Annotated in this window: 40 protein-coding genes and 1 pseudogene; 31 read left to right on the plus strand and 10 right to left on the minus strand. The window is 72.4% G+C overall.

The features are described 5' to 3' along the window. Positions 1 to 454 precede the first annotated feature (454 nt). Positions 455 to 2,893 (plus strand): SpoIIE family protein phosphatase, encoded by a 2,439-nt coding sequence (locus IE239_RS35650; protein ID WP_190153630.1) that lies wholly within the window; start codon positions 455 to 457, stop codon positions 2,891 to 2,893. 65 nt (positions 2,894 to 2,958) lie between these two features. On the opposite strand, the gene IE239_RS35655 is transcribed toward IE239_RS35650, so the two are convergent. Genes IE239_RS35655 through IE239_RS35665 form a run of 3 tightly spaced genes read right to left on the minus strand, consistent with a single transcriptional unit; the run spans position 2,959 to position 5,721 of the window. Continuing rightward, a complete protein-coding gene (locus IE239_RS35655) occupies positions 2,959 to 3,912 on the minus strand; it encodes a PDR/VanB family oxidoreductase (RefSeq protein ID WP_190153631.1) in 954 nt (317 codons plus the stop codon). Beyond that, positions 3,909 to 4,430: an aromatic-ring-hydroxylating dioxygenase subunit beta gene (locus IE239_RS35660; RefSeq protein WP_190153632.1), complete on the minus strand. Its 522-nt coding sequence runs from the start codon at positions 4,428 to 4,430 to the stop codon at positions 3,909 to 3,911. The genes IE239_RS35655 and IE239_RS35660 overlap by 4 nt, the downstream gene beginning before the upstream one ends. Next, positions 4,423 to 5,721 (minus strand): aromatic ring-hydroxylating oxygenase subunit alpha, encoded by a 1,299-nt coding sequence (locus IE239_RS35665; RefSeq protein WP_190153633.1) that lies wholly within the window; start codon positions 5,719 to 5,721, stop codon positions 4,423 to 4,425. Before IE239_RS35665 ends, IE239_RS35660 begins: the two co-directional genes overlap by 8 nt. Positions 5,722 to 6,023: 302 nt before the next feature. On the opposite strand from IE239_RS35665, the gene IE239_RS35670 reads away from it, so the two are divergent. The 4 genes from IE239_RS35670 to IE239_RS35685 all read left to right on the plus strand — a co-directional run bounded on the left by IE239_RS35670 (position 6,024) and on the right by IE239_RS35685 (position 8,588). Next, positions 6,024 to 6,545, plus strand: a complete 522-nt coding sequence (locus IE239_RS35670) for a flavin reductase (protein WP_229878575.1) — start codon at positions 6,024 to 6,026, stop codon at positions 6,543 to 6,545. Then, positions 6,545 to 6,829 (plus strand): hypothetical protein, encoded by a 285-nt coding sequence (locus IE239_RS35675; protein WP_190153634.1) that lies wholly within the window; start codon positions 6,545 to 6,547, stop codon positions 6,827 to 6,829. Before IE239_RS35670 ends, IE239_RS35675 begins: the two co-directional genes overlap by 1 nt. Before the next feature lie 99 nt (positions 6,830 to 6,928). Next, the gene (locus IE239_RS35680) at positions 6,929 to 7,981 is read left to right on the plus strand and encodes a maleylacetate reductase (RefSeq protein WP_190153635.1); all 1,053 of its coding nucleotides are present in this window, start codon (positions 6,929 to 6,931) and stop codon (positions 7,979 to 7,981) included. Positions 7,982 to 8,030: 49 nt separating this feature from the next. Next, positions 8,031 to 8,588 carry a nuclear transport factor 2 family protein gene (locus IE239_RS35685; protein WP_190153636.1) on the plus strand — a complete coding sequence of 186 codons (558 nt, stop codon included), beginning with the start codon at positions 8,031 to 8,033 and terminating at the stop codon, positions 8,586 to 8,588. 29 nt (positions 8,589 to 8,617) lie between these two features. Here the strand turns inward: IE239_RS35685 and IE239_RS35690 are convergent, their stop codons facing one another. Beyond that, entirely contained in the window at positions 8,618 to 9,565 is a 948-nt protein-coding gene (locus IE239_RS35690) for a hypothetical protein (protein ID WP_190153637.1), read from the minus strand. 51 nt (positions 9,566 to 9,616) lie between these two features. Beyond that, complete coding sequence (locus IE239_RS35695) at positions 9,617 to 10,579, minus strand: AraC-like ligand-binding domain-containing protein (protein WP_190153638.1); 963 nt, start codon at positions 10,577 to 10,579, stop codon at positions 9,617 to 9,619. A 439-nt stretch (positions 10,580 to 11,018) separates the two neighbouring features. Between IE239_RS35695 and IE239_RS35700 the strand changes: the two genes are divergently transcribed. The 13 genes from IE239_RS35700 to catC all read left to right on the plus strand — a co-directional run bounded on the left by IE239_RS35700 (position 11,019) and on the right by catC (position 24,412). Next, entirely contained in the window at positions 11,019 to 12,503 is a 1,485-nt protein-coding gene (locus IE239_RS35700; RefSeq protein WP_229878577.1) for an APC family permease, read from the plus strand. A gap of 538 nt (positions 12,504 to 13,041) precedes the next feature. Then, the gene (locus IE239_RS35705; protein WP_190153639.1) at positions 13,042 to 14,982 is read left to right on the plus strand and encodes a primary-amine oxidase; all 1,941 of its coding nucleotides are present in this window, start codon (positions 13,042 to 13,044) and stop codon (positions 14,980 to 14,982) included. After that, positions 14,975 to 15,475: a hypothetical protein gene (locus IE239_RS35710; protein WP_190153640.1), complete on the plus strand. Its 501-nt coding sequence runs from the start codon at positions 14,975 to 14,977 to the stop codon at positions 15,473 to 15,475. Before IE239_RS35705 ends, IE239_RS35710 begins: the two co-directional genes overlap by 8 nt. Before the next feature lie 33 nt (positions 15,476 to 15,508). Further along, positions 15,509 to 16,096 carry a TetR/AcrR family transcriptional regulator gene (locus IE239_RS35715; protein ID WP_190153641.1) on the plus strand — a complete coding sequence of 196 codons (588 nt, stop codon included), beginning with the start codon at positions 15,509 to 15,511 and terminating at the stop codon, positions 16,094 to 16,096. Positions 16,097 to 16,195: 99 nt separating this feature from the next. Next, positions 16,196 to 16,858, plus strand: coding sequence for a response regulator transcription factor (locus tag IE239_RS35720; RefSeq protein WP_190153642.1), 663 nt, complete (start codon positions 16,196 to 16,198; stop codon positions 16,856 to 16,858). Between the two features lie 6 nt (positions 16,859 to 16,864). Further along, on the plus strand, positions 16,865 to 18,376 hold the full coding sequence (locus IE239_RS35725; RefSeq protein WP_190153643.1) for an ATP-binding protein: 1,512 nt from the start codon (positions 16,865 to 16,867) through the stop codon (positions 18,374 to 18,376). Between the two features lie 101 nt (positions 18,377 to 18,477). Continuing rightward, positions 18,478 to 19,641 (plus strand): acyl-CoA dehydrogenase family protein, encoded by a 1,164-nt coding sequence (locus tag IE239_RS35730; RefSeq protein WP_229878579.1) that lies wholly within the window; start codon positions 18,478 to 18,480, stop codon positions 19,639 to 19,641. Positions 19,642 to 19,688: 47 nt separating this feature from the next. After that, positions 19,689 to 20,057, plus strand: coding sequence for a hypothetical protein (locus tag IE239_RS35735; protein ID WP_190153645.1), 369 nt, complete (start codon positions 19,689 to 19,691; stop codon positions 20,055 to 20,057). Beyond that, positions 20,054 to 20,833 carry an SDR family NAD(P)-dependent oxidoreductase gene (locus tag IE239_RS35740; RefSeq protein WP_190153646.1) on the plus strand — a complete coding sequence of 260 codons (780 nt, stop codon included), beginning with the start codon at positions 20,054 to 20,056 and terminating at the stop codon, positions 20,831 to 20,833. Before IE239_RS35735 ends, IE239_RS35740 begins: the two co-directional genes overlap by 4 nt. 33 nt (positions 20,834 to 20,866) lie before the next feature. Continuing rightward, entirely contained in the window at positions 20,867 to 22,138 is a 1,272-nt protein-coding gene (locus IE239_RS35745) for an amidase (protein WP_190153647.1), read from the plus strand. Then, the gene (locus IE239_RS35750) at positions 22,135 to 23,238 is read left to right on the plus strand and encodes a mandelate racemase/muconate lactonizing enzyme family protein (RefSeq protein WP_190153648.1); all 1,104 of its coding nucleotides are present in this window, start codon (positions 22,135 to 22,137) and stop codon (positions 23,236 to 23,238) included. The genes IE239_RS35745 and IE239_RS35750 overlap by 4 nt, the downstream gene beginning before the upstream one ends. A 29-nt stretch (positions 23,239 to 23,267) precedes the next feature. Continuing rightward, a complete protein-coding gene (gene catA, locus IE239_RS35755) occupies positions 23,268 to 24,122 on the plus strand; it encodes a catechol 1,2-dioxygenase (RefSeq protein WP_190153649.1) in 855 nt (284 codons plus the stop codon). Positions 24,123 to 24,133: 11 nt separating this feature from the next. Next, positions 24,134 to 24,412: a muconolactone Delta-isomerase gene (gene catC / locus IE239_RS35760; RefSeq protein ID WP_190153650.1), complete on the plus strand. Its 279-nt coding sequence runs from the start codon at positions 24,134 to 24,136 to the stop codon at positions 24,410 to 24,412. A gap of 117 nt (positions 24,413 to 24,529) precedes the next feature. Here the strand turns inward: catC and IE239_RS35765 are convergent, their stop codons facing one another. Further along, positions 24,530 to 25,975 (minus strand): aldehyde dehydrogenase, encoded by a 1,446-nt coding sequence (locus tag IE239_RS35765; protein WP_190153651.1) that lies wholly within the window; start codon positions 25,973 to 25,975, stop codon positions 24,530 to 24,532. Positions 25,976 to 26,276: 301 nt separating this feature from the next. On the opposite strand from IE239_RS35765, the gene IE239_RS35770 reads away from it, so the two are divergent. The 11 genes from IE239_RS35770 (at position 26,277) to IE239_RS35820 (ending at position 40,637) form a co-directional block, all read left to right on the plus strand. Beyond that, on the plus strand, positions 26,277 to 27,551 hold the full coding sequence (locus IE239_RS35770) for an ROK family protein (protein WP_190153652.1): 1,275 nt from the start codon (positions 26,277 to 26,279) through the stop codon (positions 27,549 to 27,551). A gap of 150 nt (positions 27,552 to 27,701) precedes the next feature. Beyond that, complete coding sequence (locus IE239_RS35775; protein ID WP_190153653.1) at positions 27,702 to 29,228, plus strand: ABC transporter substrate-binding protein; 1,527 nt, start codon at positions 27,702 to 27,704, stop codon at positions 29,226 to 29,228. A gap of 73 nt (positions 29,229 to 29,301) precedes the next feature. Further along, a complete protein-coding gene (locus tag IE239_RS35780) occupies positions 29,302 to 30,243 on the plus strand; it encodes an ABC transporter permease (RefSeq protein WP_190153654.1) in 942 nt (313 codons plus the stop codon). Beyond that, positions 30,240 to 32,084: a dipeptide/oligopeptide/nickel ABC transporter permease/ATP-binding protein gene (locus IE239_RS35785; RefSeq protein ID WP_190153655.1), complete on the plus strand. Its 1,845-nt coding sequence runs from the start codon at positions 30,240 to 30,242 to the stop codon at positions 32,082 to 32,084. Before IE239_RS35780 ends, IE239_RS35785 begins: the two co-directional genes overlap by 4 nt. Continuing rightward, positions 32,081 to 32,932: an ATP-binding cassette domain-containing protein gene (locus IE239_RS35790; RefSeq protein ID WP_190153656.1), complete on the plus strand. Its 852-nt coding sequence runs from the start codon at positions 32,081 to 32,083 to the stop codon at positions 32,930 to 32,932. Before IE239_RS35785 ends, IE239_RS35790 begins: the two co-directional genes overlap by 4 nt. Before the next feature lie 171 nt (positions 32,933 to 33,103). Further along, the gene (locus IE239_RS35795; protein WP_190153657.1) at positions 33,104 to 34,183 is read left to right on the plus strand and encodes a Gfo/Idh/MocA family protein; all 1,080 of its coding nucleotides are present in this window, start codon (positions 33,104 to 33,106) and stop codon (positions 34,181 to 34,183) included. Positions 34,184 to 34,227: 44 nt separating this feature from the next. Beyond that, positions 34,228 to 35,772, plus strand: a complete 1,545-nt coding sequence (locus IE239_RS35800) for a GMC oxidoreductase (protein ID WP_190153658.1) — start codon at positions 34,228 to 34,230, stop codon at positions 35,770 to 35,772. Positions 35,773 to 35,776: 4 nt separating this feature from the next. Continuing rightward, entirely contained in the window at positions 35,777 to 37,075 is a 1,299-nt protein-coding gene (locus IE239_RS35805) for a C-glycoside deglycosidase beta subunit domain-containing protein (RefSeq protein ID WP_190153659.1), read from the plus strand. Positions 37,076 to 37,079: 4 nt separating this feature from the next. Beyond that, entirely contained in the window at positions 37,080 to 38,096 is a 1,017-nt protein-coding gene (locus tag IE239_RS35810; RefSeq protein ID WP_190153660.1) for a sugar phosphate isomerase/epimerase family protein, read from the plus strand. Next, the gene (locus IE239_RS35815) at positions 38,093 to 39,604 is read left to right on the plus strand and encodes a glycoside hydrolase family 43 protein (protein ID WP_190153661.1); all 1,512 of its coding nucleotides are present in this window, start codon (positions 38,093 to 38,095) and stop codon (positions 39,602 to 39,604) included. Before IE239_RS35810 ends, IE239_RS35815 begins: the two co-directional genes overlap by 4 nt. Before the next feature lie 94 nt (positions 39,605 to 39,698). Further along, on the plus strand, positions 39,699 to 40,637 hold the full coding sequence (locus tag IE239_RS35820) for an alpha/beta hydrolase (RefSeq protein WP_190153662.1): 939 nt from the start codon (positions 39,699 to 39,701) through the stop codon (positions 40,635 to 40,637). Between the two features lie 56 nt (positions 40,638 to 40,693). On the opposite strand, the gene IE239_RS35825 is transcribed toward IE239_RS35820, so the two are convergent. Next, entirely contained in the window at positions 40,694 to 41,917 is a 1,224-nt protein-coding gene (locus tag IE239_RS35825) for an RNA-guided endonuclease InsQ/TnpB family protein (RefSeq protein ID WP_190153663.1), read from the minus strand. Positions 41,918 to 41,942: 25 nt separating this feature from the next. Between IE239_RS35825 and tnpA the strand changes: the two are divergent. Both tnpA and IE239_RS35835 read left to right on the plus strand, forming a co-directional pair. Beyond that, positions 41,943 to 42,388: pseudogene (gene tnpA / locus IE239_RS35830) on the plus strand (IS200/IS605 family transposase). A gap of 198 nt (positions 42,389 to 42,586) precedes the next feature. Beyond that, positions 42,587 to 43,042 (plus strand): MFS transporter, encoded by a 456-nt coding sequence (locus tag IE239_RS35835; RefSeq protein ID WP_190153664.1) that lies wholly within the window; start codon positions 42,587 to 42,589, stop codon positions 43,040 to 43,042. A gap of 53 nt (positions 43,043 to 43,095) precedes the next feature. Here the strand turns inward: IE239_RS35835 and IE239_RS35840 are convergent, their stop codons facing one another. The 3 genes from IE239_RS35840 to IE239_RS35850 are packed head-to-tail and all read right to left on the minus strand — an operon-like array spanning position 43,096 to position 57,339. Continuing rightward, positions 43,096 to 43,968, minus strand: coding sequence for a TauD/TfdA dioxygenase family protein (locus IE239_RS35840; RefSeq protein WP_190153665.1), 873 nt, complete (start codon positions 43,966 to 43,968; stop codon positions 43,096 to 43,098). Positions 43,969 to 44,014: 46 nt separating this feature from the next. Beyond that, complete coding sequence (locus IE239_RS35845) at positions 44,015 to 53,350, minus strand: non-ribosomal peptide synthetase (protein ID WP_190153666.1); 9,336 nt, start codon at positions 53,348 to 53,350, stop codon at positions 44,015 to 44,017. Continuing rightward, entirely contained in the window at positions 53,347 to 57,339 is a 3,993-nt protein-coding gene (locus IE239_RS35850) for a non-ribosomal peptide synthetase (RefSeq protein WP_229878581.1), read from the minus strand. The genes IE239_RS35845 and IE239_RS35850 overlap by 4 nt, the downstream gene beginning before the upstream one ends. Positions 57,340 to 57,671 lie beyond the last annotated feature (332 nt).

Consider the following 57,671-nt stretch of genomic DNA (forward strand, 5'->3'; position numbering starts at 1 on the left):
AAGCCACGGATTCCCGACCGAACCCCGTGCCGCGTAGCGGCACAGCAACGATCGAGAAGGCCAGAATCCTCGGGCTTCAGCCCGAGGTGCAAGTCAACTGACCCGCCCTACATCGTCTACCGCAGCCGCGACGCCCGGCTCGGCGCACGGGCCCCGCATCGCGGCTGGGAACGGACGGGGTCATGAGCGCTCGGTTCCCCGGACGCGACGTGGAGTGACGCCGCGACCGCCGACCGACGCCGGCGCGCACCCGGGCGGACCCTGCCCGGCGCGCGGGGGTGCGTGCGCCGATCTGCCCGCCCTCCGACGCCGCAAGGCCGGTGGGAGCGGGCAGGCCACGCACCGCACGCCGGGCCCGCTCGGCCACGAGGGCGCACCCGCGTCGTCACCCGGTCTTCGGCGCTACATTGAATGAGCGGGGAGCACCCCCGCTCATTCAGGCCAAGGACCGGTGATGACAGGTCTCACAAACTCTCATCAGGCCGGACTTCCCTCTCCGCCCGGCCTCCTTCTCCCGGGAGCCACGGCCGAGAGCGTCATCGCGGTGCTCGACGGCAGTCTGCGGTGCGTGGGATGGAGCCCGGAAGCCGAGGCGCTGTTGGGCCACCGCCCGGACGAGGTCCTAGGCCGGGCTGCCGGGGTGATCCTCGCCGACGCGACGACGGGCGCCGGACTGCCCGCCGTGCGGCAGGGCCGGCCTCAGGAACTCGGCGCCAGGACGGTGCGCCACCGCGACGGCCGTCCCCTCTCCCTGTCCCTGGCCCTCAGCCCCCTCTCCCACGAGATCGACGGGCCCGCCTGGCTGGTCGTCGCGGCGGAGACCGCGAGGCTGGGGCAGCAGACGGTCGACCGCGCCGTGCTCGCCGGGCTCTACCATGAGTCGCCCGTCCAACTGGTCATCTACGGCACCGACGGCCGGGTCCGCTGGATCAACACGGCCATACAGCGGCAGTTCGGGCTGTCGGTGGAGGACGTCGCAGGCAGGTTCGTGAAGGACTTCCTCCAGGAGGGCCAGATCCTCGGCGACCCCCAGGGCAGGCTGCTCGAGCGGGACGGGCGCACACTGTCGGACATCGAGGGGATCGTCGCGCACGTGATGCGGACCGGTGAGCCGCTGATCGACGTCCTCTTCCAGAGTCCGATCGACAGCGACCCGCACCACGAGCACGTGTGGACGTGTTCGTACGTCCGGCTCCGGGACGAGGAAGGACGCCCGATCGGGGTCTGCGAGGTCGGCCTGGACACCACCGACCGCCAGGTGGCACGCCGGCGCCTGGCACTCCTGAGCCGGGCCAGCGGCGTCATCGGCCGGACCCTCGACGTGCGGCGCACCGCCGTCGAGCTGGCGGAGGTCGCGGTTCCCCAGTTCGCGGACGCCGCCACGGTCGACCTCCTGGAGCCCGTACTGCACGGCCAGGAGGCACCGCGGTGCGAGCCCGGCGGCCGGCCGCTCCCGCCGCTGGTCCGCATCGCGCAGCGCACGCAGGGCGCGACGGTCGGCTCACTGGAAAGCGCCCGCGTCCGCTGTGTGACGGAGGCGGGACCGGTGTCGGATCCGGCCACCGGCGCACTCCTGCTTCCGTTGCGGACCCGCGGTTCCGTCCTGGGCGTGGCGACCTTCGTGCGGGCGAAGCCACGCGACTCCTTCGACAAGGAGGACGTCGAACTCGCCGAGGAACTGGCCTCGCGCACCGCGGTCTGCCTGGACAACGCCCGCCGGTACACGCGCGAGCACGCGACCGCGCTGATGCTCCAGCGCGACCTCCTGCCGCGGGCCCTGCCCCGGCCGACCGGCGTCGAGATCGCCCACCGCTACCTGCCGGCGGCCGGTCCCGCCGGGGTGGGCGGGGACTGGTACGACGTCTTCGCGCTGTCCGGAGCACGGGTGGGGCTGGTGGTCGGCGACGTCGTCGGACACGGCACGCGCGCGGCCGCCACCATGGGACGCCTGCGGACCACCGTCGCCGCTCTGGCGGCACTCGACCTGGCTCCGGAGGAACTGCTGGCGCGGCTGGACGATCTGGTGGCGCAGACCGGCGCCGCCTCACCCCCGGAGACCGGACACGAGGACGACGCGCTGGGAGTGACCTGTCTGTACGCGATCTACGATCCGACCTCCCGGCGCTGCACCGTGGCACGGGCGGGACACCTGCCGCCGGTCCTGGTCACCGCCGACGGACACGCCGAACTCGTGGATCTTCCGGCCGGTCCGCCGCTGGGGCTGGGAGGTCTGCCGTTCGAGAGCGCCGACCTCGAACTGCCCGAGGGCGCGGCGCTCGCCCTGTTCACCGACGGACTGGTCGAGAGCCGGCGGGCAGGCGTCGACGTCGGCATCCGCACCCTGTGCCGCACACTTTCCCGAACCGGGGACCGGCCGTTGGAGGAGGTCTGCGACAGCGCTCTCGCCGAGCTGCTCGCCGGACCGCCCGAGGACGACGCGGCACTGCTCCTCGTCCGCGTGCACGCCCTGCCGGAGAACCTGGTGGCCTCCTGGGACATCCCCCGGGAGCCGGGAGAAGTGGCCACGGCACGGTCGCTGGCCCGCGACCGGATGGCCGAGTGGCACATCGACGAGGCCGCCTCCTTCGTCGCCGAACTCGTCGTGAGCGAACTGGTCACGAATGCCGTCCGCTACGGCGCGGCCCCCGTCCGGCTGCGGCTCATACAGGAACGGGGACTCATCGTCGAGGTCTCGGACGGCGCCCATACCTCCCCGCACCTGCGGCGGGCCGCGACCGAGGACGAGGGAGGCCGGGGCCTGTTCCTCGTGGCGCAGCTGACGCGGCGGTGGGGAACCCGCTACACGCCCGCCGGCAAGACCATCTGGACCGAGGTGTCGTCCGTGCCCGCCGAGGCACTGGGCGCGGCGGTGGCGGACACCCTGTCGTACTGAGCCGCGCACGTCCGGCCGGTGCCGCGCCCGGCGCCGGGAACCGGGCGGACCGGGCGGACCGGGCCTCAGTACAGCTCGATGACCAGCCTGTCGGACCTGGCCCGCGACACGCACAGGGCCATCTGGGAACCGGACGCCTTGTCGGCCGCGGAGAGGCAGTTGTCGCGGTGGTCCGGGGTGCCGTCGAGGACCCCGGAGACGCACGAGCCGCAGACGCCCTCCTCGCAGGACTTGAACACATCGATCCCGTTCTCCTCGAGCACCGAGAGGATGGACCTGCCGACCGGGACCTCGAACGCCTCACCGGTGTCGAGTTCGACGGTGAAGGCCCGGTCGTCGGCGGTGTCCGCCTCGGCTGCCGCGAAGTGCTCGATGTGCACCCGGTCCTCGCCGACCACGGGAGCGAAGACCGAGACGACCTGCTCCATGAAACCCTGCGGGCCGCAGGTGTAGACGTGGCACCCCGGGCCCGCCGCGGCCGCCGCCCCGGCGAGCAGCGCCCGCTGCTCCTCGCGCGGCACGCCGAAGCGGAGGCGGACCCGGTCACGGAAAGCGGCCCGTTCCTCCAGCAGGGCGACGAACGCCGCCTCCCGCCGTGAGCGGGCGAAGTAGTGCAGCTCGAACCGGGAGCCCCGGGCGTGCAGCCGGTAGGCCATGCTCAGCAGCGGAGTGATGCCGATGCCGCCGGCCACGAGGATGTGCCGGTCCGCCTTCTCGGCCAGCGACAGCAGATTGCGCGGCTCGCCGATCTCGAGGCGGTCTCCCGGGCCCACCTGGTGCAGGGCGGCCGATCCGCCCCGCGACCGCGGCTCCCGTTTCACCGCGATGAGCAGGGACGCGGCGTCGTCGGGCGGGCTGCACAGCGAGTACTGCCGGAGCACGCCCGTCGGCCCCGTCACGTCGATGTGCGCCCCGGCCTCGTAGGGCGTGAACGGCGCGCCGTCCTCCCGGACCAGGCGCAGGGCGCGGATCTGCGGCGTCTCCTCGGTGACCTCGGCGACCCGGACGACGAGGCTCACAGCAGGAATCCCGCTGCCGGCACGGCGTCCTCGCTGTCGACGAGCCGCACGACCTTCAGGGCGATCCGGTCGCCGCCCCGCGACAGCCGGATCCTGTGGGTCACCTCGCCGGCCCACAGGTCGTGCCGGCCACGCTTGTAGGCGACGACGACCTGGGCGGAGCGCAGGGTCACCTCGTCGTCGCGGACCTCGACCGGCACGAACCGGGAGACGGTCCGGACGGTCCGGGCGGCGTCCACCGCGGCTATGGCGTAGCCCTCGGTCATCCGGGTCACCCGCATCCGCCGCATCCGCGCGTCGTCGTACACCATGTTGAGGGTGTTGTCGAAGTCCTCGGTCTCCGCATCGACCGGGACGACGTAGGAGGCGTCCTCGGTGTAGAGCTCCTGCCAGGTCTCGTACTCCTTGCGGTCGAGCAGGTCGGCCTCGTGCCAGACCAGCCCGATCGCGCGGGTCACGCGCGGGTCGGCCGACAGCGGGCTCCCGGCGACCGCAGGGGTGCGCAGCGTCTCAGTCATCGCTCATCATCTGCTTCCACTTGTCGTAGGCCGCGCGCATGCCGGTCTCGTCGGTGACGTGGGAGGTCGCCCAGCCCTGCGGACCCGCGGTCTCGCGGGCCAGGCCGCGGTTGACCATGACCGGCATCTCCGGTGCGCCCTGGGCGCCGCGCTGCACCCGGTCCCAGCCCTCCGCGTCGTCGGGGGTGCCGAACCCGAACGGGCCCTGGAAGTGCTCGTGGATACGGAGCCGTTCCCGGTTGACCGGGTCCACGATCTCGGCCGGCCCGTCGGGGCCGAGGGCCACGTGCTCGATCAGGGTCTCGTCGACGGAGATCGGGCGCAGCACCCGCAGGAACGAGATCGACATCGACACGTTCGGGAAGAGGTTGAGGTTGAAACCGGTGCCGTGCACGGCCCGGACCAGCTTGCGGACCCCGGCGTCGTCGACCCCGGCGGACTTCAGCTCGGTGACCAGGGAGTCGAAGCGCGGCTGCAGCGGTTCGGTGCCGTCGTCGACGTCGAGGTCGGAGTGTCCGGGGACCATCTGGGCGACGCTGTGGCCGTGGCCCAGGTCGTGGGTGACCGCCGCGGGGTCGGTCATGAACGACATCATGTCGGCGGTCTCGGCGTCGACCGAGGCCATCCAGGAGCGGTGCACGATCGGGAAGTGGTAGCCGTCGGTCGTGTTCTCCAGCTGGATCTTCCAGTTCCCCCGGAATCTGAACCGGTGGGTGCCCAGCACCTTGACCGGGTAACCGCCCCCCTGCTTCATGAAGCGGTCGATCCACAGCCGCACGTCGCCGAGGAAGTCCTCCAGCGGTTCGACGTCGTCATGGAAGGTCGCGAAGACCATCCCGCCGTAGGACTCGGTGCGCAGCTTCTTCAACCCCATGTCGCCCTTCTCCATGACGCCCTCGTAGCCGTCCGGATAGGGGATGCCGCGCAGCGCGCCGTCGAGGCCGTAGGACCAGGCGTGGTAGGGGCAGGTGAAGCCGTTGACCTGGCCCGTCTTCCGCTCGCAGAGGCTGGCGCCCCGGTGCCGGCAGCGGTTGACGAGGGTGTTGACGGCGCCCTTGCGGTCCTTGACCACGATGACGGGCTGGCGGCCGACGTACGTCGACTTGAAGCTGCCCGCCTTCGGCAGCTCGCTCTCGTGCGCGACCCACACCCAGGTGCGCTCGAAGATCTTCGTCATCTCGAGGTCGAAGATCTCGGGATCGGTGTACAGACGGCCTGCCACGCGGTCGGCCAGGACCAGGTCGGCCGGTGCGAGGCGGTGGATGTTCTCGGCGGTGAACGGGGCGGTCATGAAAGGGGCCTCCTGGGTCGGGTTCGGAGGTCGTCCCGGTGGAGCCCGGGTTGTCGTGGTTCGGCGCTTTCGACGCTAGGGAGCCGCCCCCGGCCGGACAATCGGGAATGGCCTCGGCGGACGTAAGGGATTTCTTCAGTGCCCGGCCCGGCCCGCCGGTGCGCGGGGAGGCCGCCCGCGGCCGTAGGGGAAAACCTCAGCGGTGACCGAAGAAGTCTCGATACCGCTGTCGGCACGCGCGGCCCTAGTTTCGGTACTGCTCGGGGTTCATCCGGGAGCCCGAGGTCCCGGCAGGAGGAACAGTGGCTGCGAACATCACGCAACTCACTCCGACACAGCGAGAATTCCGCACCGCGATGGCGAACCTCTCCGCAGGCGTCAACATCGTCACGACGGACGGCCCCCGCGGCCGTGCGGGCATCACGGTGAGCGCGGTGTGTTCCGTCACCGACAGCCCGCCGACCATGCTGGTGTGCGTCAACCGCTCCAGCCGCAGCCACGACGTCCTGCGGGCGAACGAACGGGTCTGCATCAACGTGCTCGGTCCCGAACACCAGGACGTGGCCCTGGCCTTCGCGGGGAGCGTGCCGCCCGAGGAGCGGTTCTCCGTCTCCGCCGACGTGTGGGACCACTCGGTGGCCGCAGTGCCGGTGCTCAAGGGGTCGGCCGCGTCGATCGTCGGCCGCATCACCGGCAGCGCCACCCAGGGCTCCCACTCGGTGCTCTTCGTCGAGGCGGACCGCGTGATCGTGGGCGAGGACAGCGGCGGTCTGGTCTACTTCCAGCGCCGCTTCCACCCGATCAGCACGGCGCTGGGCGCGTGATGGCCGGCGAGCACACCCCGGACGACGCCTGCCGGATGACCCTGACCTGCTACAACGACACGTTCGGCTATCGCTGGCGGCATGTGGACCTGTTCACCCGCGACGCCGACGGGCGCGAGCTGAACTGGGTCCACTGGTCGGTCCCCGCGGACGGCCCCGACGCGGCCGACGCCGTCACCGCCAGGGTCGAACCCGGGCTGCGGCGCACCTCCGGGTGGCGGCACGGGGTCAGTGCGGCCGGGATGGACTACTGGGAGGCCGACGCCGCCTGGGACGAGTCGTGAACCAGCGGCGCCACGGCCGCCCGGCGCCGGCGTGAGCCGCGCCCGTTCCGGCCCGGCCGAAGCGCGCTCACCGAGGGATCGCACGGAAGGACCGCGAGGATGAGATTCACCCACGAGACCCTGCCGCAGCGGGTCGTCTTCGCCCCGGACGACGCGGTGCGGGCGATCCGGGCCGAGACCGAACGGCTCGGCGCAGAACGCGTCATGGTCGTCGTCACCGCCTCCTCGTCCGCGCTCGCCGCCGCCCTCACCGGCGGACTGCCGGTCGTCCACGTGCACGACGAGGTCGTCAGACACGTGCCGGTCGAGGTGGCGGAAAGGGCCCGCGAGGCCGCGGCGAAGTGCCGCGCCGACGTTCTGCTGTCCATCGGCGGCGGCTCCGCGACCGGCCTGGCGAAGGCGGTCGCCCTCACCACGGGCCTGCCGGTCGTCGCCGTGCCCACGACCTACGCCGGCTCCGAGGCCACGAACGTCTGGGGCCTCACCCGAGGTGCGGCCAAGACGACCGGCGTCGATCCCGGGGTGCTGCCGCGCGCCGTCGTCTACGACGCCTCGCTCCTGCGCACGCTGCCGGTCGAGCTGTCGGTGGCCAGCGGGCTCAACGCCCTCGCCCACGCCGTCGACGCGATGTGGGGGCCGTACGCCGACCCGATCGACCTCGCCCTGGCCGAGGAGGCGATCCGCGGCCTCCGCCGGGGACTGCCCGCCGTCAAGGCCGACCCGGCAGGACCGGCAGGACACGAGCGGACCCTCTACGGCGCCTACCTCGCGGCCGTCGCCTTCGCCTCGGCCGGCTCGGGCCCGCACCACAAGATCTGCCACGTCCTCGGCGGAATGTTCGACCTCCCGCATGCGTCGACCCACGCCGTCGTCCTCCCGCACGTCCTCGCGCTCCAGGCACCCCACTTCCCCGAGGCGGAGCGCAGGATCGCGTCGGCGCTCACCGCTCCCACCGCGACCGGAGGGCTGGCCGCGCTGTACACGCGTCTCGACGCGCCGACCGCTCTGAGGGACTGCGGAATGCCCGAGGAGGGGATCGCCGGTGCGGTCGGACCCGTCCTCGCCGCGCTCCCCACGAACGCGCCCGCGCTCACCCGTGACAGCCTCACCGCCCTGCTGCGCGCGGCCTGGGCGGGAGAACCACCCCGCTGAATCCGCCCGCCCGAGCGGCTGACCCGCACCCTCTTCCCAGGAGATCCAGATGACCGACAGGACAACGATCGCCGCGCTCGTCCAGCGCATCGAGGTACTCGAAGCCGAGGCCGACATCCGCAGGCTCCAGGCCCGCTACATGTTCCTGTGCGACACACCGTGCCCCGAGTTCGGTGTGCGGGACGACGCCCACCGTATCGACCTGATCATGGACCTCTACTCCGAGGACGCGGTCTGGGAGGGCGTGGGCGAGTACTACGACGACCAGTTCGGCCGTGCCGAAGGAGCCCCCGCGATACGAAGTCACTTCGAGACGTTCTGGTCCCGGAAGCAGGATCCCGCGCTGCTCCTGAACGCGCACTACCTCACCTCCGAGCAGATCCACGTCGACGGGGACGAGGCCACCGGTCAGTGGATCCACATGCAGCCCTGGCTCTTCTCGGACGGGAGATCCCTGCTGCGTTCGAGCCGGCTGAACAACGCCTTCCGCAAGGTGGACGGCGTCTGGAAGATCACGCGCACCCGTACGGAGAACGTCTTCGTCACGCCGTTGCCGCAGGACTTCGCCGAGAGCCGCCCCTCGGCCTCGGTGCTGATGCGCCCCTGACGCGCACCGGCGTCGCAGGGGCGCCGCGGTCAGCGCACGGACCGTGTCTGTGCGTCCAGGAACGCCTCGACCGGGTCGCCGCGCAGGGCCCAGGGCCACGCGGTGACCCTTCCCTCCAGCAGGGGAAAGACCTGCGCGGCCTCCCGTCTTCGCTCGGCCGTGACGAGCGCGTAGGCCAGCAGGTTGAGATCGGCCAGGGCTCGCGCATGCCGCAGGAAACCTGGCTGCGGCCACCTCTGCGCGACCTCGTCGAGGACGCCGGCCATCGACGGCTGGGACCAGAAGTCCCTGGCCATGAGCGCCTCGACGCCGCCTCTGGCCAGGACGCTCCGGTGCTGGTCGACGGCCGCCGTCAGTTCCACGGCGGCTGTCGGGGCGTCGGCCGCTGTGCGGGCCCGCACGACGTCGACGAACTCCAGGACCTGCATGCGGGAACCTCCCTCCTCGGGTGAGAGATGGCCGAGCATCTGCAGATGCGCCTCACGGTGCTGCGGGTCCCGCGCGAGCACCTCGCGCCATATCGCCGGCATGCTGCGGCGGTCGCGCTCCAGACGCGATATGCCCAGAACGACGACCCAGGGATTCGGGTCCGTGGGACACAGATCCGCCGCCCGGTAGCAGTACCCGATGGCGACCCGCGCGTCCCGCATGCCTCCCGACCGGACTCCCCGGACCAGCTCCGCCCACGCGTACAGCAGCATCGCGTCCGCGCTGTCCGGTTCACGGGCGAGCCAGCCGTTCGGCGCACCGGAGTGGGCCGTGGCCTCGGCCAGCACCGCGAAACGGTGGGCGCGGCGGTCCCAGTCGTCGGCCCCGGTCCGCCGCAGCAGGTCGGCCATCCGCGCGACGTGCAGATCCGTCATGCCGATCCCCCCTGGCCGGGGCGCCTCGGACAGGGATTTCAGGATCCGCCCGAGATCGGCGTCGTCCAGCGCGTGCGAGAGGTGCGGCCTGCGACGGCCTGAGAAGAGGAACATGGTGGCGCAGAGTACGCGATCCTGAGCGGGCAGTCGCCGTCGGCCCGCATTTCAGGACCGGTCCGTGCCCGCCAGCGTGCGCCGGCGGAAGTCCCGGGGCGTCTCGCCGTAGGCCGACTTGAACACGCGGCTGAAGTGCCGGCCGTCGAGCAGTCCCCAGCGGGCGGCCACCATGCTGATCGGCTGTTCCACGGTCGTGGCGTTCGCCAGGTCACGGGCGCAGCGCTCCAGCCGGCGCACCCGGATCCAGCCGGCGACGGTCAGGCCCTGTGCGGCGAACAGCTTGAAGAGGTAGCGCCGTGAGATGCCGTGCGCCTCGGCGATCGAGTCCGGCGTCAGACCGGGATCGGACAGCCGGTTCTCGATGTAGGCCCGGATGCGGAGCATCATCGCGTCCTGGGGAGGAGGCGCCGCGGACCGGGCCAGATTCTCCGTGACCAGGGCGGTGACCAGGGACACCGCGCCGTCCATCAGGCTCCCGACGGCCGGGCCCGCACAGCCGCGGACCTGCTCGCTCAGCGATCGCAGGAACGGGCCGACGACAGCGGCGACACCCTCGTCCGCGCTGATCCTGCGCGCGGTGAGGTCACGGAGGGCCTCGGGCCGCACGGGCAGCATCGAGCGGGGGAACAGCAGCAGCACGGTGCGGAAGTCGGCGTCGTAGGTGAAGGAGTACGGGCGCGAGGTGTCACAGACCGCGATGTCTCCCGGGCCCAGGGTGCTGCACACCTCGTCCTGCTCGATCACACAGGTGCCCGCGGTCTGCAGGGCGACCTTGTAGTGGTCCCACTCGTGCTGGGCGATCGTCCGGGCGGTGCGGCGCACCCGCAGCGGTCCCGCGCTGATCGAGCTCAGGTGGATCAGCCCCAGATCCTCGTTGGCGGCCTGCCCGTGGAACGGAGTCCGCTCCATCGGCCGGGCCTCGAGGCCGACGAACAGCTTGGACATCTCGTGGGCCCAGTGATCGGAGCGTTCCGCCTGGGCCACGGAGTCGGTGGTCACGATCGTTCGCATGGTGCGCTCCACCCGGTAGCGGTCTTTCGGCGCAACAGCCCGTGGCGGGCTCATTGCGGGCTTCCTGCATATTGCATTGCATATCGCCTGATGGAAAGGTGTGGGTACACGAGGAAGGCGATTGCCCGCACTGCGCGCGAACCCCGTGCATGGAATGGCGGCAAGGGGTGCACACCACCGCACCCCCGGGTCACGGCACGGGCGCACAGTACTCCGTACCAGACGGGGCGACGCTTCCCGGCGGGTGTCCACCGGGGCCCAAGGCTCCTGTCCTCCGTTCCCGCCCGGTTCTGCCGCGGTCCCCACCCCCGCCGTCGACAGGACGGCACGGAAGGGGCTTTCCGCGGCGACCGAGGCCCGGTGGAGGCCACCGCGCCCGGCCCCGACGCCCGCGCAGGCGTCGCGCCCCGGCTTTCGCCGTACTCTCCAGGGAGTCCCAGTGACCCAGCAGTCCTCAGACCCGGAACACCGCACCCACCTCCGGCAAGGAGCCGTGGGGGTGGCGGGCATCCTGTTCTTCGTCTTCTCCGCCCAGGCTCCGCTCACGGGGGTCGCCGGAACCCTCCCCGTACCGCTCGGCCTCGGCAACGCGGCCGGTGTACCCGCCGTCTACCTGGTGGTCGGCGTCATGATCGGCCTGTTCTCGGTCGGCTTCATCACCATGAGCCGGCACGTGACCGACGCGGGCGCCTTCTACGCGTACATCTCCCACGGGCTGGGCCGCCGGCTCGCCGTCGGCGCCTCCCAGGTCGCGGTGCTCTGCTACTGCGCCGTCCAGGCGGGCATGTACGGCCTGTACGGCGTCGTGGTCGAGGGCCTGGTCCAGCGGTACGCCTCGGTCGACCTGCCCTGGTGGCTCTGGGCAGTGGCGACCATCGTCCTCGTGCAGCTCCTCGGATCCCTGAACATCGAGTTCGGGGCGAAGCTCCTCGCCGTCCTGGTGGTCGCCGAGACCTCGCTGCTCCTGGTGTTCGCCGCCTACGAGCTGCTGTCCGGCGGCGGCCCCGAAGGGCTGGCCTTCACCGCCTCGTTCTCGCCCACGGCCCTGTTCGCCGGAGCCCCGGGGGTCGCCGTGACCTTCGCGATCGCCTGCGTCCTCGGGTTCGAGTCCACCGCCATCTACGCCAAGGAGGCCAAGGACCCCGCCCGCACCATCCCTCGCGCCACCTACCTCTCCGTCGCCGCGATCTCGGTCTTCTTCGCGTTCGTGTCGTGGATGTTCGTGAGCTTCTACGGGCCGTCCAAGGTGCAGGGCGTGGCGCTGGACGCGCTGCAGAGCGGCGACGCCACCGCGGTGGTCTTCGGCGCGGTCACGCAGACCCTGGGCGGCTGGGCCACCGACGTCATGCAGGTGCTGCTGGCGACCTCCCTGATCGCGGGAGTCCTGGCATTCCACAACGGCGTCAACCGCTACTTCCACTCCCTCGGCGCGGCCGGCGTGCTGCCCCGGTGGCTGTCGCGCACGAACCGCCAGGGCGCTCCCTACGCGGCCAGCTCGGTGCAGACCGTCATCGCCATCGCGATGGTGATCCCGTTCGCACTGGCCGGAGCGGACCCGGTACTCACCCTGCTGACCTGGGGCGGGGGCGTCGGAGTGCTCGCGCTGGTGCTGCTCTACCTGCTGACCTCGCTGTCCGTCATCGTGTTCTTCCGCAGGACCGGTCTCGACCGGAGGCGGTGGAACACGCTGATCGCGCCCCTGGCGTCCATCGTCCTGCTGCTGGGCGCCGCGACCCTGGCGCTGGAGAACTTCACCACGCTGATCTCCGCTTCCGCCACCACGGCGACGGTTCTCGAACTGACGGTGGTCGCCGTCTTCGTGGGAGGCATCGTCCTGGGGCATCTGAGGCCGGGCGTTGCCGGCACGAGCCCTGAACCCAGCCTCCGGGGCGGCGACGTCGAGGACGCACCGGCCCGGGTCTGACCGGCTCCGGCACGGCAGCTGCCCGGCGCGGACCGGCGTGAGACCGCACGGACTCCACGGGCGTGGTCCGGCCGCCGGGCGGCGCCCCCGAGATCCCCCGCGCCGCCCCGCGCCCCCAACGAACCCGGGCCGCCCCGCGCCCCCGGCGAACCCCGGTCGGCGTCCCCGCCGACGGCGGCGGCTCATCTCCCCGCGGCCGTCACAGCCCCGGCCCGCTACCCCTGCACAGCCCCTCCCGGGCGCCCGGCGCGACCCTCATGCGCCGGGCGCCCGGGAGGTCCGCCACCTGACGCCACCTGGCTCACCTGACGCCACCTGGCGTCACCTGACTCCACCTGAAGCCGTCTGACGCCGCCCGATTCCCGGCGGCGCACCCGCCGCGGACCGCCATCGCGTGCACGGGTTGTCGCTTCCGGTGCACGGCGCCGGGCGTTTCGCCGGAAAGTCGCCGCAGACCTCTGGACTTTCCGCCCGCGCGGCGTTTTTGTTCTACGAACGTAGAAATACCCGCCCTCCAGTACCTCTCCGGAGACGCCTCATGACCGCCACGCCACACCCGCTCGACCAGCTGACCAGCGGCGAGATCGAGCAGATCCGCTCCGTGCTGGACGGCGCCGGAATGCTCCGGGAGACCTCGCGCTTCGTCTATGTGGGCCTCGACGAGCCCACGAGGGACGAGCTGCTCGCGTTCCGCGACGGCACCCCGGCCGACCGCCGGGCGAGGGTGCTGCTCCACGACGTCGACGGTGCTCCGGGGCGGGACGTCACCGTGTCCCTCACCGGCCGGACCGTGATCGCCGAGCGGACACCGGACCCCGTCGTCGACGGTCAACTCCCCATCCTGGAAGAGGAGTTCGCGATCGTCGAGGAGGTGCTCGCGCAGGACGAGGAGTGGCTGGCCGCGCTGAAGGCACGCGACCTGGACGTGTCACAGGTACGCGTCGCCCCGCTGTCCGCCGGCGTCTACCCGGACGAGTACCCGGAGGAGTCCGGGCGCCGGATCCTGCGCGGACTGGCCTTCCTCCAGGAACACGACCGGGACCACGCCTGGGCGCACCCCATCGACGGCCTGGTCGGCTACGTCGACGTGCTCGACCGGACCGTTCACCGCGTCGTCGACCTCGGCCCCGTCCCCATCCCCGCCGGATCGGGGAACTTCAACGATCCGGCCGTCGCCGGCCCCGCCCGCACCACCCAGCGGCCCATCGAGATCACCCAGCCCGAAGGGCCCAGCTTCACCCTGGAAGGCAACCTCCTGACCTGGGAGAATTGGTCCCTGCGGATCGGCTTCGACACCCGCGAGGGCCTGGTCCTGCACCAGCTGGCCTTCCGGGACCGGGACCAGGGAAGGGAACGCCCGCTCCTGCACCGGGCGTCGATCGCCGAGATGGTCGTGCCCTACGCCGACCCCTCCCCGGTCCGCTCCTGGCAGAACTACTTCGACACCGGCGAGTACCTGATCGGCCGGGCGGCCAACGCCCTCCGGCTCGGCTGCGACTGCCTCGGGGAGATCACCTACCTCGACGCGGTCATCGCCGACGAGTCGGGGCGCCCCAGGGTCCTGCCCAACGCGGTCTGTCTGCACGAGGAGGACTACGGCATCCTCTGGAAGCACACCGACCTCTGGTCCGGCTCGAACGAGACCCGCCGTCAGCGCCGCATGGTGATCTCCTTCTTCACCACGATCGGCAACTACGACTACGGCTTCTACTGGTACCTCTACCTCGACGGCACCATCGAGTTCGAGGCCAAGGCGACCGGCATCGTCTTCACCTCCGCCTATCCGGGCGGCGACTACCCCTACGCCGCCGAGATCGCCCCCGGCCTCGGCGCCCCCTACCACCAGCACCTGTTCTGCGCCCGGCTGGACATGGCGCTCGACGGCCCGGCGAACCGGGTCGAGGAGGTCGACGCCGTCCGCGTCCCGATGGGGCCGGGCAATCCCCGCGGCAACGCCTTCACCTTCCGGCGCACCCCGCTGACCAGGGAGAGCGAGGCACAGCGCGACGCCGACACGGCCGTCGACCGGGTGTGGCACATCACCAACCCCACCTCGCTCAACGCGCTGGGCAAGCCGGTCGGCTACGCGCTCCACCCGGAGGGCAAGCCGACGCTGCTCGCCGACCCGGACTCCTCCGTCGCCGCCCGCGCCGCGTTCGCCACCCGGCACCTGTGGGTCACCGCCTACGACCCCGCCGAGCGCTACCCGGCCGGTGACTTCGTCAACCAGCACCCCGGCGGCGCGGGACTGCCCGCGTACGCGGCGGCCGACCGGGACCTCGACGGACAGCCGCTGGTCGTCTGGCACACCTTCGGCCTCACCCACGCCCCCCGCCCGGAGGACTGGCCGATCATGCCGGTCGACTACACCGGCTTCCAGCTCAAGCCGGCCGGATTCTTCGACCGCAACCCCACGCTCGACGTCCCCCCCGCCACGCCCGGCACGCACGGCTGCTGCGGCGCCGACGGCCATGCGTGAGCTGCTGTTGCCGATCGGCCTGGCGGGCGCCCTCCTCTGCCTGGCCGGTCACCTTCCCGGCCCGGTCCGGCACTGGGGACCGGCGTCGCTCGCGCTGGGCGGCATGGCGCTGATGGCCGCCGACGAGTCGCTGCCGGGAGCGTGCGCCGTCCTGGCCGCGTGTCTGTGGTGCCTCCTGCGGGCGGGCATCGACGGCGACGGCTGGAACGAGGCGATCGACACGGCCGCGATGGCGTTGCTCATGGCGCTGATGACGACGGGCGCCGCCGCCGTCGGCGGAGCCCATGCGCACACGGCGGCCGGTGCGGCCGCCGGGCCGGCGGTGCTGACCCTGGTGGTCTGGGTGACCGCCCGCGCGGGCGGGTTCATGTTCGGGCAGCTCTCGGGCGTCCCCCGCGGCACGGCCTGCGCGCCGCCCGCCCGACGGGCACGGGTGTGCCGGGAGTCCGGGGCGGTCGTCATGATCGTGAGTATGGCGGCCGTGTTCGTCTGACACGGCCGGAAGACGGGAACGGAGACCCAGGAGATGCCGAAGATCGTCGATCACGATGCCCGCAGGCACCTGATCGTCCAGTCGGTCTGGTCGCTCATCGGCCGCCGCGGCCTCGCGGCGGTGACCATGCGGGAACTGGCCGCGGAGGCGGGCTTCGCCAACGGGGGACTCGCCCCCTATTTCCGGGACAAGGACGAGATCCTGCTCGCCGCCTTCCAGTACGCGTGCGACGCGACCGAGCGCCGGCTGGAACGCACCGTCGAGGAGCCCCGCGGTCTCGCCGGCCTGCGCGGCCTCTGCCACGAGCTGGTGCCCCTGGACGAGACACGGCTGCTGGAGGCACGGGTCGTCGTCGCGTTCTGGGACCGGGCCCTGTACGACCCGCGTCTGTCGTCCGTCCACGAGGCCACGACACGGCGGTGGCGGACGCTGATGCACACGTACCTCGCCCAGGCCAGGGCGGCCGGCGAGGTGACGGCCCCGGTCCGCGACGAGGACATCGTCGAGACCCTCTTCGCGGTGGTCATGGGCTTCCAGGTCAGCGCCGTCCTCACACCCGAGGTCACCACCGCCGGAAGCCAGATCGCCATCATCGAGGGCCTTCTCGCGTCGTACGCCTGAGCGTGCACCGCATGGCGGATGTCCGTGCACCCGGCGCCGCGGCCCCGGCCCTCCCTGCGCCTAGCGTCGTTGCCACGACGTCCTTCGAAGCGAGGATCGATGACCGTCAACCCACCCATCTCCGAAGCCCCGGGAGGCGCGGCGCCGGCCGGGCACGTCTACGTCCTGGACGACGACGAGCAGCTGTGCCAGTCGCTGGCCTGGCTGCTCGAATCCGTGCACATCCGCACGGAGTGCTTCACGGACGCGGACTCCTTCCTGGCGGCGTTCGACCCGGACCGCAGCGCCTGCCTGGTCCTGGACGTACGCATGCCCCACATGGGCGGGTTCCAGGTCCAGGAGTTCCTCAAGGCCCGCGACGCCGTGCTCCCCGTCGTCTTCGTCTCCGCCCACGGCGACATCCGTATGTCGGTCCGCGCGCTGCAGCAAGGGGCGGTGGACTTCCTGGAGAAGCCCTACGACCCGCAGCACATGGTGGAGGCCGTCCAGAACGCGCTGGACCTGGCCCGTGAGCGGTACGCCGAGCGAGCCGACCGGCACGCGGTGCACTCACGACTCGCGCCGCTGAGCCCGCGGGAGCGGGAGATCCTGCGGCTCGTCATGGCGGGCCGGCCGAGCAAGTCGATCGCCAGGGAGCTGGCCATCAGCGTGAAGACGGTCGACGTCCACCGGGCCAGGATCAGGGAGAAGACCGGCGCCGAAAGCCTGGGCGCCCTGATCGGGGACATGCTGCGCTGTGGTCTCGGACAGTCGGAGGTGTGAGGACGCATGTCCGGCAGCTCCGACATCACCTCCTCCGACTTCGGCCGCCTCTTCGCCGCCCTGCGGCACTGCGTCCTGGTGCACGACGCCGTGACCAAGACCATCCTGTGGGCCAATCCCGCCGCCTGTGCGGTGCTGGGTTTCACCGTCGACGAGCTGAGACCGCTCAAGGCCCCCGACATGAGCTCCAACGCCCGCCACTACACCCGGGAGATCGGGGTCACCTGGTTGCAGCGGGCCGTCGACGAGGGCAGCAGCACCGTCGAGTGGTGCTACCGGTCGAAGGCGGGCACGGAGATCCTGACCGAGGCCGTGGCCGTGCGGGTGGACCTCGCCCGCGGGCCGGTGGTGATGGTGCAGTTCCGCGACATCGCGGAGGAGAAGGCCACCCGGCTCGACCTGTTCCGCACCGAGGGACGCCTCCACACGTTCCTGCGCAACCTCGACGAGGGGATCGTGGTCCTCGACGGCGACGGCCGCACCCTGTTCGCCAGCGAATCCGCGGTGGCCCTGCTCCACGACGACCCGGACGACACGGACACCGCCGGCGTCGTCGGCGCCGACTTCGCCGGGTTCCTGGCGCCCGAGTCCGCCGCGCACCTGCGTGAGGCCCTCGCCGTCCCGGCGCGGAGCGCGTCGAGCGGGAGCGCCCGCTACCGCCTCGCCACTCCGGGCGGCGCCGACGGTCCGGCCCGCTGGTTCGCCGCCCGCTCCCAGTACATCGACATCGAGCACGACCTCCGGGGCCTGCTGCTCCTCTTCCACGACATCACCGACACGGTCCGCGCGGAGGAAGAGCACCGCCATGACGCCCAGTACCTGAACCATCTGGCCCGCTACAACGCCATGGGCGACATGGCGATGGCCATCGCCCACGAGGTGAGCCAGCCCATAGCGGCCGCACACAACTTCGTGGCGGGCGTACGGAGCCGTATGGACGGCGGGGGCGGAAACCTCGGCTGGGGCCTGGAGAACGCGACGAAACAACTGGATCGTGCGGCCCTCATCCTCTCGAGTCTGCGGCAGTACGTGACGCACCTCGAGGAGTCCAAACAATCCGTCGACCTGAACGACATCGTCACCGACTGCGCCTATTTCGTCGGGGTGCGGGCCGAAGTGAACTCCGTCGCCCTGCAATGGGATCGCACGGCCGAAGCGCTGCCCGTGAACTGTGAGAAGGTGCTGGTCGGCCAGGTCGTCCTGAACCTCGCTTTCAACGCCATCGAGGAAATGGCCCGGTGGCCCCTCGAAGAACGCGCGGTGACCGTCGCCACCCGCCGTCACGGCGCGTACGCCGTGGTGGAGGTGCGGGACACCGGCCAGGGCCTGCCCCAACTCTCCTCCGGCCGGGTGTTCGACGGCGCCTTCAGCACGAAGGGCAACGGTCACGGCATCGGCCTCGCCCTCAGCCACCGCATCATCACGCGTCACGACGGCGACATCCAGGCCACGGGGAACACCCCCCACGGAACCGTGTTCCGGGTCCGGCTGCCCCTGTGGGATAAGGAAAACCCCTAGCCGAGGCATCCGATTTCTGATTGTTCACCGGCGGCCGGTCCTTCTAGGGTCGGCGCAGGACGCGGAGAACAATTATTCCCGGCATGCCAGAGGAAAATCTCATGACGCAGACGCTGGATTCAGCACAGCCGGCCGAACGGGGGCGAATATCCCCGGACGGTGAGGTCTTCGAGCGTGTTCTGGCCCTGGTGGCCGACCGGCGGGGTGAATTCGAGGAGAAGCGGCACGTGCCGCGGGACGTGATCTCCGAATTCAAGAAGGCGGGTCTCTACCGGGCGAGCACACCGCGGCGCTTCGGTGGAGAACCGCTCGCTCCGGCGGAATTCCTCCGGCGTATCGAGCGGATATCCGAGGTCGACGGTTCGGCGGGCTGGGTCGCCAGCTTCGGCTCGGCCCTGATCTACCTCGCCGCCCTGCCCCTCGACACCCAGGCCGAGCTCTACGCGGACGGTCCCGACCTCGCCTTCGCCGCAGGGCTGTTCCCGGTCCAGCCCGCCGAGCGCGCCGGGAACGGCTACCGGGTCTCGGGCCGCTGGAAGTTCGCCAGCGGCTGCAAGGGCGCGGACCTCCTCGGCGTCGGCGTCAAGGGCGACGACCCCGCGGGCCGGCCGCTGACCGCCCTGCTGCGGCCCGGACAGGTGGAGATCGTCGAGAACTGGGACGTCGTCGGCCTGTGCGGTACCGGCAGCCACGACCTGGTCGTGGACGGAGTCCTCGTGCCGCGGGAGTGGACCTTCGTCCGCGGCGGCGAACCCACCGTCGACGAGCCGCTGTACCGCTACCCGGCGGTCGCGTACGCCGCGCAGGTGCTGGCCGTCGTCGGCCTCGGCGTGGCCCGCGCCGCGCTCGACCACGTCGTCGCCCAGGGCGGCCGCGCCAGTTACACCGGGGGGCCCAGGGCGGCCGACCGAAGCGGCTTCCGTATCGGAGTGGGCCAGGCGGAGGCGCAGCTCCGCTCCGTCCGCGCCTTCTTCTACGAGACCACGCACGAGGTGTGGGCGACGGTCGAGCGCGGCGACCCCGCCACCGCCCACCAGGCCAGCCTGCTGCGACTGGCGTCCGCCCACGCCGCCAGGACCTCCTTCGAGGTCGTCCGGTCCGCCTACCAGCTCGGCGGCATCCCCGCCATCGCGCTGAGCAGCCCCCTGCAGCGCCACCTGCGCGACGCGTCCGTGGTCCCGCAGCACGCCTTCCTCCAGGAGGGCGTCTACGACGGCGCCGGCGCGGTCCTCACCGGAGTGCAGCCCTTCCCCGGCTACCCGTGACCGGACCCGCTCCCGGTCGAAGCCCTCTTTCGAAAGGCAGGAATCCCATGTCCGTCTCCCCCGAGGCCCCGCTGCGGGTGCTGTTCTGCATCGGCGTCAACCAGAACTTCTTCGACCTGCCCACCGGACAGGGCAAGGGCGTCTGGGACGGCTTCACCAGCATGCTCGCCCAACTGCACGGCCTGCCGGGCGTCACCGTCCTCGGCACCGTCGACGACGACCAGCACATGGTCGGCCCCTCCGGCTCCTGGCCCTGGACCTGCTACGTCCTCGCCGACGTCGCCGACCAGCCCACGGTTGCCGCGGTCTGCAACCTCTTCCGCACCGTGCAGGTCGGCGAGCACGGCCTGTGGCGCTACATGAAGATCGAGGCGCGCGTCGGCCGCCCGCTGCCCGACCCGGAGCCGGCCCGATGAGCCCCCAGGGAGTCGGTGAGACGTGGGAGGACGACACCCATCGCGTGGCCCTGGTGACGGGCGCGGCCCGCGGCCTGGGCGCGTGCATCGCCGGACGGCTGTACGACAAGGGCTACCGGGTGGCGCTGACCGACCTGGACGCGGAGTCGGCGGCCGGGGCGGCGGCGGAACTCGACCCCTCGGGGGAGCACACGGTCGGTCTCGCGCTCGACGTGCGGGACAAGGACGCCTTCGCGCGGGTGCGGGACCGCCTCGTCGGACGCTGGGGCGCGGTGCACGTCCTGGTGAACAACGCCGGACACTCCAAGGTCGAGCCCCTGATGCACATCACCGCCGAGAGCTTCGGGTCGGTGGTGGCCACCAACCTCAACGGCACGTTCTTCGGATGCCAGGTCTTCGGCGCGTACTTCGCCGAGCGCGGCTACGGACGCATCGTCAACATCGGCTCGCTCGCGGGCCAGAACGGCGGCACGGCGACGGGCGCGCACTACGCGGCCGCCAAGGGCGGGGTCGCCACGCTGACCAAGGTGTTCGCCCGGGAACTCGGCCCGCACGGGGTCACGGTCAACGCCATCGCCCCGGGACCTCAGGACCTCCCCGTCGTCCGCGAAACGGTCGACCCCGAGACGCTGGCCCGGACCGAGGCGATGATCCCGGTCGGCCGGCTCGGACGCCCCGGGTTCGTCGCCGACATGGCCGTCCTGCTCGCCGCCGAGCACGCGGACACCGTCACCGGGGCGTGCTGGGACGTCAACGGCGGCCTGTTCATGCGCTGAGCGCGCCGTCCCGCCAGGAAGGAATCCCGTGTCATGACACCCCGTAACACCGCCGCGGTCGAGCTGGCGCTGCGGCGCCTGGAGAAGACCGAGCCCGACATCCGCGCCTGGGTACGGGTGGACGCCGACGGCGCCCGGGCAGCGGCCCGGCGGGCGCCGGACGGCCCCCTCACGGGTGTGACGTTCGGCGTGAAGGACGTCATCGACGTCGCCGGTCTGCCCACGGAGTGCGGTTCGCCGCTGCGTCGCGGGCGGCTCGCCGACGCCGACGCCTGGCTGGTGGACCGGCTCAGAAGCGCGGGCGCCGTGCCCCTCGGCAAGACCGTGACCACGGAGTTCGCCTACTTCGAGCCGGGCCCCACCCGCAACCCGCACGGCCCGGCCCACACGCCCGGCGGTTCCTCCAGCGGATCGGCGGCCGCCGTCGCGGCCGGCGTCGTGCCGCTCGCCCTGGGCTCCCAGACGGCGGGCTCCCTGACCCGGCCCGCCTCCTTCTGCGGCGTCGCCGGATACGTGGCCCCGGTCGGGGCCTGGCCGACGACGGGATTCACGGGACTCAGCCCCACCCTCGACGCCCCCGGGCTGCTCGCCGCGAGCGTGAGCGATCTGGCCACGGCCGTCGAGGCGGTCGACGGCACCCGGGCCGAGGACGTGGACGCCGTCCGGGCACTGGTGTGGACCGGCGCCGAACTGGCCGACATCGACCCGGCGATGCGCGAGGCGCTGCGCGACACCGTTCGCGCGCTGGCTGCCGAAGGCGCCGCCACGGACGAGCTCACGGACGGCGCCGGCACGGACGGACTCACGGACGGCGCCGGCACGGTCCGCCTCCCGGACGGCATGGGCACGGCCGTGCTCGCCGAAGCGCACGCCACGGTCATGGCCTACGAGGCCGCCCGCTCGCTGCGTGCCGAGGGGCTGCGCCCCGAGGCGCTGAGCACACATCTCGACGAGCTCCTGGCCAAGGGCCGCGGCACTCCCGAGGACGCCTACCGGGCGGCACTGGGCGTGCGGGGCGCGGCCCGGGACGCGGTCCTGCGGCTCCTCGACCGGGCGGACGCCGTCCTGGCCCCGGCCGCCCCGGGCCCGGCCCCGCACGGACTGCGCGCCACCGGCACCCCCGTGCTGAGCCGCCCCTGGCAGCTGCTCGGGCTGCCCGTGGTCACCGTCCCCGGCCGTCGCGACCCGTACGGCATGCCGCTCGGCCTCCAGCTGATCGGCCGCCCCGACCGGGTGGGCCGGCTGCTCGGCGTCGCCCGGCACGTGGAAGCCGTCGTCCGCCGCACCACGGAGCGGGCCCGATGAGGATCACCGGCATCGAGGCGGTGCCGTACGCCATCCCCTACACCAAGCCCCTGAAGTTCGCGAGCGGCGAGGTGCACGCCGCCGAGCACGTGCTCGTCCGGGTGCACACGGACGACGGAGCGGTGGGCGTCGCCGACGCGGTGCCCCGCCCCTTCACCTACGGAGAGACGCAGGCGTCGGTCGTCGCGGTGATCGAGCGGATCTTCACCCCGCAGCTGGTGGGCGAGGACGTGTTCGCCCGCGAACGGATCCACGGCCGGCTGCACCGCACCGTCGGCAACCCGGCCGCCAAGTCGGCCCTGGACATGGCCCTGTGGGACCTCGCCGGCCAGTCCTGCGGACGGTCCGTCACCGAACTCCTGGGCGGCCACACCGACCGGATGCGCGTCAGCCACATGCTCGGTTTCGACGCGCCGCAGCGGATGGCCGACGAGGCGCTGCGCGTGCGGGACACCTACGGCATCGCCGTCTTCAAGGTGAAGGTCGGCCGTCGGCCCGTCGGCCTGGACCTCGACGTGTGCCGCGCCCTGCGCTCGGCCCTCGGCGACGAGGCCGAACTGTACGTCGACGGCAACCGCGGCTGGACCGCCTCGGAGGCCGCGGCCGCGCTGCGTGAGCTCGACGAACTCGGCATGACGCTCGCCGAGGAGCTGTGCCCGGCCGACGACGTGCTCGGCCGGAGATGGCTGGTCGCACAGAGCCGCATCCCCTTCGTCGCCGACGAGTCCGCCACCACGCCCGCCGAGGCGGCCCGTTCCCTGCTGGACGGCGCGGCCACGGCCATCAGCGTCAAGACCGCCCGCACCGGCTTCACCCACTCCCAGCGCGTGCTCTTCCTGTGCGAGGGGCTGGGCGCCGAAGTGGTGATGGGCAACCAGATCGACGGCCAGCTGGGCACGGTGTGCACCGTCGCCTTCGGCGCCGCCCACGCCGCCTCGTCCCGCCGTGCGGGCGAGCTCTCCAACTTCCTGGACATGAGCGACGACCTGCTCACCGACCCGCCCGTGATCACGGACGGCACGCTCGCCGTCCGGGACGGGCCCGGACTGGGCGTCGTGATCGACGACGCCAAGCTCGCCCGCTACCGCCAGGACCGCTGAGAACCCTCTTCACCAAGGAGCAGCACACCATGTCCGAGACCATGACCAAGGCCACCGCCGCCGACTCCGGCGCTTCGGCAACCGAGCGTTTCCTCGCCGACAAGGCCGGCGGGACCGGAGCGGGCGCCGACACGGCCCGCGTGAACACCCTGGCCACGGAGGTCATCACCGCCGTGCACGAGGTGATCCGCCGCCACCGGGTCAGCTACGAGGAGTACAACGCCCTGAAGTCCTGGCTGATCTCCGTCGGACAGGACGGCGAGTGGCCGCTGTTCCTCGACGTGTGGGTCGAGCACGTCGTCGAGGAGGTCGTCCATGCCTCCCGCGAGGGCAGCAAGGGCACGATCGAGGGCCCGTACTACGTTCCGGGCGCCCCGGTCCTGCCCAGCGTCGCCACCCTGCCCATGCGCGAGAACGAGGCCGGCGCCCCGCTCCTCTTCAAGGGCCGGGTCACCGGCGTCAGCGGGCAACCGCTCGCCGGGGCACTGCTGGAGATGTGGCAGGCCGACGACGAGGGCCTCTACGCCCAGTTCGCCCCCGGTATCCCGGAGTGGAACCTGCGCGGCGGCGTCGTCACCGACGCGGAGGGCCGCTTCGAGGTGACCACGATCCAGCCTGCGCCGTACCAGATCCCGACCGACGGCTCCTGCGGCAAGCTCATCGCCGCCGCCGGATGGCACGCCTGGCGCCCCGCGCACCTGCACCTGAAGGTGTCGGCGCCCGGTCACGAGCCGCTCACCACGCAGCTCTACTTCAAGGGCGGGGAGCACATCGAGGACGACATCGCCTCCGCGGTCAAGCCCGAACTGGTCCTCGACCCGCTCAGGGCGGCCGACGGCACCGGGGAAGTCGTCTACGACTTCGTCCTCGACCCGGCGTCCTGACGGAGACCGCCGTGCTCTTCGCCGTACGGATGACCGTCGCGCTCCCGTCGGACCTGGACCCCGAGGCCAAGGCCTCGGTGGTCGCCGCGGAGAGGGAGTACGCACAGAGACTCCAGCACACCGGTGAGTGGCTGCACCTGTGGCGCTGCGTCGGCCAGTACTCCAACCTCAGCATCTTCGACGTCAGCGGCAACGACCGTCTCAACGAGATCCTCTGGGGCCTGCCGCTCTTCCCCTACATGGACATCACCGTCACACCGCTCGCCCGGCACCCTTCCGCCGTCCGCTGAGCGTCCGCACCCACGAGAGGGCTCCGACCGCACCGGCGGTCGGAGCCCTCTTCGGTCTGCCGTGCCTGTGCCTCTGCTTCTGCCGCGGCACAAGCAGAGGCACAGGCAGAGGCCGTGTCAGCGGTAGATCGACTGCGGCCGCAGATAGGACGCCAGGCCCTCCGGACCCAGCTCGCTGCCCAGCCCGCTCGCCTTCGCACCGCCGAAGGGCGCCACCGGGTCGGGGAGATAGCGGTTCACGCCGATCGTGCCGGTCTGCACCCGCCGGGCGACGGCCGCCCCCCGCTCGGGGTCCGACGTCCACACGGTGCCCCCGAGACCGTAGTCGGAGTCGTTGGCGATCCGGACCGCGTCGTCGACGTCGTCGTACGGCAGCACGCAGAGCACCGGCCCGAAGATCTCCTCCTGGGCGATGGTGAAGTTGTTGTCGACGTCCGCGAAGACCGTGGGTTCCACGAACCAGCCCTTGTCCAGGCCCGCGGGGCGTCCACCACCCGTGGTGAGGCGGGCCCCCTCGGCGCGCCCCTTCGCGATGTACCCCTCCACCCGCTCCCTCTGCTGCGCGGTGACCATCGGCCCGATGAGGGTGTCCTGCGCCAGCGCGTCGCCCACCGGCAGACTGCGGGCCAGCTCGGTGATCAGGTCGGCCACCTCGGCGTACCGGCTGCGCGGAGCCAGGATGCGGGTGCTCAGGAAGCAGGTCTGGCCGTTGTTCGTCAGCGTGGCGGCGACGAGGTCCTGCCCGATCTGCGCCGGGTCCAGCACCGCGTCGTCCAGGACGATGCCCGCCGACTTCCCGCCGAGCTCCAGGGTCGCCGGCCGCAGCAGCCGGCCGCAGGTCTCGGCGATGGACCGGCCGGCCGCCGTCGACCCGGTGAACGCCACCTTGTCGACGCCGGGGTGCGACACGAGACGGCCGCCGGCCTCACGGCCGCCCGGGACGATGTTGAGCACCCCGGCGGGAACGCCGGCCGCCTCCGCGGCCTCGGCGACCAGGAAGGAGTCGAGCGAGGCCTCGGGCGAGGGCTTGAGCACCACCGTGCAGCCCGCGGCCATGGCAGGTGCGATCTTGAACATGGACAGCACCTGGGGGTAGTTCCAGGGCACGATCGCGGCGACGACCCCGACCGGGGTCCTGCGCACCTCGACCGAACCGCCGAGCAGCCCGGCGCGCGTCTCGGAGAAGGCCGTCGTACGGGCCAGCCCCGCGTAGTAGCGCAGCACCGCGGTCGGGTAGCCGGCCTCGAGCTGTCTGGCGATGCTGATCGGCAGGCCGTTCTGGCTGCTGACCGTCTCCGCGATGCGGCCCGCGCGTGCTTCGAGCTGCTCGGCGAAGCGTTCCATGACCTCGGCCCGGCGCTCCGGCTCCCAGGCCGCCCACCCGCCCGGCTGGTCGAAGGTGCGGCGCGCGGCCTCGACGGCGGCGTCGATGTCCGCTTCAAGCCCCTCGGGTGCGCTGCCGAGCACCTCCTCGGTGCTCGGGTTGACGGGCGCGATGACGCGGCCACTGGACGGCCGCACCCACTCCCCGCCGATGTAGAGATGTTCGTAGCGAAGCTCCATCGGTGCTCTCCTGGCGATCCGGCGCCCGTGCCGAAGTCAGGTACGGGTCACGAGCCGAGCTTCACCCGGCCGGCCGACGGCGGCGTGCGGCAGGGTGCATGGGCTGCCACCAGAGAATGCACGGGGTCGGGTTCGGGGCGGCGCGCGGGGCCCGGTCCCGGGCCCGGGACGGGGGGCGGGCCGCACGAGGACCTCGGCGACCGCGTCGCCTTCGGCCCGCTCTGTTATGACTGAGCCCATAAGCCTTACTCTTATGTGCTGTCGGAACATAATGGCAGAGCGGTCTGCCATGGAGGATGCCATGAGCGCCACCACGCCCTCGCCGCAGGAGGCGTACATCCACGGCCAGTTGGTCAACCTGGTCCGCACCGGACAGGCGGTGACCCGGCCGGCGCTGGAGCAGCAGACCAGGCTCGGGCGCAAGGTCGTCGCCCAGCGGGTGCAGCAGGCCATCGACGTCGGCCTGCTGGAGGACGGTGACCTGGCCCCCTCGGGCGGTGGACGTCCGTCGCGCCTCCTGCGCTTCCGGGCCGAGGCGGGGCACGTGTTCGCCGCGGTGCTCGGGGCCACGGAGGTGACCGCCGCCGTCTCGACCCTCGACGGGACGCTGCTGGCGTCCCTCCACGAGGACTGGGACGCCGCCGACCGCCCCGACGAGACGCTCGAGGTCCTGGACGGCCTGTTCGTGCGGCTCGCCCGCAGGACCCGCGTCGAGCCGTGGGCGTTCGGCATCGGCGTGGCGGGCCCCGTCGACTTCGGCTCGGGACGGCTGGTCGCCCCGCCGATCCTGCCGGGCTGGGACGGGTACAGCGTCCGCTCCTGGCTGCGGGAGCGCTATGACGCCCCGGTGTGGGTCGACAACGACGTCAATCTCATGGCGCTCGGGGAGTGGCACAAGGGAACGCCCAACGACGGGCGGGATCTGCTGTACGTCTTCGTCGACGAAGGCGTGGGAGCCGGCCTGGTCTCCAGGGGCCGGGTTTTCCGGGGGGAGAGCGGTGCGGCCGGCGACATCGGTCATACGCAGGTCACCGAGGATCCCACGGTGGTGTGCCGGTGCGGCCGGACGGGCTGCCTGGAGGCCGTGACCGGTGGGTGGGGGCTGGTGCGGCGGCTCACGGCGCGCGCCGCCGAGAGCCCGCTGCTGTCGGAGCGGCTGGCCGGGCAGGGGCGCCTGACGGCCGAGGATGTCGGCATGGCCGCGCGTGCGGGGGATCCGCTCGCCGCGGCGGAGGTCGAGAGCGGGGCCCGGCTCATCGGCGTGACCGCCGCCAACCTGGTCAACTTCGTGAATCCGGGCACGGTCGTGCTGGGCGGCGGCGCCGTCCGCGTCGGCGACTCGGTCTTCGAGGTGTTCGCGGACACCTTGATGCGTCGCGCCGGCACGCTGGCCGCGCAGCGGCTGCGCGTGCGTCCGGCGTCCCTGGATTTCCGCGAGGGCGTCACCGGAGCGGCGATCATGGCCATCGAGCAGATGTTCGGTCCGGCATCCCTGGGGCTCTGGATCGAGAACGGTTCGCCGATCGGGTACGCGACCTCCCTCCAGCGGACATCCGTGCTGGAGGGGTTGACATAAGTTCCGTTGGAACTAAAGTCTGGCGCAGGGCGTGGCCGTAGCCGCAGTACCCACTTGTCACGCCCCTCACCGGAGAACCCCGCCGTCCCGAGTTCCTCTGCGGTCCAAGCCGCCCTGGACGCGCGCGGTCCCGACGCCTCTGGAGTTCACATGCGAAGACTTCTCGTCGCGGTCCCCGCCGCAGCCCTGGTCCTCACCGTCTCTGCCTGCGGTGGCGCCGCGGGCGGCGGCGGTGCGAATGCGGGGAGCACCCTCTCCCTCGCGACCGTCACGCCCCCCAAGTCGTTCGAGCCCGGCGCCATGGCCATGGGCGGTCCCGAGGACCACTACTACCAGGCCGTGTACGACACGCTGCTGAAGCTCGACGCCTACGGCCGGCCGGCGGCAGGCCTGGCGACGAACTGGAACTACGACGCGGCCAACACCACCCTCAGCCTTACCCTGCGCAGCGGCGTGACCTTCACCGACGGCACGAAGTTCGACGCGGAGGCGGTCAGGACGAACCTCGAGCACGCCAAGAAGGGTACGGGCGAGGCGGCGAACGCCCTGAAGTTCGTCGACCACGTCAAGGCGGTGGACCCCACGCACGTCGACATCGTGCTGACCTCCCCCGACCCCTCCCTGACCGCCGGCCTCGCCCGCAGCGCCGGTTACATGGACAGTCCCAAGGCGTTCACCCGCGGCGACGTCGCGACCCGCCCGGTCGGGACCGGGCCCTACCGGCTCGACGCGAAGCGCAGCACCGCCGGGGACACCTACGTCTTCACCCGCAACGCCGGTTACTGGGACAAGATCCATTACCCCTACAAGGAGGTGAGCATCAAGGTCCTCGACGACACCACGGCCGCGCTGAACGCTCTGCGCTCAGGCCAGCTCCAGGGCATGCCCGGGCCCAGCAAGGACATCGTGGAAGGTGCGCGCAAGGCGGGGCTGACCGTCACCACCTTCGAGAACGGCACCATGGAGGGAGTCTTCCTCTGGGACCGCAAGGGCAACAACACCAAGGCCCTGGGCGATGTGCGCGTCCGCCGGGCGATCAACTACGCCTTCGACCGCGAGGCGATCGTCAAGAACGTCAAGGGCGGCCTGGGCACCGCCACCGACCAGGTCTTCGGATCCAGCACCCCGGCCTACGACAAGTCCCTGGAAGGCGCCTACGGCCACGACCTCGGCAAGGCCGAGAAGCTGATGGCCGAGGCCGGCTACGCGCAGGGCTTCTCGATGACGCTGCCCGACTTCTCGCCGGTGTACCCGAACGAGCAGGCGGCCATGACCGAGGCGCTGAAGTCGATCGGCATCAAGGTGACCTACCAGCCGATCACCGGGGACCAGGTCGTCGGCAGCATCATCGGCGGCAAGTGGCCGGCCAACTTCTTCTCGCTGACGTCGAGCAGCCCCTGGGCCTTCATCCAGCTGGCCGTCGCCCCGGGCGCGACGTTCAACCCCTTCCACGTCAGCGACCCCAAGATCGCGGCTCTGCTGAAGACCGTCCAGCAGTCGAGCGGAGCGGCGCAGGACAAGGCGCTCAAGCAGCTCAACGCCTACCTGGTCGACCAGGCCTGGTTCGCGCCCTGGGACGTGCAGAAGGGGGCCTACGTGAGCGCGAAGACGGTGAAGGTGACGCCGATCCCCGGAATCGCCGTACCGCCCCTGTCCGGTTTCTCGCCGGCCAGCTGACCCGCTGCCCGTGCCCGCGGCCTGCCTCCGCGGGCACGGGCCGGCTTCCACTCACCCGCACCCGGAGCCGATCGTGTCCCTCTTCCTGCTTCGCCGGCTCGGCGCCGGCCTCGTCCTGGTCTTCGTGATCGCGACGGCCACCTTCTTCCTCACGAGCGTCACCGGTTCCGACCCGGCGCGCCGGATCGCCGGCACCCAGGCGAGCGCGGCCCAGGTGATCGCCAAGCGCCACGAGCTGGGCCTGGACCGCCCCGTCCTGACGCGCTACACCGACTGGCTCTCGCACGCCGTCCGCGGAGACCTGGGCACCTCGTGGTTCTCCAACCAGCCCGTCACCGGCCTCGTCGGCCAGGCGCTGCCGGTCTCGCTCTCGCTGGTCCTCGCCGCGACCGTCCTCACCGCCGCCGTCAGCATCGTCCTCGGAGTGGTCGCCGCCGTGCGCGGCGGCTGGGTGGACCACGTCCTGCAGAGCATCTCGATCGTCGCGTTCGCCGTGCCGAACTTCCTCGTGGGCATGGTCCTCGCCCTGCTCCTCGCCGTGGAACTCGGTCTGTTCCCGGCAGTCGGCTACGTCCCCCTCGCAGGCGACCCGGCCGGCTGGCTCGCCTCGATCACCCTCCCGTCGATCGCCCTGGCCGTCGGAGCGATCGCCACCGTCGCGAGCCAGACACGGGGCTCGATGATCGACGTCCTGCGGCAGGACTACGTGCGCACCCTGCGCAGCCGCGGACTGCCCGTGCGCAGCGTGCTGCTCAAGCACGCCCTGCGCAACGCCGCCCCGACCTCGCTCACCGTGCTCTCGCTGCAGTTCATCGCCCTCATCGGCGGCGCCGTGGTCATCGAGAAGGTCTTCGGCCTGACCGGGATCGGCGCCCGTGCCACGTCGGCGGCAAGCCAGGGGGACGTACCGCTGGTGCTCGGCATCGTCGTCGTCACCGTGGTGCTCGTCGTGGTCGTCAACCTGCTGGTCGATGTGGTCCTCGGCTGGCTCAACCCGAAGGTGCGCATCGCATGAGCCAGCCCATCGACATCGACATCGACGTCGCCGGTGGACCGGCGCGCCCCCCGCTCCCCGGCGCACCCCGGCCCGGCGTGCTCCGGCGGCTGCTGCGCAAGCCGGCCGCGGCCGTCTCGCTCGCCTTCGTCGCGGTCGTCGCCGTGGCCGGCGCCCTGGCGCCGCAGCTGACGGCGAACAGCCCGACGGCCTCCGAGATCGCCAACGCACTGGCCCCCATGGGCGGGAACCACCCGCTCGGCACCGACGGCGTCGGCCGCGACGTGCTCGCCCAGCTGCTCTACGGCAGCCGCACGAGCCTGACCGGCGCGCTCATCGTCGTGGCCGTGTCGCTGCTGATCGGGCTGCCCGCCGGCGTCCTGGCCGGGTACCACCGAGGCTGGTTCGACGGCCTCGCCAACTGGCTCGGCAGCCTGGTCATGGCTCTGCCGGCGATCATCGTGCTGCTCGTCGTCCTCGCCCAGTGGGGCCGCAGCACGGCCCTGGCGATGACCGTCTTCGGTTTCCTGATCGCCCCCGGCGTCTTCCGGCTCGTGCGGTCCTCGGTGATCGCCGTCCGCGAGGAGCTCTACGTAGACGCCGCGCGGGTCTCCGGCCTGGGCGACGCCCGCATCATGCGCCGGCACATCCTCCCGGTCGTCGTGGCGCCCACCGTCATCCAGGCCTCGCAGCTGCTCGGCATCGCGATCGTCATCCAGGCCGGACTGGAGTTCCTCGGCCTCGGCTCGGCCAACCAGGCCAGCTGGGGCGGCATGCTCAGCAACGCCTTCCAGAACGTCTACTTCGCCCCGCGGCTGCTGCTGTGGCCGGCGCTGGCGATCGTCCTGACCGTCACCGCGTTCTGCCTGATCGGCAACGCCCTGCGCGACGCTCTCGGCGCCGCCGACGCGGGCCGCCGCGCCCGGCGGCGGACGGACGCGGCCGCGGGCCCGGTGGTCACCGCGGCGCACGACGCGGCCGCGCAGGACCCTCCCGCCGACGCGCTGCTGGCCGTGCAGGACCTGCACGCGGCCTATCCGCGCCCCGACGGCACGGAATCCGTCGTCGTGCAGGGCGTGTCGCTGACCGTCCGCAGGGGTGAGATCCTCGGCCTGGTCGGCGAATCGGGATCGGGCAAGTCACAGACCGCCTTCTCCGTGCTGGGACTCCTCCCGCCGCAGGCCCGCACCTCCGCGACGCGCCTGCTCTTCGACGGGCAGGACCTGCGCGGGCTGTCCCCCGCGGCGATGAACAAGCTGCGCGGCCGGCGCATCGGCTACATCCCGCAGGAGCCGATGTCCAACCTCGACCCCTCCTTCCGGATCGGCGCCCAGCTCACGGAGCCGATGCGCCACCACCTCGGGCTCTCCCGGGCGCAGGCGAGGACCGAGGCGCTGCGGCTGCTCGAGCGCGTCGGCATCGCCGACCCGGCCCGCGTCTTCGCCTCCTATCCGCACCAGGTCTCCGGCGGCATGGCGCAGCGGGTGCTCATCGCGGGCGCCGTCTCCTGCGACCCGGACCTGCTCATCGCCGACGAGCCCACCACCGCCCTCGACGTCACCGTGCAGGCGGAGGTCCTCGACCTCCTCCGCGAGCTGCAGGCCGAGCGGCGCATGGGCGTGATCCTCGTGACCCACGACTTCGGCGTGGTCGCCGACCTGTGCGACACCGTCGCGGTGATGCAGTCCGGCCGCATCGTCGAGACCGCCCCCGCCACCGAGCTGTTCGCGGCCCCGCGGCACCCCTACACCCGGATGCTGCTCGACGCCACGCTCGAGGACAGCACCCCCCGCTCGGCCCGGGCGGTGGCCACGCCGGCCGCGCCGTCCCGCTCCGTCCTCGACCTCGGAGGCGACCGATGACCGCCGCGCACCCGCTCCTCGAGGCCGACCGGGTCCTCGTCGACTACCCCGTCAAGGGCTGGCGACGGCCACCGTTCCGCGCGCTGAAGGGCATCTCGCTGACCGTGGGCGCCGGCGAGACCGTCGGCCTCGTCGGAGAGTCCGGGTCCGGCAAGACGACCCTGGGCCGGGCCATCCTCGGCCTGGCGCCGGTGACCGGCGGCGAGATCCGCTTCGAGGGCCGGACGATCTCCGGGCTGGGCAAACGGGAACGCCGCGCCCTCAGCAAGGACATCCAGGTCGTCTTCCAGGACCCGTACACCTCGCTGAACCCGGCGATGAGCGTCGGGGACATCCTCACCGAGCCGCTGCTCGTCGACGGAATCTCGCGTGCGGAGGCCGAGCGCAGGGTCCGCAGCCTGCTGGACGAGGTGCACCTGCCCGCCGACGCCGCCCGGCGACTGCCGCGGGAGTTCTCCGGCGGGCAGCGCCAGCGGGTCGCCATCGCGCGGGCGCTGTCGCGGGACCCCCGGCTCATCGTCTGCGACGAGCCGGTCAGCGCGCTCGACCTCTCCACCCAGTCCCGCGTCCTCGACCTGCTGATCGAGATCCAGGAGCTCACCGGGGTCGCCTACCTGTTCGTGACCCACGACCTGTCCGTCGTGCGGCACATCAGCCACCGGGTCGCGGTGATGTACCGGGGGGAGATCGTCGAGGAGGGCGACGCGGCCACGGTGACCTCGGAGCCCGCGCACCCGTACACCCGGCGGCTGCTGCTCGCCGCGCCCGTGCCGGACCCGGCGCGACAGGCCGGACGGCGGGCCGAGCGGCACCGCTTCCTGGCCGCCCAGGCGGCGCCCGACCACTGACGGGCCATCGCACACAAGGCGCGTCCACCGCGTCACACCTCACCGGACGGCGCTCGACGCCGCCGTCCGGACACCCCCACGCGCCCTCCCGCGCCCCCGCGCGCCCCCGGAACAGACCCGGAAGCGATCCGGAACAGACCCGGAAGCACCCGGAAGAGACGAGGAACCAACATGACCGACCGCGTTCGTGCCGGCATCATCGGCGTGGGCTTCATGGGCACGGTCCATGCCCGCGCGGTCCGCCGCGCAGGCGCAGTCGTCTCCCGCACCGCGGGATCGACACCGGACTCCTCCCGCGCCGCGACCGGGCGCATCGGCGCCGAGATCCCCACCGACACCGTCGAGGAACTGCTGAGCGCGGACGACGTGGACGTGGTGCACGTCTGCACGCCCAACAGCACCCACGCCCCGCTGGTGCGGGCGGCGATCGCCGCCGGCAAGCACGTGGTGTGTGAGAAGCCGCTCGCGGTGGACCCCGGCGAGGCCGCCGAACTGGTCCGCCTCGCGGCGGACGCCGGGGTGACGGCGACGGTGCCCTTCGTCTACCGCTTCTACCCCACCGTGCGCGAGGCCCGGGCCCGGGTCGCCGACGGCAGCACCGGACCCGTGCGCCTGCTGCACGGCTCCTACCTCCAGGACTGGCTGGCCGAGGACACCGACGACGACTGGCGGGTCGACGCGGCGGCCGGCGGCCCCTCCAGGGCCTTCGCCGACATCGGCGTGCACTGGTGCGACCTGGTCGAGTTCGTGTCCGGCCACCGCATCACCCGCCTCGCCGCTCGCACCGTCGTCGCCGTCCCCCAGCGGGGCGGACGGCCGGTGCGGACCGAGGACGCCGCGGTCGTGATGTTCGAGACCGACCGGGGCGCCTTCGGCAACCTGACCGTCAGTCAGGTGAGCCCGGGACGCAAGAACCGGCTGTGGCTCTCGGTCGACGGCTCGGCCGAAAGCCTCTGCTTCGACCAGGAGAGTCCCGAGTCCCTGTGGGTCGGCGGCCGCCACGCCAACCTGCAACTGCTGCGCGGCGCCGGCGAACACCCCGCCGGGGCGCGCTACAACGTCGTACCCGCCGGCCATCCGCAGGGCTACCAGGACTGCTTCGACGCCTTCGTCGCCGACACCTACGCAGCCGTCGGCGGGGACGTCGCCGACGGCCTGCCCACCTTCGCCGACGGCCTGCGCGCCGCCCGCATCACCGAAGCCGTCCTCGCCTCCGCCCGCACCGGCGGCTGGACCGAGGTGGCCGGGTGATCCCCGCCGACCGTTCCCCCCTCAACAGAAGGACGAGCACCCCCATGACCCGGACATTCCCCGACGCGGTCGACGTGGCCGTCGTCGGCAGCGGACCCTGCGGCGCGGCCTACGCGCGCGTGCTGAGCGAGCTGTGCCCGGCCGCCGCCGTGGCCGTCTTCGAGGCCGGTCCGCTGCTGGCCGACCCGCCCGGCACGCACGTGAAGAACATCGTCGACCCCGCCGAGCGGGCGCGCGCGCAGCGGCGCTCCGAAGGACCCGCGCCGCTCGCCGCCGGCACCGCGACCGACACCATGGACGGGTACGCCGACGACGCGCCCCGGCTGGTCCGCCCCGGCACCTTCCTGCTGGCCGACGGATACCGTCAGCCGGGTGAGGACGGCCTGCCCGGCGCGGCGATGTCGAGCAACGTCGGCGGCATGGGCGCCCACTGGACCGGCGCCTGCCCGCGCCCCGGCGGGAGCGAGCGCATCGCGTTCCTGCCCGACCTGGACACGCTGCTCGCGGAGGCGGAGCGCCTGCTCCACGTCGACGCGCGCGCCTTCGACGACGCCCCGTTCGCCGACGAGGTGCGCAAGCGGCTCGCCGCCGCCCTGGACGAGGGCCGGGACGACGACCGCCTCGTCGCCCCGATGCCGCTGGCCGTCGTCCGCCACGACGACGGCCGGGTCACCTGGTCCGGCTCCGACGTCGTCTTCGGCGAGGAGACGCGCGCCAACCCCCACTGCACCCTCGTCCCCGAGGCGCTCGTCACCGAGGTGATCGTCGCCGACGGCCGCGCCTCGGGCGTCCGGGTCCGCGACCTGCCCACGGGCGAGGAGCACGTCGTCCACGCCCGGTTCGTCGTCGTCGCCGCCGACGCGCTGCGCACCCCGCAGCTGCTGTGGGCCTCCGGCGTCCGCCCGCACGCCCTGGGCCGCTACCTCAACGACCAGCCGCAGACGGTGTTCGCGGTCCGCCTGCGTGACGTCGTCGACGCGCCCGAGGAGCAGGACGGGCCGCGCGACGAGCCGGCGATCGTCCCGCACAGCGGCGTCAACTGGGTGCCCTACACCGACGACGAGCCGTTCCACGGCCAGGTCATGCAGCTCGACGCCTCTCCGGTGCCGCTGGCGCCGGACGACGTCCCCGCGCCCGGCTCGATCGTCGGCCTCGGCTGGTTCTGCGCCAAGGACGTGCGGGAGTCCGACCGGGTGGAGTTCGACGAGAGCGCGACCGACCCGTACGGCATGCCGGCCATGCGCCTCCACTACCGGCTCACCGAACGCGACCACGCCTCGATCGAGGCCGCGCGTGCCGCGGTGCGGCGTGCCGCCGCCGCGCTCGGCGACCCGCTGGGCGAGGAGCCGCTCACCTTCCCGCCCGGCGCCTCCCTGCACTACCAGGGCACGGTGCGGATGGGCGAGACGGACGACGGCACGTCGGTCTGCTCGCCCACCTCGCAGGTCTGGGACGTCGAGGGCCTGTACGTGGCCGGCAACGGCGTCATCCCCACCGCGACCGCCTGCAACCCCACGCTCACCTCCGTCGCCCTCGCCGTCGGCGGGGCCCGTGACATCGCCGCCAAGCTCACCGCCGTAAGGAACTGAACCCATGCTCGACTTCGCCATCATCCAGGGCCGGGGCTTTCACAACGTCGTCGAAGGCGGCCGCGTCACCGGCTTCCGGTTCCAGCTGCGCAACCCCAACTACCGCGGTGTCGCGGCGAGTCTCCTCGACGGGATCGACGTCGTCGTCGACGGGGAGCGGATCCCCGACCACGTCCCGCTGTGGACGCTGCAGGGCCGCACCCTCACCCTCGACGAGCTGCGCGCCTCCACCGACGTGCGCTGGCAGCTCGACGAGACCGCGACGATCACGGTGCCGAAGCCCGGCGGCCTCACGCCCGGCGTCCACGAACTCGAGGTGGTCGTCCACCTGCGCCGCTCCTACTTCCCGCCGCTGATCGCGCGGACCCCGTTCACCGCCACCGGCAAGGGCGTGATCGTCCCCGCGGCGCCGGAGGGCGGCCTGCGGTTCGGCGTCTCCACCTACAGCTACACCGGCGACCTCCACACGACGATGACGCTCGAGGACGTCGTCGCCGACATCGCCGACATGGGGGCCACCGGCATCGAGATCCTGGGCGAGGGCAACATCCCCGGCTATCCCTCGCCCGACCCGGCCTGGGTCGACGCCTGGCACCGCCTGCTGGACACCCACGGGATCACCCCGACGAACTACGGCTCCTGGGTCGACACCACCCTGTGGCGCGACCGCGACCTCACCGCCGAGGAGGGGGCGGACCGGCTGCGGTCCGACCTGCGCACGGCCCACCGGCTCGGATTCACCTCCGTGCGGCCGAAGTTCGGCGTCACCTCCTGGCAACTGGACCCGCACCCGATCTGGCAGGAGGCCGTCGAGCGCTCGCTCGACCTGGCCGCCGAACTCGACGTCGTCATCTGCCCCGAGATCCACGCACCGACGCCCATCCGGCACCCCGTCACCCAGGGATACCTCGACTTCATCGAGCGCACCGGCAGCAAGCACTTCAAGCTGCTGATCGACACCGGAATCTTCCAGACGGCGCCGGTCCTCGGCGACTACGCCGAGGAGATCGACCCGGCGGACGGCGACGAGGTGCCCGAGCACCTCAGGGCGCTCGCCGTGCCGATGGCCGACCTCGTCGAGGTGCTGCCCCACGTCCACTTCATCCAGGCCAAGTTCTTCGACATCGACGACCGGCTGAACGACCTGCACGTGCCGTGGGGGGAGATCGTCCCGACGCTGCGGCAGGCCGGCTGGTCGGGCTGGCTGTCGAGCGAGTACGAGGGCCGGCGCGAGCCGTACCGCGGCCGCGACCAGGTCCGCCGTCAGCACGCGCTGCTGCGCACCCTCGCCGCCGGGCGGTGACCCGATGAGGCGACCCGTCACCCTTTTCACCGGCCAGTGGGCCGACCTGCCGTTCGAGGAGGTCTGCCGGCTGGCGTCCTCCTGGGGCTACGACGGACTGGAGATCGCCTGCTGGGGCGACCACCTCGACCCCGACCGCGGGGCCGTCGACGACGCCTACCTCGACGGGAGACGAGCCCTGCTCGACCGGTACGGGCTCCAGGTGCACGCCATCTCCAACCACCTCAAGGGCCAGGCGGTCTGCGACGACCCGATCGACGCCCGCCACCGCGCCATGCTGCCGGACTCCGTGTGGGGCGACGGCGACCCCGAGGGCGTCCGGCGGCGCGCGGCCGAGGAGATGAAGAACACCGCCCGCACCGCCGCCCGCCTCGGCGTCGACACCGTCGTGGGCTTCACCGGATCGGCGATCTGGAAGTACGTGGCCATGTTCCCGCCGGTGTCGCAGGACGTCGTCGACGCGGGCTACGCCGACTTCGCGAACCGCTGGAACCCGATCCTCGACGTCTTCGACGAGGTGGGCGTCCGGTTCGCCCACGAGGTGCACCCCTCGGAGATCGCCTACGACTACTGGACGACGAAGCGCACCCTGGAGGCGATCGGCCACCGGGAGGCGTTCGGGCTCAACTGGGACCCCAGCCACATGATGTGGCAGGACCTGGACCCGGTGGCGTTCATCCTGGACTTCGCCGACCGGATCTACCACGTCGACTGCAAGGACGTGAAGCTCCACACCGGGGGCGGCCGCAACGGGCGGCTCGGCTCGCACCTGGCCTGGGCCGACCCCCGCCGCGGCTGGGACTTCGTCTCCACCGGCCACGGCGACGTCCCCTGGGAGCAGTGCTTCCGGGCGCTCAACGCCATCGGTTACACCGGCCCGGTCTCCATCGAGTGGGAGGACGCGGGCATGGACCGCCTCGTCGGCGCCCCCGACGCCCTGCGGTACGTCCGCTCCCACCTGTTCGACGCCCCCGCCGCCGCCTTCGACGCCGCCTTCAGCAACCGGAGCCAGCCCTCATGAACGACCCGCAGCGCCCCGTCATCCCCGGATTCCATCCGGACCCGTCGATCTGCCGGGTGGGGGACACGTACTACCTGGCCACCTCCAGCTTCGAGTACGCCCCGGGCGTACCGGTCTTCCGCTCCACCGACCTCCGCTCGTGGGAACAGATCGGCAACGCGCTCGACCGGCCCTCCCAGCTGGACGTCTCCCAGGCCGGCCCGTCGGGCGGCGTCTTCGCGCCGACCCTGCGCCACCACGACGGCCGCTTCTGGATGATCACCACCAACTGGTCCGACGAGGGGGGCCAGGTGCTGGTGCACGCCGAGGACCCGGCCGGTCCCTGGTCGGATCCTGTGCGCATCCCGTCGGCCGTCGGCATCGACCCCGACCTCGCCTGGGACGACGACGGCACCTGTCTGATGAGCTACGCCGGGTTCGGCCCGCAGGGCGGCGAGGGCATCGTGCAGTCGGCCATCGACCCGTTCACCGGCGAGGTGCTCGGCGAACGGCGGTGGCTGTGGTCGGGCACCGGCGGCAAGTTCCCCGAGGGGCCGCACCTCTACCGCGTCGGCGATCTGTGGTACCTGCTCGTGGCCGAGGGCGGTACCGAGCGCGGACACGCCGTGACGATCGCCCGCGGCCCGTCGCCGCGGGGACCGTTCGAGAGCAGCCCGCGCAACCCGGTGCTCACCCACCGCGGCACGGACCTGCCGGTGCAGAACACCGGCCACGCCGACCTGGTCGAGCGGCCGGACGGCAGCTGGGCGATCGTCTACCACGGCGTCCGCGCCCGGGGGTCGAGCCCCGAATGGCACGTGCTCGGCCGGGAGACCTTCGCCGACGAGGTGATCTGGGAGGACGGCTGGCCCGTGCCGGCCGGGCACATCGCGCCCGCCCGGCCCGCGGAGACCGCGGTCCGCCAGGAGCTGACGGGACAAACCCTGCCGCCGGACTGGGTCGCGGCCTCCCGCTTCCCCGCCGAGGCCGTCAGCCGGGAGGACGCCGGATGGCGGGTCACCGCCGTCGGTGCCGACCCGGTGTTCGTCGGCCGCCGGCAGGAGCACCTGTTCGCACAGGTCAGGGCCCGGATCGTGGTGGAAGGCACAGGCGGCCTCTCCGTCCGCGTCGACCCCCGGCACGCCCTCGAACTCGAGGTCGCCGACGGGGCCGTGGAAGCGGTCTGGGCGGTGGGCGACGTCCGGCACCGGCTGGGCCGCGCGGAGCTGGCCGGCGAGGCCGACCTGGAGCTGCGGATGCTGCCCTCGCAAGGACACGAGTTCTCCACGGCCCGCGGGCCGGACCGCGTGGTCGCCGGGGTCCGTCTGGGCGACGGCTTCGTGCCGCTCGGCGAGGTGGACGGACGTTACCTCTCCACCGAGGTCGCCGGCGGGATGACCGGCCGGATGGTGGGCCTCGCGGCCACCCGCGGCAGCGTGCTGGTCCGCTCCTTCGAGTACCTCGGCTCCGACGACCCGGCGGTGGTCGGGGGCGGCCCGGCGGCGCCCGTGAACTGGGCGGCCGAGTGAGCCGCCGCGCTTCCGAGAGGTGACCCCGGGCGGAAAGCGCGGCACCAGTGGCGCACGGCCGCTGTCGAACAACCGACTCCGAGAGGGAGAACCGATGGCCGAGGCCCGGACCGACGACTTCCTGGCCCGCTGGCTGACGCCGCCCGAGCCCACCCGGCGCCGAGACGGCGCGCACCACTACGCCGGCGCCGTCTACGCGGCGGTGCCCGGCTACCGGGCACTCGAGCTGGACCTGTGGGTCCCCGGCACGGCCGGCCCGGCGCCGCTGGTCGTCTGGGTGCACGGCGGAGCGTGGATGTCGGGCAACCGGCGGCTGCTGCCCCCGGGCCTGCGACCGGACCAGCTCTTCGACGAGCTGCTGGCGGCCGGGCTGGCCGTGGCGACGATCGAGTACCGCCACGCCCGTGAGAGCGGCTTCCCCGCGCAGTTGCACGACGCCAAGGCGGCCGTGCGCTGGCTCCGCCACCACGCGGACCGGCTGCGGATCGACCCGCGCCGGATCGGCATCGGCGGCGAGTCGGCCGGCGGCCACCTCGCCGCGCTGGTCGCGCTCACCGCCGACCGGCCCGAACTGGAGGGGAACGTCGGTGTCACCGGCCCGTCGAGCGCGGTCGACGTCGTCGTCGACTGGTACGGGGTGGCCTCCGCAGAGACGATGCCCGAGTTCGCGCTTCCGCCCGAGGTCGCCGCCCGCCTGGGGCCCGAGGAACTCGTCCCCCCGCTGGACGTCCTCCTCGACGGCGTCGACGCCGCAGGGCGGGCCGCCGTCAGCCCGGTGGCCCATGTCGCCCCCGGCGCCCCGCCGTTTCTGCTGGTGCACGGCACGGCCGACGACGTCGTGCCCTACGCGCAGAGCGAGCTGCTGGCCCAGAGGCTGCGCGCGGCCGGCGCCGACGTGCGGCTCGAGCCCGTGCCCGGCGCCGGGCACGGCTTCGACGGCTGCGCCGACGTCGACGCCGTCGTCCGTCTCTCGGTCGGCTACCTCGCCGACGCCCTGCTCCCCCTGCCCGCAGGCCCGGATGCCGGTCGTTGACTTGCTCCTCGGGCTGAAGCCCGAGGATTCTGGCCTTCTCGATCGTTGCTGTGCCGCTACGCGGCACGGGGTTCGGTCGGGAATCCGTGGCTTCCTGTTTCCTCGCGCTGTGCCAGAACGAGTTCTGGTCCTACCGGCGCTCCGCAGGCCGACACCGCCAGTCCGGCGGCCGTCTTCACGTTGATCGCGGCGTTCATGTCCCGGTCGTGGACGGTGCCGCAGGCGGTACAGGTCCATTCCCGGACGTTGAGGGGTGTGGGCCCGTCTTTGACGCCGCAGGTGGAGCAGACCTGACTCGTCGGCTCGAACCGGCCGATCTTGATCAGAGTCCGTCCGTACCGTTGTGCTTTGTACTCCAGCATGTTCACGAATGAGGCCCAGCCGGCGTCGTGGACGGACTTGGCCAGCCGGGTGCGTGCCAGTCCCGCCACCGACAGGTCCTCCACGGCGATCCCTTGGTTCTCGGAGATCAGCTGTGTGGAGAGCTGGTGGTGGAACTCATGGCGGGCATCGGTGACCTTGACGTGGGCGCGAGCGACCTTGAGCCGGGCCTTTTCGCGATTCTTCGAGCCTTTCTGCTTGCGGGACACCTCCCGCTGAGCCTTCTTCAGCTTCTTCTCCGCGCGGCGAAGGAAGCGCGGGGGGTCGATCTTCGTGCCGTCGGACAGGACCGCGAAGTGCGTGAGGCCGAGGTCGATGCCGATGGTGCGGTCGGTGGCGGGCATCCGGCCGGCATCCGCATGTGGGTCGGTGTCGATGACGAAGGAGGCGAAGTACCGCCCGGCGCAGTCCTTGACGACGGTGACCGAGGTGGGGGCGGCGGGCAGGGTCCGGGACCACTTCACCTTCACCGCACCGATCTTCGGCAGGTTCAGCCGTCCGCTGTCGGTGATCTTCCAGCGGGCGTTCGCGGTGAACCGGATCGACTGACGGGTGTCCTTGCGGGACTTGAACCGCGGCGCACCCGTCCCGGGCCCCTTGCGGGTGCCCTTGAGGGAGGCGAAGAAGTTGTTGTAGGCGGTCTCGGCGTCGCGCAGGGACTGCTGGAGCACGACCGCGGAGACCTCGCCCAGCCAGGACCGCTCCACGGTCTGCTTCGCCTGGGTGATCAGCCGTGTGGACAGCTCGCCGATCTTCGGAAACGGCTTCCCGGCCTTGCGGGCGCTCTCGCGCGCGTACACGGCGTCGTTGAACACGACGCGGGCGCACCCGAACGCCTTCGCCAACGCCTTCTGCTGGCCGGTGTCCGGGTACAGGCGGAAGCTGTACCGGAGCTGCATGACGGCCACGCTACATACTTGGGTTATGGGTGAGATGCAGGAGATCAGAACTGGTCGTCACTGTGCTTTCGTGATGCATGTGCACTTGGTCTTCGTGACCAGGTTCCGGCACAAGGTGTTCACCGATGCCCACTTGAGGCGGATGGAGGAGATCATGCGGTCGGTGTGTACGGACTTCGCGTGCGACTTGGTCGAGTTCAACGGCGAGGACAACCACGTCCACCTGCTGGTGAACTTCCCGCCCAAGGTCGCCGTGACCAAACTGGTCAACTCCCTCAAGGGCGTCTCCTCCCGCCGCCTGCGTCTGGGGGCACCTCCCGGCCGGAGGCTGGGGGAGAGTTCCCCGACCTGGTACGCCACTACCGGCGGGCCGACAACCTCTGGTCCGGCTCCTACTTCGCCGGAACCGCCGGCGGCGCCCCCCTCACCGTGGTCCGGCAGTACATCGAACAGCGGAACCGGCCCGTGTGAGCATCGCCCGGCGTCCGCCGGGACCGGCCTCGCGACGCTCCGCGCCGCGGGTGGTGAACACGCCGTGTCCGGCTCCGCCGGACCAGACGCGGCGACGCTCCGCGTCGCAACCATCAGATTCGCTTCACCACCGGACTGAAGGCCCAATGCACTGCGAATGAATCCCGGTAGCGCGTCGGCGAGTCCCCGCCCCGGCTCATGGACCGGCTGAGCGACCGTGCCGTCTACTTCGCCGGAGCGCTGCTCACCGTCGTGGGTCTTGCCTGGCTGTCCCTGCTGGACCTCGACGGCGACTACGTGACGGGGGTCTTCGTTCCCTCGTTCGTCGCCATGGCCGGATTCGGCCTGTCCGGGCTGCCGTTGACCGTCGCCGCGACCTCCGGGGCGGGTGAGGAACACGCGGGCCTGGCGTCGGGCCTGTTGAACGCGTCGCGCCAGATCGGGGGAGCGGTGGCGCTGGCCGCACTGGTGGCCGTGGCCACGGCGGTCACCGGTGCGGACTCCTCCGGCGGCGACGAGGCACTCGTCCACGGTTACGGCGCCGCGCTGCTCGTGGGGGCGGCGCTCGTCGCGCTCGCCGCTCTCCTCGGGCTCGGCCTGCCTCGGCGGCCCCGGCCCGGCGCCTCTGCCGGGGGCGATCATGCAGCGCGGTGAGGCGCCGGGCCCGGGACCGTGGCCGGTGCAGGACGCCTCACCCGTTCAGGACGTCAGCCCTTGACGGGACCGCCGTTGATGGCGACACGCCGGCCGTAGCGGGTGTAGGGGTAGTAGTCGTACGTCGCATGGTGCTGGACGCACCGGTTGTCCCAGAAGACCAGCGTGCCCGGGGTCCAGCGGACCCGGCAGTGCAGGACCGGCCTGCGGGCGACGATGTCGAAGAGCACGTCCAGCACGGCCCGGCTCTCGTCCGCGGAGAGCTGCGGTATGCGGCTGGTGTAGGCCTTGTTGACGTACAGCAGTCTGCGGTCGGTCTCGGGGTGCCGCGCGACGACCGGGTGTTCGCTCCTGGGGATGACGTAGTCCGCGGGCGGTGTGTACCCCGCCAGGGCCTGCGCGCCGTCGTGGATCGCGGTCAGCGGGTCCAGCAGGGCGCGCATGGCCGGTGAGAGCATCTCGTAGGCGAGGTGCATGTCGGCGAAGAGGGTGTCGCCGCCGCAGCCCGGCTCGGGGATCTCCGTGATGTACAGCATCGACCCGAGTGAGGGTTCGGCGTCGGCGGTGCCGTCGGCGTGCCAGCCGTTGCCCGCCACGTCCGCCGCGGCCGGCGTCGTGCGGATCTCCAGGACGTGGGGATCGCCCTCGGGAGGGGGCGGGTTGACGGGGCGCAGTTCGCCGAAGGCGGCGGCGAAGCGCTGATGATGCTCGGCCGTGATGGTCTGGTCGCGGAAGACGAGGACGCGATGGTCGCGGAAGGCGGCCCGGATCTCCTCCAGTTGCTCCGCCGGGATCTCCCGCGACAGGTCGACGCCCGACACCTCCGCCCCCAGAACGGGGGTGATCCGTTCGACGGTGAGCGTGCGGTACGGGCGCACGGGACGTGTGGTCACGGCTTCCAGCGCCGCGCGTTCGTATGACTCCATGTCAACCTCCAGTGGGGAACGGGGGATTACGGAGAACAAGGGGGTTTCACCGGTCGGCGGCCCCGTCGGCGCCGGCGCCCGGGTGGGCCAGCGTCGCGCGGACGACCTCGGCCACGGTGTCCACATGGGGCGCCGCGACGATGCCGTAGTGGTCCGTGGGCAGATACCTCAGGACGGAGGACGAGGGCAGGCAGGCCCTCCACTGCCGGTCCAGCTCACGGGGGTCCGCGGGGGCGGGCAGGCCCGCCGTGGAGTGCTCGGCCAGCCACAGATACGCGGGGACGGAGACGAGCGGCCGTACGCGATGTTCCCCGAGACTGCGCAGGTTCGCGCGGCAGCAGCGGGCCAGCCTCCCGGCGTACGCCTGTGCGTGCGCGGCCGGCGACGAGGAGGCCCCGGCGCCGAGTTCGGCGGCGAACACCCTTTCCAGCTGGGCCTCGTCGTAGGCGGCGACCAGCGCCTGTGCCCGGGGCGGCGGCGGATCCAGCAGATGGAGCGTCTCGGGCGGCCGGCCGTCCGACTCGGCGAGAACCGCCATCTCCATCGCCACACGGGCGCCGAAGGACCATCCGGCCAGATGGAGCCGGTGGGCCGGTCCGCCGAAGCGCCGGCGCAGTTCCGCGTCGTAGTGACGGGCCCGCTCGGCCAGTGACCAGGCGGGCATCCCGGTGTCGCGCAGCGCCGGATCGGCGATGAGGCACACCGTCGGCGCGGGCCCGAGGGCTGCCACCAGGGAGCGGTAGGCCTGGATGTCCCCGCCCACGGGGTGCACCAGGCACAGGACGGCCGGACCTGTGCCCTCCTGCCAGATGTCGAGGACGACCCCGGAGGCGCCCGCGGCCGCCCCGGTGGCGGGCCCGGCCGAGGTGAGAGCCGCCTCCAGGTGTTTCAGGACCTCCGTCAGGCTGACGCGGTGACTGAAGGAGGCCAGGTCGAACTCGACGCCGTAGTCGTCCTCGATCCGGGCGATCAGGCTGATCAGGGTCAGCGAGTCGGCGCCCAGGTCGTAGAGGGAGTCCTCGGGGTCCAGTTCGTCCACGCCCAACAGGTCCCGGACCACCCGGGCCATGGCCTCCGCCCGCTCTCCGGTCCCGCCGGCGTCCGCGGCTCCCCGCTCTTCGCCCGCCGGGTGCGCCGGTCCCGAGCGTGCGGTCCGCTCCGCGGTCCCGGCAGGAGCGTAGAACGCCCGGGAGTCCTCGATGCCGGTCGTGGACACCAGCAGTTGCGGCAGTTGCAGGGCCAGGGCGTCGCCGAAGACCGCCTTGCCCTCCTCGACGGTCAGCCCGACCGCGAGGTGGGCCTGATGGCGGCCGTCCGTGTCCAGGACCCGGGTCGCCATTCCGGTCTCGCTCCAGACGTCCCAGTCGATGCCGATCCGGACGGTCGTCTCCGTCTCGGCGGCCCGGTGGTGGGCGAAGCCGTCGAGGAGGCTCGCGCCGGCCGCGTAGTCGCTCTGGCCGACCCCGCCGAGCAGGGCGGACATCGACGAGCAGTAGACCGCGATCGCCGGGCGGAACGCTCCGATCAGGTGCTCGACGACGAGTGCGCCCCTCTCGCGGACCGCGGCGGCGTCCCGCATCGCCGTGGCGTCACGACGGACGAGCAGCCCGCCGTGTCCGAGACCGGCCGCGTGGACGACGCCGTCCAGCCGCGACGTGTGAGCGGCGACGGCCGTCGCCACTTCGTGGACGGGCGTGGTCGCGAGATCCGCCTCGACGAGGCCCACGCGGTCGGCCCATCGGTTCACCTCCTCGGGCAGCCGCGGGTTCCTCGACAGCAACAGCACCCGGCCGTCGGTGTGTTCGAGCAGCCAGGCGGCGGTGGCGCGGCCTATGCCGCCCGTGCCGCCGAGCACCAGGTGGACGGTGTCCGCTCCGCCCGGGACGAGGGGCCGCGGAGCCCGCGGCCTCGGCACCGGTACGGTTCCCGGCCGCCACCAGTAACCCTGGCGCAGCGCGAGCCGGCGGGGCAGCGCCGGTCCGCCGGGACGACCGGCCGCCCGTGCTTCGGCGACGACCGAGGCCACGTGTCCGGCCCAGCGGGCGAGGTCGCCGTCGGGGAGGTCCAGCCAGTGGCCGTCCAGGGCGGACTCCTGAGGGGCGACCTCGACCGGCCCGGCGAGAAGAGCCAGTTCAGGTCTGTCTGCCGTTCCCGTCACGGGCAGGGCTCCGTGCGAGAGCCACCACACCCGTGGTGCGCCGTCCCGCCCGGCCAGCGCCTGGGCCAGGGCCGCCGTGCTGTCCAGGCAGGCGCGACGGGCGTGTTCCAGGGCGCCCGGACCGACCGGCCCGCTCACGTCGAGGGGGAGGGCGTGCACCCACTCCGTCCCGGCGGCGACCGGGACGCCGTCCTCGGACAGCGCGTCGAGCAGCCGGCGCAGGGACAACGGATCGACGGGGTCCACGGCGTAGGCGTCCGGTCCTCCGCGGGCGAAGCCGCGGCCCGGGTGGACCCGTATCACGCGCGACGCCACCGCCCGGAACGGCGCGAGTGCCGTCAGCGGAGTGTTCTCGCAGGCCACGACGACCACGGTGGACGCGTCGCCGGCCGGCACGGCGGTGTCCGCGACGGCGGCACGGCGCAGCCGGACCCAGTGCGGCTGGTGCAGCCAGTTCTCCCGGGGCAGCCGCCGGGGTGCGGCGGCCGGAGCCCCGCGCCGGTCCTCGGGCGGCCGTTCGAAGTCGTACGGCGACAGGGAGAACGACGGGGGCGGGAAGTCCCAGGGCGCCGGAGCGGAGCCCGCGCCCCAGTCGACGGGGCGTCCGGCGACCCAGTCCGCAGCGAGGTCGTGGGCCGTGCGGCCGGCGGCAGAGACCGTGGCTGCGTCCGGGTCCGAGGCGCCGAGCGGCACCGCCCCGGCGGCCACCGCGCGCAGCCAGTGCTCGGCCGCGGCGGCGTCCGTCACGGGTGCCGCGGCCCGCAGGCGCCGAGCGGCCCGCCCGGACTGCAGATGGCGCAGCACGGACCCGTGTTGCTCCGGGTGCAGACGGAGGTAGTCGGCGATCCGGGCGGCGTCGGCGGCGAGGGCGTCCGCGCCGGCCGCCGACAGCACCAGGCACGCGGGCGCCTCGCGGGCCGCCTCCGCTGCGGGCGCGGTGTCCTGCTCCACGATGACGTGGGCGTTGGTGCCGCCGATGCCGAAGCTGCTGACCGCGGCCACCCGTTCGCGTCCCCCGGGCCAGGGCATGGCCTCGGCCGGGACGTGGAACGGAGTGGGATCGGGGCCGATCTCCGGGTTGAAGGCACGGAAGTTGAGGGTGGGCGGGAGCGTCCCGTGGTACACGGAGAGGACGGCGCGGACGAGGCCCACCACACCGGCGGCCGCGCCCAGGTGGCCGAGCTGGCTCTTGACGGAACCCAGAGCGCAGCGGCCGGACTCGCTCACGTCGAACGCCTCGCGCAGCGCCCCCACTTCGATCGGGTCGCCCAGCCGGGTGCCGGTGCCGTGGGCCTCCACATAGCCGAGGTCGGCGCCCGTGCGTCCGGCGCGGGACAGGGCGGTCCGGATCACCTCCCGCTGCCCGGACAGGGACGGCGCGGTGTAACTCATCTTCGCCGCACCGTCGTTGTTGATCGCGGAGCCGGTGACGAGGGCGTAGACGGTGTCGCCGTCGCGCCGTGCCTGCCGCAGCGTCTTGAGGACCACGACGCCGACGCCGCTCGCTCCGACCGTGCCGGTGGCGTCGTCGCTGAAGGGCCGGCAGTCGCCGTCCGCGGAGAAGATGTGCTGAGGGCGGTAGCGGTAGCCGCCGACCAGGGCGGGGTCGACGAGCACTCCTGCGGCGAGCATCACGTCGGCCTCGCCCTGCCGGAGCAGTCCGGAGGCGAGGTGCACGGCGACCAGCGAGCTGGAGCAGGCCGTCTGGGCGCTGAACACGGGGCCGGTCAGCCCGAGGTGGTACGCCACCTTGGTGGCCAGGAAGTCCTTCTCGTGGTGCAGGGCGAGCTGGAAGCCGTCCGGCAGCCGGTCGGGGTCCGCTTCGCGCAGCAGGGACTGGAAGTAGGTGTTCTCCCCGGCGCCGGCCACCAGGCCCACCCGTGCGGCCGAGGTGTCGCCCACACCGGCGTGCGCCAGGGCCTGCACGCCCGCCATCAGCAGATGACGCTGCTGAGGGTCCATCAGGCGCGCTTCCTGGGGGCTGATGCCGAAGTGGCCCGGGTCGAAGTCGAGCATGCCGTCGAGCGTGCTGTGCGCGCCGACGACTCCCTCCGGTGCGTCGAAGCGGCGGATTCCGGTGCCCCCGGACACCACCAGCTCCCAGAAGGCGGCCAGGTCCGCGGCCCCGGGTACCCGTACCGCCATGCCGACGACCGCGATCGGCTCGCCGGGTCCGGTGGGCCCGCCGTCCTTCGCGGCCGGCGGGGCGAGGGGCTGCGGCGCGAGGGGCCGCGGGGCGTCGAGGTGGCGGGCCAGCGCGCGGACCGTGACGTGCTCGAAGAGGTCCGCGACGCGGAAGCGTAATCCGAGTGCCGTGGTGCAGCGCAGGTGGAAGCGCATCAGGGCGAGGCTGGACGCCCCCGCCTCGAAGAAGGTCCGGTCCGGTGCGATCACCGACCCGGTGACCTCCTCGAAGGCGGCGCTGAGCTGCTCTTCCAGGGGCGACAGGTGCGTGCGGGCGATCGCGTGACGCCGTATCTCCTCCCCCGGCGCGCGGACGACCGCCTGCCGGTCCAGCTTGCCGCTGGGGGTGCGCGGCAGTCTCGCCAGCCTGCGAAAGCGGTCCACCCGCACGTAGGACGGGAGAAGGGCGGACAGATGCGCGGTCAGGTCGTCGGCGGACGGCGCTTCGCCACGGACTTCCAGGCCGGCCGTCAGCCGGTCGCCGTCACGGGTGACGACGGCGTTGACCACGGCCGGATGGCGCAGCAGGGCCGCCTCGACGGAGCCGAGCTCGAGCCGGTGCCCGCTCAGTTTGATCTGCTGGTCGTCGCGGCCCGCGTGGTGCAGCAGTCCTCCGGAGTCGAAGAACGCCCGGTCACCGCTGCGGTAGAACAGTCCCGCGCCGGGGATCTCGACGAATCGCGTGTCCTCGGACGCGGATCCGTCGAGGTAGCAGCGGGTGGTCATGGTGCCGCCGATCAGCAGCTCGCCGGTGCACCCCGGCGGCGCCGGGTCGCCCTGGGCGTCCACCACACGCAGATCGGCGCCGGCCACCGGGCGTCCGATGGCGGGCCGCTCGGGCCACCGCGCCGGATCTCCCGCCAGGCACAGGGAGCTCACCACATGCGTCTCGGTCGGCCCGTAGTGGTTGAACAGGCGCGCGCCGGGGAGTCCGGCGAACCAGCGCCGGATGCTGTCGGTGCACACCAGCTGTTCGCCCGCGGTGACCACTTCGCGCAGCCGGGAGGGATACCTGTCCAGACGGACGGCGTACTCGGCGAGCAGGTGGAGGGCCACGTAGGGCATGAAGATCCGCTCGACGCCCGCGGAGTCCAGCCGGTTCAGCAGCGCGGGCGGGTCCTGACGCCACTCGGGACGGACGAGCCGGAGGCTGCCGCCCGTGCACAGGGTCCCGAAGATCTCCTGGAAGGACACGTCGAACGCCAGCATCGAGAACTGCTGGGTGGCCGCCGGGGCGGTCAGGCCGCCGGGACCGGACTGCCATCTGATCAGGTCGCACAGGGTGCGGTCGTGGATCTGCACGCCCTTGGGGACGCCGGTGGAGCCTGAGGTGAACAGGATGTACAGCGGGCGGGCGCCGTCGTGCGCCGGCACGGCGGCCGTGCGCCGGCCGTGCGTGGACGCGTCGTACGGCGCACTCGTGCCGTCGCCCTTGCGCGGCGCCGGGTCGGCCGGCACGAGGAGGTGGCGCACCACGCCGTCCGGGAGCAGCGTGTCCAGCGCCGGTGTGCCCTCCCGGGTGGTCAGGACGCACAGCGGTGCGACCTGTTCCAGGACGCGGCGCAGCACGTCGGCCGGGTAGGAGGGGTCGAGGGGGACGGCGGTCACGTTCAGCCTCGCCAGTGCCAGCAGCGCCACCACGTGTTCGGCGGAGGGATCCAGGTACAGGGCCATCCGGCAGGGGCTGCCGTCGGCCGGGACCGGGTAGCGGTCGGCCAGTTCCGCGGCGAGAGCCGCGGCACGGGCGTCCAGGTCCGCGTAGCTCAGGGCGTCGCCGTCGGCCGTGACGACGGCGGGGGCGTCCGGAGTACGGGCGACCTGCCGGCCGAATCCCTCGGCGATCGTGGTGAAGCCGGGTTCCGGGGCGGGTCCGCGTCCGTGCTCCGGAAGCGACCGCCGGTAGGGGACGACGAGTTCACGGGCGGTGGAGCGGCCACCGGCCGCGAGCGCGTCCACACCCCGCCGGAACAGCTCCGCCATCGCCTCCACGTCCTCGGCGGCGAACCGGTCCTCGGCGTACTCCCACAGCACGTCGAGTCCGTCCGCATGCTCGACCACGGAGACCGTCATCGGGCACTTGGCCTCCGGCGCAGCCCACCACAGGGGGCGCTGGGCGCAGCCGGGCAGCCGCAGCGCCCCGAAGTCGGTGTTCTCCAGGACGAACAGGAAGTCGAACGGCGTGCCGTCGCCGACGGACTCCCAGCCGGTCAGGACGTCCGCGAGCGCCACGTCCTGGCGTCCCAGTACCTGTCCCGTGTCGGTGCCGGTGCGGGCGAGGTGGGAGCGCAGGTCCTCACCGGGCGCGACGGTCAGCGGCAGCAGCACGGTGTTCGCCATCATGCCCGCGCTGTTCTCGAACTCCCGCACCGGACGGCCCGCGACCGGGGCGGCGATGCGCGGCCGGACCAGGCCGGTCACCCCGTACAGGGACCAGGAGAACACGCTCAGCAGGATCTGGAACCGGGTCAGTCCGAACTCGGCGCACAGCTGGTCCACCCGGGACCGCCGAACCACGTCGAGCGACGTGTGCAGCAGGCGCGCCCGTGCCGTCGGGCCCGCCTCCCGGCCGGGCAACGGCTCCTGCGCCTCCTCCGATCCCCGGTAGAACGCGAGGAGTTCATCGCGCTGCGCCCGGTAGGCCGGGCTCGCGAACCGGTCGCTCTGCCAGACGGCGAAGTCCAGCGGCGTCGGAGCGGGCGCCTCGTGCCGGCCGGCGCCGGCGTAGGAGTCCGACAGGTCGCGCAGCAGGATGCTCAACGACCAGCCGTCCACGGCGATGTGGTGCAGGTGCAGCAGGAGCGTGCCGCCGCCGTCACGCGGCAGCCAGCAGGCCCGGAGCATCCGGGGGATCGCGAGATCGAAGGGCTCGGCGAAGAAGACGCCGGCGAACGCGTGCGCTTCTTCCTCGTCCCAGGTCTGCCGGGGGCCGGGCTCGTGCCAGGGGTCGTACGGCTCGCCGACGGTCTGCTCCAGGCCGTCGGGCCCGAGGCCGAAGCCCGTCCGCAGCGCCTCGTGGCGGGCCACCAGAGCGCGCAACGCGCGCCGCAGGGCGGTGGTGTCGACGGGGCCGTCCACACGGAAGACCTGGTTGACGGAGTAGGCCAGGGAGCCAGGGGTACGGCGCTGCAGCAGCCACAGCCGCTGCTGTTCGCTGGTGGCGGGCGCCGAGCGGGCGCCGGAGACCACCGGCGCCGGCAAGGCGCTCTCCTCACCGGGCCGGACCATGCCGAGCAGTCGGGCGACGGCGGCCAGGTCGCCGTGCAGGACGGCAGCCCGGGACAGCTCGCGGCCCCATCGCCGCCGCACGGCGAAGCAGAACCGGAGTGCCTTCAACGAGTCGCCCCCGCAGGCGATCCACCGGTCGCCGAGCCCGAGACCGGTGACGCCGAGTATCTCCTCGGCCAGTTCGACCACCTGGCGCTCCGTCTCCGTCGCGGCGGGTCCGCCGGAGTCCGGGGCGGCGGGCCGCCAGGGCGGGCCGGCCTGCCGCAGCAGGGCGGCCCCGTCCACCTTCCCGTTGGCGTTGAGCGGCAGCTCGGCCACGAGGTGGATCTGATGGGGCCGCATGTAGACGGGCAGGCGGGCCGTCAGGTGGCTGTCGAACTCCTCGTAGGACAGCCGCTCCCGCAGGACCACGAACGCCAGCAGTTCGTTCGGCCCCTCCCGGCCCGCGCGGCGCGTGCACACGTGGGCCCGCCGGACCGCCGGGTGGGTGAGGACGCGCCGTTCCACCTCGCCGGGTTCGATCCTGAAGCCGCGGACCTTGACCTGGCGGTCGGTTCGTCCGACGTACTCCACCAGTCCCGCGTGGTCGGCCCGCACGAGGTCACCGGTGCGGTAGTACCGCTTCTCGCCACCGTCCAGCCACGGCAGCCGCACGAAGAGCCGCTCGGTCAGCTCGGGGAGGTTGCGGTATCCGGCGGCGAGTCCCGCTCCGCTCAACAGGAGTTCGCCGACCTCTCCGGGCGCGGCGACCCGCTCCTGGCCCGGCACGACCAGCACCGCACCGGTCTGCGGCAGGGGCCGGCCGATCGGCACCACGTCCCCGTCGAAGTCCCGCGGGATCGGATGGAACAGGGCGAACGTGGTGGACTCCGTCGGCCCGTAGACGTTGAACAGCCGCGTGCCGCTCTCGGCGTTGTCCCGGTACCAGCGGCGCATCACCTGCGGGTCGAGCTGCTCACCGCCCACGAGAACCTCACCGGCCGACGCGAAGCAGTCCGGCACGGCCGTGACCATCGCGTCGAACAGCGCCGTGGTGATGAAGACGGTGTCCACGCGCTCGTGCCGCAGCGCCGCGGCGAGCCGCTCGGGGCTCTGCGCGTCCGCCTCGCGCAGGATCACGCAGCAGCCACCGGTCAGCAGGGGGACCCAGACCTCGAAACTCAGCGCGTCGAACGCCGGATTGGCCAGGCAGCCGTAGCGCAGACCGGGCTCCACGCGGATGTAGCCGGGCTCCGCCAGCCGCCGGACTCCGGCGTCCCGGACCTCGACGCCCTTGGGCTGTCCTGTCGTTCCCGAGGTGTAGAACAGGAAGGACACCTCGGCGGGGGCGGACGGCGCCTCGACCGGCACGCCGACGGCGACGGCGTCCGGGAGACCGGGCACGAGGGCGTCCGCGGCGAACGCCTGCACGTCCTGAGGGAGTCCGGTGACGCTCTCGGTCGTCTCGTGGACCAGGGCGGCCGCGGCACAGTCGTGGAGGATGAAGTGACGGCGTTCGGCGGGGCTCTGCGTGTCGAGGGGAACGACCTGCGCCCCCAGCCGCAGAATGCCCAGCATCACGCAGACCAGCCGCCACGACCGCGGCAGGGCCACCGCCACGGCCTGTCCCGCGGTGACGCCCCGGCGCCGCAGCTCCTCGGCGACCATGGCCGCCGCCACGTTCAGCATCGCGTAGTCGAGGCCGACCTCGCCGTCGACGACCGCCTCGGCGTGGGGGGTGCGAAGGGCTCGGCGGTGAATCTCCAGGGCTGTCCCGGCGGGGGCGGCCAGGTCCCCGGCCGCGTCGGCGGGGGATGTCTCGACGCGCGGTTTCATCGTGCCTCCGACGTGCCTGAAGGTGTCGTGCGTTCCGTCTCGCTCCGGCAGGAGGCGGATGTCATCCGGTGCAGTTCGGCGGTGAGGACGGCCGCGACGCGGGGCAGTTCGTCGCTCTCCAGCATGTCCCAGTGGCCGCAGGCGACCGGCTCGACGACGAACTCACCGCTGACCCGGCGCCGCCAGAACGCGCGTAGACCGGCGGCGTCCTCGGCGTCCGTGTCCTCGTCCTCCACGGCTGTCGCCTGCATCAGCACGACGCGGGCGGGGGATACGGGCACGACGTAGTCGCGCGCCGTCGCGCGGTGGTGGTTGTAGACGTTCAGGTACCGGGCCACCTGTTCGTCGTCGATGCCCGGGTACATGCCGTTGAAGCGCACCAGTTTCTCCCGGAACTCCGCCATGCCGACCGGCGCGACCGCGGCGCGCTGCTCGTCGTCGCGGGCGCCGTGGGTGTCGAGGAGGACGACGCTCACCTTCTCGTGTCCGGCCGCCACCAGGCGGCGTCCCATCTCGTACGCGATCAGACCGCCGTACGAGAGCCCGCACAGCACCAGCGCCTCGTCGGCGCGGGGACCGACGAGCCGGAGATACTCCTCGGCCATCGTTCCGACATCGGCGAGGGTGGACTCGCCGGGATTGATGCCCGGCGCCTGAAGTCCCATGACACCGATGTCATCGGCCAGTTCGGCGGACAGCGGCAGGTAGCAGAACGCGGTGCCGCCGGCGGGGTGCACGCACACCACGCGCTGTCGGCCGCGGCCCGCACGGAACTCCACCAGGCTGCCGTGTTCCGCGGACCGCGCGGCATCTCCGTCGCCCCGCACCCGCTCGGCGAGCGCCTCGATGGTGGGGTGCAGCAGGACGTCCCGGACGGGCAGGGCGACGCCGAGTTCCTCCTGGACGGCCGACGCCATCTTGATCGCCGATATCGAAGTGCCGCCCAGCTCGAAGAAGTTGTCGCCGATGCCGATGTTCGGGTGCAGCAGCACCTCGCGCCAGACCCGGTACAGCGCCATCTCCACATGGTCACGGGGCGCGGCCGTGTTGACCCACCCCGCTCGTGCTCCCACCGCGGCGCGCAGCACCTGTGCCCGGTCCACCTTGCCGCTGCGGTTCAACGGCAGGCGGGGGAACTCGGCCACCACGGCGGGGATCATGTAGTCCGGCAGCCGGTCCTTGAGGGCCGCACGCCACTCGTACGGCATCCGTGGGGTTTCGGCGTCACATCCCACACCGGCGACCAGACGGGGGCCGCCGGGCGTCTCGCGATCGGCCAGGACGACGGCCTCCCGCACCCCGGGCACCGCCAGCAGAGCCGCCTCGACCTCGCCGGGCTCGATGCGGAAACCGCGCAGCTTGAGCTGCTCGTCGCGGCGGCCGACGTACTCGGCGTTGCCGTCGGGCAGCCAGCGTGCCAGGTCGCCCGTGCGGTAGAGGCGTTCACCGGGGACGAACGGGTCGGGCAGGAAGAGTTCACCGGTGAGGTCGGGCCGGTTCAGATATCCACGGGCCAGGCTCGCCCCGCCGAGGTAGACCTCTCCGGGAACTCCCACGGGTACCGGGCGCATCCGGTCGTCGAGCAGGTACAGGCGGGTGCCGCGCAGCGGCCGTCCGATGGGACACGGCCGGTCGTAGGGCTGCGGGTCGGTGTAGGCGGTGGAGTAGAGCGTGGCCTCGGTCGGGCCGTAGCCGAAGCAGATGCGCAGCCCCGGCAGCAGCTCACGCATGCGGTGCAGGGTGCTCTCGGGCAGGGATTCCACCCCGGTGAGAAGCTGACGCAGGCTCGATCCGGCGAGGCGTGCGGCCGGATCCTCGCCGATCCACAGGACATAGGACGGGGGCAGAAAGGCCTGGGTGACCTTGCGTTCGCGCATCCAGTCCAGCAACGCCCGCGGATCTCCCCTGAGTTCGTCGGGGACCAGGTGGAGCACGGCGCCGGTGGTCAGGGGGACGAGCAGTTCGTGCACCGACGCGTCGAAGCCGATGCTCGACCACGCCGACGACGCCTCGCCGGGGGCGTCCCCCATGAGTTCGTGCCAGTGGTCGAGGAGGTTGACGACGCTGCCGTGCGTCACCGCCACGCCCTTGGGCCGGCCGGTCGATCCCGAGGTGTAGATGACGTAGGCGAGACGGGTCCGGTCCGTGTCGACGGGCGGCGCCTCGGCGTGCGTCCCCTCCGCCTCCACCTTCGCCAGCGGCTCCCAGAGCTGTCCGTCGTGGTCCGCGACGCTCCTGCGGTCGGTCAGCACCACGACCGGTTCGGCGTCGCTCACCATGGCGGCGAGCCGCTCCTGGGGCTGGCCGGGGTCGAGGGGCAGGTAGGCGGCTCCGGACTTCAGGATCCCCAGCACGCCGACGACGAGTTCGGCCGTGCGTCCGGCGTGCAGGCCCACCACCCGGTCGGGACCGGCGCCGCGGGCGATCAGCGCATGGGCGAGCCGGTCGGCCCGGCGGTCGAGCGTCGCGTAGTCCAGCTCCGCGTCGTCGGCCACCACCGCACACTGACCCGGGCGTTGCGCGACCTGCGCGGCGAAGCGTTCCAGCACCCCCGCCGACGCCGGGCCGGCCACGGCGGGCCCTGTGCTGAAGGCGGCGAGGAGCGCCCGCTGCTCGTCCTCGTCGAGCAGGGTCAGGTCGGCGATCCGGGCATCGGGCTGCTCGGTCATCAGACGCAGCACGCGGAGGAACTGACGTACGCACCGTTCGATCGTCGCCCGGTCGAAGAGCGCCACCGCGTAGTCGATCTCCCCGGTGAGGCGCGGGCCCTCGTCGGCCAGGGCCAGGACCAGGTCGAACTTCGCGGGTACATGGGCGAAGTCGTCCCGCAACTCGACCTCCAGACCGGGGAGTTCCAGTTCCCTCCGCATGGAGGGGACCCAGGCGAGCATGGTCTGGAACAGGGCCGTGCAGGCGGGGCTCCGCGGTGGGTTGACCAGTTCGACGACTCGCTCGAACGGGAGGTCGACGTGTGTGAGAGCGTCGCGGATCCGCTGGTTCACCCGCTTCAGGGCCTCCCTGACACTGGGCGAGCCGGAGAGATCCGCGCGCAGGGCGAGGGTGTTGACGAAGAAGCCGATCAGTCCCTCGACGTCCCCGCGCCGGCGGTTCGACGTGGGGGAGCCGACCACGACGTCGTCCTGACCGGAGAGCAGGGACAGCAGCAGGGACCAGCCGGTGAGGACGGTCGCGTAGAGGGAGACATCGTTGTCCGAAGCCAGTGCGCGCAGGGCCCGCGTCAGGTCCTCGTCGACGGTCATGGGCAACCGGTCGCCGCGGAAGTCCTGTTCGGGCGGGCGGGGCCGATCGGCTGGCAGGGAGGTGACGGCGGGGGCGCCGGCCAGTGCGGAGGTCCAGTAGTCGGCGTGCGGGGCGGGCTCGTCCCCGGACATCCACTCCCACTGCCAGCGCGTGTAATCGCTGTACTGCCAGGTCAGTTCGGGCAGCAGGACGTCCTGCCCCCGCTGAAGCGCGGAGTAGGCCAGGCCCAGCTCTCTCAGCAGCAGGGAGCGGGACCAGCCGTCGAAGACGATGTGATGCACCACCAGGATCAGCACGTGATGGTGCGGTCGGAGCGCTGTCAGGCAGCCCCGTGCCATGGGCTCCTCGCCCAGGCGGAACGGGGTGCCCTCCACCTCCCGCCGTATACGCGTGAACCGTTCGGCCCCGTCCGGCAGCCCCGTCAGATCCTCGAAGGTCACCGGGAACCCCGTGTCCGGCGGATCGACGACCTGGAGGGCCGACCCCTCGCAGGGGACCAGCCGGGTGCGCAGCGCCTCGTGCCGGGCCGCCAGCAGATGCAGTGCCTTGATGAGCAGGTCCCGGTCGAGCGGGCCCCGGATATCGAAAGACATCGGCTCGTTGTAGGCGGCGCCGGCGTCTCCGTCCATGCGCGCCGTGACCCACAGCCGTTCCTGCGCCAGTGACAGAGGAACGGATTTCGTCTCTTCGCCGGAATGACTACTGACTGCGATTCGGGGTAAGGACAAGGATTACCCTTCACGAGAGGAGAACGCGGCGGAAATCAGTTCCCGCGCTCCCGGAGTATCAGGCTGACGTCCGGAATGTGTGCGTTGCCGACGAAGTGCGATCTCAGGACGGAGCCCGCGGGTCCTGTTGATCCGGCCTGGGTGAACGACACGAAGGCGGCGGGCCGTTCCGGACTTTCGAACCGGACTTTCACGGACTCGGCGGCACGTCGCGCGAGCTTCTGGGAATTTCCCTCTGCCAACCGAGAAGTCCATGAAGTCGCGCGAAGTGCGGAACAATGGTTGCGGACGCTCCTGTTGATTCGGCCGCCCGTGCGGTGGCTCATTTCCGT

The organism is Streptomyces humidus, from assembly GCF_014649655.1.
GTDB lineage: Bacteria > Actinomycetota > Actinomycetes > Streptomycetales > Streptomycetaceae > Streptomyces > Streptomyces humidus.

Bases quoted from the DNA above. Each gene is read 5' to 3' on its own strand.
- IE239_RS35650 (WP_190153630.1), top strand. From the start codon at position 455: ATGACAGGTCTCACAAACTCTCATCAGGCCGGACTTCCCTCTCCGCCC.
- IE239_RS35660 (WP_190153632.1), bottom strand. From the start codon at position 4,430: ATGACTGAGACGCTGCGCACCCCTGCGGTCGCCGGGAGCCCGCTGTCG.
- IE239_RS35665 (WP_190153633.1), bottom strand. From the start codon at position 5,721: ATGACCGCCCCGTTCACCGCCGAGAACATCCACCGCCTCGCACCGGCC.
- IE239_RS35675 (WP_190153634.1), top strand. From the start codon at position 6,545: ATGGCCGGCGAGCACACCCCGGACGACGCCTGCCGGATGACCCTGACC.
- IE239_RS35680 (WP_190153635.1), top strand. From the start codon at position 6,929: ATGAGATTCACCCACGAGACCCTGCCGCAGCGGGTCGTCTTCGCCCCG.
- IE239_RS35685 (WP_190153636.1), top strand. From the start codon at position 8,031: ATGACCGACAGGACAACGATCGCCGCGCTCGTCCAGCGCATCGAGGTA.
- IE239_RS35690 (WP_190153637.1), bottom strand. From the start codon at position 9,565: ATGTTCCTCTTCTCAGGCCGTCGCAGGCCGCACCTCTCGCACGCGCTG.
- IE239_RS35695 (WP_190153638.1), bottom strand. From the start codon at position 10,579: ATGCGAACGATCGTGACCACCGACTCCGTGGCCCAGGCGGAACGCTCC.
- IE239_RS35705 (WP_190153639.1), top strand. From the start codon at position 13,042: ATGACCGCCACGCCACACCCGCTCGACCAGCTGACCAGCGGCGAGATC.
- IE239_RS35710 (WP_190153640.1), top strand. From the start codon at position 14,975: ATGCGTGAGCTGCTGTTGCCGATCGGCCTGGCGGGCGCCCTCCTCTGC.
- IE239_RS35715 (WP_190153641.1), top strand. From the start codon at position 15,509: ATGCCGAAGATCGTCGATCACGATGCCCGCAGGCACCTGATCGTCCAG.
- IE239_RS35720 (WP_190153642.1), top strand. From the start codon at position 16,196: ATGACCGTCAACCCACCCATCTCCGAAGCCCCGGGAGGCGCGGCGCCG.
- IE239_RS35725 (WP_190153643.1), top strand. From the start codon at position 16,865: ATGTCCGGCAGCTCCGACATCACCTCCTCCGACTTCGGCCGCCTCTTC.
- IE239_RS35730 (WP_229878579.1), top strand. From the start codon at position 18,478: ATGACGCAGACGCTGGATTCAGCACAGCCGGCCGAACGGGGGCGAATA.
- IE239_RS35735 (WP_190153645.1), top strand. From the start codon at position 19,689: ATGTCCGTCTCCCCCGAGGCCCCGCTGCGGGTGCTGTTCTGCATCGGC.
- IE239_RS35740 (WP_190153646.1), top strand. From the start codon at position 20,054: ATGAGCCCCCAGGGAGTCGGTGAGACGTGGGAGGACGACACCCATCGC.
- IE239_RS35745 (WP_190153647.1), top strand. From the start codon at position 20,867: ATGACACCCCGTAACACCGCCGCGGTCGAGCTGGCGCTGCGGCGCCTG.
- IE239_RS35750 (WP_190153648.1), top strand. From the start codon at position 22,135: ATGAGGATCACCGGCATCGAGGCGGTGCCGTACGCCATCCCCTACACC.
- catA (WP_190153649.1), top strand. From the start codon at position 23,268: ATGTCCGAGACCATGACCAAGGCCACCGCCGCCGACTCCGGCGCTTCG.
- IE239_RS35765 (WP_190153651.1), bottom strand. From the start codon at position 25,975: ATGGAGCTTCGCTACGAACATCTCTACATCGGCGGGGAGTGGGTGCGG.
- IE239_RS35770 (WP_190153652.1), top strand. From the start codon at position 26,277: ATGAGCGCCACCACGCCCTCGCCGCAGGAGGCGTACATCCACGGCCAG.
- IE239_RS35775 (WP_190153653.1), top strand. From the start codon at position 27,702: ATGCGAAGACTTCTCGTCGCGGTCCCCGCCGCAGCCCTGGTCCTCACC.
- IE239_RS35785 (WP_190153655.1), top strand. From the start codon at position 30,240: ATGAGCCAGCCCATCGACATCGACATCGACGTCGCCGGTGGACCGGCG.
- IE239_RS35790 (WP_190153656.1), top strand. From the start codon at position 32,081: ATGACCGCCGCGCACCCGCTCCTCGAGGCCGACCGGGTCCTCGTCGAC.
- IE239_RS35795 (WP_190153657.1), top strand. From the start codon at position 33,104: ATGACCGACCGCGTTCGTGCCGGCATCATCGGCGTGGGCTTCATGGGC.
- IE239_RS35800 (WP_190153658.1), top strand. From the start codon at position 34,228: ATGACCCGGACATTCCCCGACGCGGTCGACGTGGCCGTCGTCGGCAGC.
- IE239_RS35805 (WP_190153659.1), top strand. From the start codon at position 35,777: ATGCTCGACTTCGCCATCATCCAGGGCCGGGGCTTTCACAACGTCGTC.
- IE239_RS35810 (WP_190153660.1), top strand. From the start codon at position 37,080: ATGAGGCGACCCGTCACCCTTTTCACCGGCCAGTGGGCCGACCTGCCG.
- IE239_RS35815 (WP_190153661.1), top strand. From the start codon at position 38,093: ATGAACGACCCGCAGCGCCCCGTCATCCCCGGATTCCATCCGGACCCG.
- IE239_RS35820 (WP_190153662.1), top strand. From the start codon at position 39,699: ATGGCCGAGGCCCGGACCGACGACTTCCTGGCCCGCTGGCTGACGCCG.
- IE239_RS35825 (WP_190153663.1), bottom strand. From the start codon at position 41,917: ATGCAGCTCCGGTACAGCTTCCGCCTGTACCCGGACACCGGCCAGCAG.
- IE239_RS35835 (WP_190153664.1), top strand. From the start codon at position 42,587: ATGGACCGGCTGAGCGACCGTGCCGTCTACTTCGCCGGAGCGCTGCTC.
- IE239_RS35840 (WP_190153665.1), bottom strand. From the start codon at position 43,968: ATGGAGTCATACGAACGCGCGGCGCTGGAAGCCGTGACCACACGTCCC.
- IE239_RS35845 (WP_190153666.1), bottom strand. From the start codon at position 53,350: ATGAAACCGCGCGTCGAGACATCCCCCGCCGACGCGGCCGGGGACCTG.